Origin of the sequence: Pontibacter sp. FD36, assembly GCF_015686655.1 — a bacterium.
GTDB lineage: Bacteria > Bacteroidota > Bacteroidia > Cytophagales > Hymenobacteraceae > Pontibacter.
On the sequence record NZ_JADPMP010000011.1, the window covers coordinates 173,015 to 230,554 of the forward strand.

Genomic DNA, 57,540 nt, shown 5'->3' on the forward strand with positions numbered 1-57,540 from the left:
GCCGATCTTGTCCGGGAAGGCCGAAATGATCTCTGAAAATGCTATCTGGTTCTTCTCTTCGATGATACGGGTGATATAGTCCCGCTGCTCCTCTATGGTATAAGGATAGGTAAGCACGGTGTGCTTCGGACGGTTCTGCTCCTCTTCGAATCGGTGCATCACTTTGTCGAATACCCGCATCAGTTTGTAAAGGCTCAGGTCCTGCAGTTCGTACTCAAAGTGGTTGGCATTGGCGATCTGCTGCAATTCTTCGTGCACATTGCCACGGTTTTCCTGTGCCAGCCGGAAGTCTTCCATCTGGCCAAGGTCACCAAGCACCGCCTTGTACTTCTTGTACTCTAACAGATGCTGCACAAGTTCCTGGCGCGGGTCAATCTCGTTGCCTTCTTCATCCTTCTCAGTGCGTGGCAGCAGCATTTTAGCCTTGATGCGCATGAGTGTGGCAGCCGTCAATATAAAGTCGCTGGCCACCTCAATGTTGAGCTGTTCGAGCTGCCGCAGGTAGCCCATGAACTCATTGGTAATCTGAAAGATGGGAATATCGTGTATATCCAACTCGTCACGCTCAATGAAGAAGAGCAACAAGTCAAACGGCCCCTCAAACAACGGTAATTTAATTTCGAAACTCACTTCTCTGGCCTTTGGTTAATGCGCTGATCGCTGCAGATGGACAAAAATACTAATTTATTCGGATGAAATAGCAGCGCGAGGACTACGTTATAGAAGCCGTACCTGCATGATTTCCAAACAAAATAAGCTTACACCTGTATAAGTGTAACGTTATCAAGTGGCGCGATTGCTGTTAAGTTCCATCACACGAAATCCTTATTGGCTATCAATCACTTACCACTCTTATCGCATATACCACTGTTGGCTGCCCTGACAGGATAGGGAGGAGAAATAGCAGCTTGTATTCTGAATTTTGCTAACTTTACGTTTTGTCTGGCTAATTGTATTTTTCGCTTTGCAAACTTTTGCCGGAAAAATTTGTTGGAAGTCTATAATAAAGACATTTCTATGATCATCAAACCAGGAGAGCTTCTTGCCTCCATTGACACACCTGCTGACCTGCGCAAAATGAAGCCAGAGCAACTGCTGCAGGTATGCCAGGAGCTAAGGCAATATATCATCGATGTGGTATCGATCCACGGCGGTCATTTTGGGGCCAGCCTTGGGGTGGTGGAACTGACCACAGCACTGCATTACGTGTTCCAGACCCCTTACGATCAACTGGTATGGGATGTGGGGCATCAGGCATACGGGCACAAGATCCTGACCGGCCGTCGCGACAACTTCCACACCAACCGCAAGTATGGCGGACTCTCTGGTTTCCCTAAGCGTAAAGAAAGTGAATACGACACCTTTGGCGTAGGCCACTCGAGCACCTCCATTTCGGCGGCGCTGGGTATGGCTGTCGCCTCACAATACAAAAACGAAGAAGATCGCCAGCACATTGCTGTGATCGGTGATGGCGCCCTGACCGGCGGTATGGCTTTTGAAGCCCTCAATCACGGAGGCGCGACCAATGCCAACCTGCTGGTAGTCCTCAACGACAACTGCATGAGCATTGACCCGAATGTGGGCGCTCTCAAAGAATACTTAACCGACATTACCACCTCCCGCACTTACAATAAGCTGCGCGATGAGCTCTGGAATGTACTAGGCAAGATCAGTAAGTTCGGTCCAAATGCACAGCACATTGCCTCTAAGGTAGAGAGCGGCATTAAGGCTACACTTTCCAAGCAGAGTAACCTGTTCGAAGGTCTGAACTTCCGCTACTTCGGTCCGATCGATGGGCACGACATCAACCACCTCGTGTCGGTGATGGAAGACCTCAAGCGTATACCTGGTCCGAAGATCCTGCATGTGCTTACCACAAAAGGCAAAGGCTTTGCCCTCGCCGAAAAAGACCAGACCAAATGGCATGCGCCGGGTCTGTTCGACAAGATAACGGGTGAGATTTACAAGAAACACCACGATACGCCGCAGCCTCCTAAGTACCAGGACGTTTTTGGTCATACGATGGTAGAACTGGCCGAGCAGAATGACAAAATCATGGGTGTAACGCCTGCGATGCCATCTGGCTGCTCACTCAACATCATGATGAAGGCAATGCCGGATCGTGCCTTTGACGTAGGTATAGCCGAGCAGCATGCAGTAACATTCTCCGCTGGCCTGGCCACGCAGGGCCTGGTGCCGTTCTGCAACATCTACAGCACGTTTATGCAGCGCGGTTACGACCAGGTGGTGCACGATGTGTGCCTCCAGAACCTGCATGTGGTGTTCTGCCTCGACCGTGCTGGCTTCGCCGGTGCTGATGGTCCGACGCACCACGGCGCTTACGACATTGCCTACATGCGCTGTATCCCGAATATGGTGGTAGCTGCCCCTATGAATGAGCAGGAGCTGCGCAACATGATGTACACGGCATCTCAGGAGGGGGCTGGTCCGTTCACGATCCGCTACCCGCGTGGCGAAGGCGTGATGCCAGAGTGGCGCACTCCGCTGGAACTGCAGCAGATCGGCAAAGGCCGCACGGTGCAGGAAGGCGACGAAGTAGCGATCCTGACATTCGGCCACATTGGTAACTATGCCGTGGACGTTTGCCAGAAACTGAGTTACGAAGGCATAAACCCGGGCCATTACGATATGCGCTACTGCAAGCCACTCGACGAGGAGTTGCTGCACCACATCTTCAGCAAGTACAGCAAAGTGATCACTGTGGAAGACGGCTGTCTGCAGGGTGGATTCGGAAGCGCGGTGCTGGAGTTTATGGTCGACAACGGCTATACGGTACAGGTGAAGCGCCTCGGTATACCTGACCAAATCTTCGAGCACGGCTCACAGCTGGAGCTGCACCGCGACGCTGGTTTCGACCCGACTGCGATTGAGAACACTGTTAGAGAGATGATCGGTGTTGCAGTGAAGGTATAAGACTAGACAAAAAAGTTTTTGACGATAAGACAAACCCCGCAGTTCTTCAGGTGCTGCGGGGTTTTTGTTTTAATTCCCCTGTATGGATCAGGTCCGGTTCATTCTAGGGAAATAGGCTCAAAATAAAATGTCATTCTGAAAAGAATCTTGGTTAAAGGGATGGCCCCTACTACCAAGAGTTTAAGCCATTACTACGTGCGAGGGTAGGGGGCCTCTTTACCAAGATCCCTACGGGATGACAAAAAAAGTAGAATGAACCGACCCTGCTGTAGGGACAGGCCGCGACTTGTCCGCAGCATAGCCTAGCTGATGAAACAAGAAATTATCCTTTGCGATATACCTGCCAATCTATACTTTTATACCACCTGAAAACTACTCGTGCATGATTCGGACAGGTCTCGGCCTGTTCCTGCAGATAAACCCCGCAAACTATGACAAAACACGCTACCTATACCGACCACGGCTCCGGCGATCCCATTGTTTTCCTGCATGGCTTCTGCGAGAGCACGGCTGTTTGGGATGATTTTGCAAAGCCATTGCAACAGAAGTTCAGAACTGTGGCGCTGGACCTGCCCGGCTTCGGTAACAATACCCAAGGTATAGCCGACTATAGCATGGGAGGCATGGCTGACTATGTGAAGCAGCAGCTCGAGCAGCTAGGCGTTAAAAAGTGCATCCTGGTGGGTCACTCTATGGGCGGTTATGTGAGTATGGCCTTTGCGGAGAAGTATAGCAACATGCTCAGCGGCCTCTGCCTTTTCCACTCCTCTGCCCTCCCCGACACCGACGAGAAAAAGGAAAACCGCGATAAGACCATTGAATTTGTAGAGAAGCACGGTGTAGAAAAGTTCATGCAGTCTTTCATAGAGCCACTTTTCTATAGCGAGAACCGTGGCCGACTTCAAAAGGAGATTGCGCTGATGAAAGAGATCGGCACCAACACACCGAAGGAGAGCGTGACCGAAGGCCTTGCCGCCATGCGCGACCGAAAAGATAGAACTGAAGTGCTGGCCACGGCTAAATTCCCGGTGTTATTTATCTTTGGCAAAGACGACGGTGCCGTGCCACTCGACAAAGCCCTGGAGCAATGCCACCTGCCTGACAGCAGCATGGTTTACTTCCTCGGCAAAACCGGCCACATGGGCATGTTCGAACGCACCTACGAAACCCGCAAAGCCCTCGAGAAATTCGCTGAAACGATTTATGGGTGAGGTTTTAAAAGCGCCCCCAGCCCGCATCCTTCCTACCATTGTGCTTTCGCAGTTTGCGGGTACTTCACTTTGGTTTGCCGGCAATGCGGTTCTGCCGGAGCTTAAGGCTTCGTTGCAGTTGCAGGACGGTGCTTTGGCGCTGCTGACCTCGGCGGTGCAGCTGGGTTTTATAGCGGGCACGCTGGTATTCGCTTTTCTTTCGCTGGCCGATCGTGTGTCGCCGCGCCTGCTCTTTATGCTGTGTGCTTTGCTGGGAGCTGTTGCCAATGCCTTGGTGGTATTTGCTGCGAAAGACCTTTATGCCGTGCTGTTGCTTCGGGCGCTGACTGGATTTTTATTGGCAGGTATCTACCCTGTCGGAATGAAAATAGCAGCCAGCTGGTATAGCACGGGCCTGGGCAAGGCGATTGGTTACTTAGTGGGTGCTTTAGTGCTTGGGACTGCATTCCCCCACCTGATCCGGGCACTTGGTGCTGAACTGCCCTGGCAGCAGGTCATGTTAGCGATAAGCGCCATGGCTGCTACAGGTGGTTTACTCCTATACCTGTTTGTGCCTGACGGACCGTATCTGAAGAAAGGCGCGACCTTCAAGCTCAGCAACATGCTGCAAGCTTTCCGTGACCGGGCTTTCCTGTCGGCGGCTTTTGGCTACTTCGGTCACATGTGGGAGCTCTATACCTTGTGGGCATTCACGCCGCTGATCCTGGCGCTGGCAATTCCACAACTCAGTCCCGGTGAGGTGTCGGCTTACAGCTTCGCCGTGATTGCGGCCGGGGCAGTAGGCTGTATTGGGGGTGGCTACCTTTCACAGGTATGGGGGAGTGCTCGGGTGGCTTTTGTGCAACTGCTGCTCTCGGGCCTGTGCTGTCTACTTTCGCTGGTAATGCTGCAACTGGATACACCACAACTGCTTATACCATTCCTGCTCTTCTGGGGCATCGTCGTGGCGGGGGATTCGCCGCAGTTCTCAGCTCTTACTGCACAAACCGCCCCTGCGCAACTGGTTGGCACAGCGCTTACCATTGTAGTGGCCATTGGTTTTGCCATAACAGTAATCAGTATTCAACTCACGGGCTTTTTGTTCACGCAATTGCAGTTGCACCATACCTTGGCACTGCTGGCTGTCGGACCGGCACTGGGCTTGCTGGCGCTGCGACGCCTGGTATAACGCACAACGCAACTTGTCTGGCTGTACCTTGTTTGGCGGCTTAAGCTTTAGTCAGCCTAACAAAAAAGCCGACCCAATCGGACCGGCTTTCCTGCTCAAAAAATACTTTTATTTCTTAGTCAGCTTTCAGCTCCATCTTAGAGCCATCGCCACCTACCAGGTGCATTTCTTTGTCTGTCAGTTTCTCTACTGTGAAGTTCTGCGACACGTCGGATCCTTCAAAAGTTAGGGACAATCGTCTGCCTGCCTGGTCGTAGGTCCAGGTGCCGGTTTCAAGTGAGCCACCGCCACCCATGGCAAAGCGCCCATCCGAGTAAAACTGCATCGTTTCCTGCTTTTCTTCCTGGGTCAACTTGTCTTTGTCGCCGGAGGCGGTGAGTTCCTTGTCAGCTTTCCAGGTCTTGCTGCTGCCACCTGAGATCATGTTGGCGTTGCCCGCATCATCGCCATTGCCTCCGCAGCTAGCCATGAAGGCCATCAGCATGAAGGCCATCACAAAAGTCCAGGAGGTTTTTACTCTGTTCAATGTCGCATTCATCTTATTCATAGTTTATGGTTGTACATACCTGCGCCTGCTCATGCAGGAGACGTGCATTGATTACGGCTAAAGTACATGAAAGTTAATGCAAGCCGTCTCAATAAAACCAATCACGCAGGCACCACAACCATGCCCCCCTATTGGCGTATCTATTTAAGCAGCTGTGCATTCACGGTTGTGCTTAAAACGAGTACTGACATTAAAATAACTGAAATATGGGATTGCGTGATTTTTTCAAAAAAGGAGAGCAAGAACCTGCCAAGAAGAGCTCCGATCAGGTTAACAAAGTACCCGGCCAGTCCGAGGACCACAAGTTTTTTACAAACAAAGACGAGCAGCAGGTAACGGATCCAAGCGCCAACCAGGATGTGTATACCGTGCAGAGCGGCGACTCACTTTCCAAAATCGCCAAGAAACTCTACGGCGATGCCAACGCCTGGAACAGAATTTATGAAGCGAACAAGGACACCATCGGTGGAAACCCAGACCTGATCCGTCCGGGCCAGCGTTTTAAAATTCCGAGAACTTAAGCAGCGATAGCTATAAAACAAAACAGCCGGTTTCTGCAGAAGCCGGCTGTTTTGTTTTTTAAAGATTGAGCGGATACCTATACCGCGTGTAAATGGGTTCGAGGTTACGGGTCGCAGGTTTCCAAACAGGCATTGCCGTAAACCCTTTTGTGATAATATCTTTCACTATTTCTTCCTGAATACTTTTAGGAAGGATCACATTTTCCACCTTTCCTTCGTCCGTGATATCAAAGTCTACATAAACTACCTTCTCAAACTTAACTCCTGATAGTTTCAAAGGGTTAACGATGTATTTGCTCATGTAACTCTGGTAAGCCTTATCACCACCCGGAAACTCAGGCGCTGTTGTTGGATGCTCTTCATATATAAAAGGTTTGCCCTCCAGTTGAGCATATACCTTATAATAGTCCGGCTTCGATTTAACTTTCACAGCTTCTACTTCCCATCCCATCACACTAGCTACTACAGGATAATTCCCTGCATATATTTGCGGATCAACCATCCACCTCTCTACTTTTTGCAAGTAGTAAGGCTCATTCCCTACTTCAAATCTATCAATGCCCGAATTAAGATAAGCTAAACTTGGCTTGAATTTCTGGTCTTTTACAAACTCCCCATCAGAGAATAACTGCTCTATCTCTGATTGACCTTTGTTATTGGTTCTGCGCCAAAGCCCATCTTTCAGGCCGTTGCGGTAGTTGCCCTCTAACATGGCTTTGCTTTTCTCATCTTCTTCCAGCTTAATACTAACCTTGCCATTGCCATTTTTGACCTGTTGTTTCCCGTCTGCGCTCCAACTCTGCATCACTTTTACACCCAGGCTATCATAAAGCAGCACGTTCATTAATTGGCCGTTGGGCCACCAGAACTTCCACTCTCCTACACGATAGTTGTTTTCGTAGGCGCCACTGCTCTCTGGTTTCCCATCAAAATGGAAGAACTGCCAGTGTCCTCTCTTCAACCCCCTATCATAAAAGCCATTTGCCAGTACCTTGCCGTTCGAGTAGTAGTCAATCACATCGCCATCAAAGCTAAAACCTCGCAACGTCTTAAGTTTGGCTACTGTATCCGGCATCATGACTGAGCGGGCAAATGCCGCATGTTCCTGCTTGGTGATCAGCCAGTTAGTGTTATAGAATATCATCTTTTCTTGCTGCGCGAAGGCCGTACCCAACCATAGCGTAAAGAAAACAGAAAGTATAGCGTGTTTCATAAAAGAATAAATTCAGGCGGCAAACATAATCAAAAAAGCCCGCCAGACCATACAGTCCTGCGGGCTTTTGAGAAATCAATAAGTACTCTTTATTTGCTTAGAAACGCTCGTCAGCAGAGAAGAAGAAGTCGCCTTCGATCTGTGCGTTCTCGTCAGAGTCAGAGCCGTGTACGGCGTTTGCCTCGATAGACTTGGCGTATACCTTACGGATCGTGCCTTCCTCAGCCTGAGCCGGGTTAGTAGCGCCGATCAGCTTGCGAAAATCCTCTACTGCGTTGTCTTTCTCCAGGATCATGGCTACGATCGGGCCAGATGACATGTACTTCACCAGGTCACCGTAGAAAGGACGCTCTTTGTGTACTTCGTAAAACTTACCGGCACGCTCCTCAGTCAGTCTTGTCTTCTTCATCGCCACGATGCGGAAGCCACCTTCCTCGATCATTTTAGTAATGCCACCGATGTTGTTGTCTGCAACCGCATCCGGCTTAATCATGGTAAATGTGATGTTTCCAGCCATGTCTATTGTGTTAATATGTGTATGTTTCGTTTTGAAGGTGCAAAATTAGCGCATTTAGCTTAATTATAGCAGCACTTTGGCTACACTTTCTGCAAATATTTATGTTAATGCACGCACGGCTATACCTGCATGCAGTGCCTTGCTCCTGCTCACTAGCCCGCCTACGATGTCTTAAAACGCTATTTTATTGCTTTAGAAGTTATTTTTACAGAAATTTGCGCCTTATATCCCTATTAATCAGCGGATTTATAACAAGCTTTATGCACGACATTAATGCTCTCAAAGAGCTTCTGAGAGAACCTAAAGAGGTGATGATCACCACACACCACAAACCGGACGCCGATGCGTTGGGTTCGTCACTGGGTCTGGCCGGCTACCTCAAAAAGCTGGGGCACCGGGTTACCGTGATCACTCCTTCCGACTACCCTAACTTCCTGAATTGGATGGAGGGCAATGATGATGTGCTCGTTTACTCTGAGAAAAACGACGCCCTGGTACGCCGCATCATCGAAGAGTCGCAGATGATCTTCTGCCTTGACTTTTCTAACCTGTCGCGCATCAACGAAATGGGTGAGTACATCCGTCAGGCGAAAGGCACTAAAGTGCTGATAGACCACCACCTGCAGCCCGAGGATTTCGCTGACCTGGATTTCTCCAACCCACAGGCCGCCGCTACTGCCGAACTGGTATACGACCTCATCAAAGCCCTGGGCGACGGCGACAAAATCGACACAGGTATAGGCGAGTGCCTCTATGCCGGCATCATGACCGACACAGGTTCTTTCCGCCACCCGAGCACTTCCAAAAACGTGCACCTGATCATAGCTGATCTGCTACACATCGGGGTGAACACCTCTAATATTCACCGCCTTATCTACGACAGTTCTTCGGAACTACGCCTGCGCTTCCTGGGTTATGCCCTCAAAGACAAGCTGGTCGTGCTTCCTGAGTACAGAACAGCTTATATTGCCATTACAGCCGAGGAGTTGAAAGCATATGACTCCAAAACCGGCGATACGGAAGGCCTGGTTAACTTTGCGCTGTCCATCGAAGGCATCGTTTTTGCAGCCGTGATCATCGATCGTTCGCAGGCTGTGAAGATCTCTTTCCGATCGGTAGGCAATTTTTCTGTCAACGAATTTGCCCGTGCCAACTTCAATGGCGGTGGTCACAAGAATGCAGCCGGCGGCATGTCAATAGACAGTCTCGAGAATACCGTGGCCAGGTTTGAAAGCCTGCTGCCACAATATAAAGAGCAGCTGCAGGCTTCTGTTTAGTAACAAACATTTTATCCAACCTATAACCCATGCTATTTAAATCAAAGTTCTTATTGCCGGTACTAGCCGGTGCTATGTTGCTGCAATCCTGCGGCGACAAAAACAAAAGCGACGAATTCCGCACGACGGCTGACGGCCTGGCTTATAAGATATATGAGCAAAAAGACGGTGAGTATGTGAACCGTGGCGAGATAGACCCGAACGACACAACAGGCGCACGTCTTGGTCAGGTGATCACGATGCACATGTCGTACCGCACGGCTGACGACTCTGTATTGTTCGATTCACGCCAGCAGGGCCAGCCGGTGATGCTGCCGGTAATGGAGCCAACCTTTAAAGGTAGCCTTGAAGACGCCCTAACGATGATGCGTGCTGGTGACAGCGGCGTGTTCAAGATCAGTGTGGACTCACTTTTCGCCAATACCTTCAACCAGCCAATGCCTCCTTTCATCAAGCCAGGCACGCATTTCACTTTCTTCCTGAAAGCTGACAAAATCCAGTCTGAGGAAGAGGCGATTGCAGACCAGCAGAAAATGTTTGAGGAGCAGATGCTTGCTCAGCAGGAGCGTGCCAAAGAGCAAATCAAAGTTGATGACGCCAAAATTCAGGAGTACATCAAAGAGAAAGGCCTGAAGAATGTGCAGAAGACAGACGCTGGCGTGTACTACGTGGTAACACAGCCTGGCAAAGGCCCGAAAGCAAAAGCAGGTGACAATGTATCAGTACATTACAAACTGTCTTTCTTGGACGGTAAAGAGCTGGAGTCTTCTTATGACAACCCAATGAGCGGCGGTCAGCCATTCACATTCCCGCTTGGCCAGGGTCAGGTAATCCAGGGTTGGGACGATGGTATTGCGCAACTGAACGAAGGCAGCAAGGCCATCCTGCTTATACCTTCTACATTGGCTTACGGCGAGCAGGCACGTGGCGAGCAGATGCCAGCCAACTCTATCCTGCGTTTCGACGTGGAGCTTGTTGATATCAAAAACTAATTTCCAATTACCCTTAACCCGATTACCATGAACCTGAAACACAAAAAGCAGAAACTGAGCATATGGCTTGCTAAGGCTCTCTTCTTGTTCGTTGTACTGGTCTCTTTTGCGTCGTGCAAGGAAGAAAACAAAAATCCTTATTACGTGACGCCTGAGCAGATAGAGGCTCAGAAGAAGATAGACGAGGAAACGATCCGGAAATACTTCAGGACCAACAATGTGGACACAACCAAAGTTGTGCGCTTGAACAGCGGTATTTATATCCTGACAAAAAAAGCTGGTGAAGGTGATGTAATCAAGCCAGGGCAGTATGCTGAGGTAAACTACATTGGCCGCAATGTGAGCAACGATGTATTTGACAGCTCGTTCAGAAGCGGTAAGCCGTTCTCGGTACTAGTAGGCGCCGGACAGGTGATCAAGGGTTGGGATGAAGGACTACAGCACTTGCGCAAAGGCGAGGAAGCGAATCTGTATATCCCATCTTACCTGGGCTATGGCTACTATGGTAGCAACAGCATTCCGCCAAACTCCGTGCTGATATTTGAAATAGATGTGTTGCAAGTACGCTAGCAGCTATTTATACCTAAACAGAAAAGGCGATGCATTGTGCATCGCCTTTTCTGTTTATCAGCTCAGCACTTCCGAAAGGATTGCCAGTGACTTGATTTCTCCCAGTCGCTCCACGTGGAGCTGGTAATAGCGGATCAGGATAGAAAGCATCTCGCGGCGCACCTTGCCGTTCGGTATAGCCGCCTGCGCAGGTGTATGCAGCAATTGGTCAAAAAGCTGCTCGTAAGCCTGCAGCGCCAGTACCGGCGGGGCGTCGGTGAGCGACTGCGCATTAGGCGAGAAGGCCACTTGCTCCACAATCTCCGTTCCGCTGCTCGGCCCAAAACCCAGGTGGTGGCTCAGGTGCAGCAGGAAGATCAGGTGAAAATTTTCGAAATGCTCCTGCAACTCGTCGAACTCGATGATGGCATTGAACAGGAAATGAAACAGCGCAGGGTTCTCCTCCTCCTCTTTGATCGTGCGCGACACCATTTCAGACAGGAACAACAGAATGCTGCTCTTGCGGATGTCAAAAGGTATAGTGGAGAAGGGGTAGGCGCTCTTGTATTCAGAGATGCGTGTCAGGCCGCCTTTGTGTGAGGTATAGACCACCATATCGAGCAGCGTGAAAGGCTGAAACAGGGCAATACGGGAGCCTGTGCCTTTTTTGCGCACACTGTTCACGATGTACGACTGCACGCCCAATTGCTCGGTGTATACCTTGGCGATGATCGATGACTCGCGAAACTTGATATAGTTGAGTACGATGCCTCTTGTCTTGACTAACATTTACTCCAGTACGGCTATTTTAGTGATACAGGTTTGACGTGTCTCGCGGTCAGCTGCGAAGACCAGATATACGCCGGCTTTTACGCGCTTGCCGTTGTACCCGCGGGCATCCCAGGTAAGTGTGCCGCCGGTGGCTCTCGCTTTGTATACCAGCGTACCGTTGATGTCGGTGATGCGCACATCGGCGTTGTTTGGCAGCCCGGACACGCCAATCAGACCAGTATAATCAGGCCTTACCGGGTTCGGGTATACCTGGGCACACTCAGGCTTGCCTTCTGTGATCGTAGCGCCTGAACGATAAGACGCTATACCTTCACCTGTCACCACAAACACTTCACCGGAGCTGTGCTCTATAGCTACCGACAATACTCTGTTAGAAGGCAAAGGACTGTTCTGTATGGTAAAATGCTGCAGCAGGCGATCCCCATCTGGGCTGAAGAGCCAGAGTCCGTTGTCAGTGGCCATCCACTTGCGGTTGGCACCGTCCACAGCAATGTCGCGCACCAGTTGCCCACCGAGCAGCGGCCGTCCTTCAATGATCGGGATCCGGGCATCGTACACCTGACCAGCGAACACAGCGGCCGTACTATAAAACACACCCACTCCTGCTGACGTCCCGATCCACATGTCGCCGTTCAGGTCCTTGGTGATGCTGTACACGGCTCCGCTTGGCAAGTTGCCATTGCCAGCGCCTGCCCTGAGCTCCCGCACCTGCTGTTTTGCCTCGTCATACACGACCAAGCCGTTGCGCACATTACCTGCATGGCTAATACTCAACCACTTGTACCCATTATCGTCTATCGCCAGTCGCTCCAGGTTGCTGTTATCGGCTATACCTGGCAGATTGAACCCCTGCCACTCCCCGTCCGGACGCAGCACATGCAAGCCCGGCGCACCGGCTACCCGGTGGCGGTTCACCACCCATACCTGCCCGGCAGCATCCACGGCCACATCGATCAGACGTACCTGCTCGGTGCGGTCGGTAGTTGGCTGCGTGCTAAGCAGCGTGCTGTTAGTGCCATTGTAGAGTAACGGTTGCTCCTCTCCTTTCCAGACCAGCAAGCCATTCCCGTAAGTCGCCATGTATACATGTCCTGTCACCGGATTGTAGACTGCATCCACAAAGTCCCGGAGCGGCGTGCCACCTGACGGTGATAAAGCAGGGCTGTTGTTATACCATTGCCCGCCCTGGTAACCGTAGTAGCCATCAGTGCGGTTGAGGGGCTGGTAATTATCGCTGTAGCCTCCGCTGAGCACATACACCACCCCATTGCCAGCAGCCACCCGGAAGCTGTTGCTCGACGCAGGACCTGGCGGGGCAAAAGTCTTCAGCTCACTCTCAAGTCCCCAAGCAATCAGGCCGCTGCGCCTGTCTGCCACCCATGTCGTGCTCCCGGCATCCTGCACCGCCATGCGTGGCGCCTGTATACCTGGGTGCTGCAACATAGAGGCTACCCCACGGTTATCCAGCAGCAAAACGCCCTGTTCTGTAGCACTTAGCAGGTAATTGGTAGAAGATTGCAGATGCAAAATGTTGCTGGCATCAGGTATAGGAACCTGCTCCCAGACACCCTGCCGGAGCACACGCAGGCCATAGGCCACCGACGCCAGGTATACCTGATTCTGAAAAGAGGCCATGGCAGTTAGGTTGGCATTTTGTGGAAGACCAGTAGACACTGCCTGCCAACTGCGGAAATCTTTTAGGTTGCTTGTCAGACGGTTGGCACGCCATACCTGCCGGTCCGTCATCAGGTATAGCCAGTCGCCTTGTACGGTGCTTGCTTTTATAGCAAGGCGCTCACCGCCAGGCCCGAGGTTAGTGTAAGTGTCTTTTATCTCCTGCTGGGCCAGATCAACAACTACTACCCCAAAAGCTGTGGACAGGTAGGCTGTTTTGTGATGGATGTGAATATGATGAATGGTTTTGTCCCCGTCGACGGCAAGGCGCAGGATGGAAGGCAGATTGACGATTCGGTTTTCCTGCAACAGGTCGATGTTGGCGTTGGCGTAGGCGATAACAAGTGTAGCTGTTTCCGAATCGTAGCCAATGGTGCTGATGCGCTGCTCGCTCAGTCCGTCGATGCGGGTGACAGGCTGCACATTCCGGTACTCCTTGTCATAATAAAACAGGCCCTGATCGGCCGCCAGGTATACGCGGTCACCGGCATCGGCCACAGCCCTGCCTTGGGTATAAGGCACGTGCAGCTGCCATTGTCCTATACCTACCGGACTCTGTGCCTGCACTAGTGCCGGCAGCCAAAGCAGCACGACAGACAGGTATAGCAGACGCAAAAGCAGCTTCGGCACAGGTATAAAAATTAGGTATAGGTCTCGCTTATGTTATCAGGAATCATATGCAACGCACTGCGGCCTCGGCCACAGGTATAGCACCAGCGTTACTTCTTTTGCTTGATACCTTCCTGGAAGCAGTGGCGGCAGCGGGCTTCGTAAGATTCCGTTTCACCCAGCAGCACCTGCTGCTCTGATAAAGCATTGCGGTAAGAATAAGTCGCAATATCACCGCACTGCACACAGATGGCATGCACCTTGGTTACGTACTCGGCCACCGCCATCAAAGCCGGCATCGGTCCAAAGGGTTTGCCCAGGTAGTCCATGTCCAGGCCGGCGGCGATCACACGCACGCCACTGTTGGCCAGCTTCACGCATACCTCGGCCAGGCCGTCGTCAAAGAACTGCGCCTCATCTATACCTACCACATCGCAACTGCCGCCCAGTAGCAGCATGTCCTGCGCAAAGTCTATCGGCGTAGAGCGTATGGCATTGGCATTGTGCGACACCACATCCTCTTCATGATAGCGCTTATCGATAGTCGGCTTGAATATCTCTACCTTCTGCTTGGCGATCTTGGCCCTGTTCAGTCGCCGGATCAGCTCTTCGGTCTTCCCCGAAAACATCGATCCGCAGATCACCTCTATCCACCCTCTTCTGATTGCGTGGTTCTCGTTACCTACGCGCGGTTCTATAAACATGTACTATTTCGTAATGGCTGATTGGCTAGTTGCTATACTTCATGTGCGGGAGCATGGTCTGCTGGGGCACGCGGCCCTGGGCATCTCCGCTTACTAATGTACACTGGCAGGTCAGTCTTTCGTTAGCTTGTAGGCGGCCTCTGTCACGGTAGCGTTGTTCGCTGTCGGTGAGCGGACCGAAGTGCTCCAGCCCCTCCTGCACAATAATGCGGCAGGTGGTGCAGCGCCCCTTGGCTCCGCAGGCGTGCATCCAGTCGATGCCCTCAGCTTGTATGGCCTGCAGCAGCGTTTGGCCGGGTGCCACTTCTACCTGCCGATCGAACAGGTTTTGCACCGTTAAGTTTGGCATATTATTTATTAACTTTACGAAAGAAAGGTATACCAATGGAAGACAAATATAATCAATTAAGGCTTGAACGTTACAGCAAAGAACTGGCAAATGTACTTTGTGACCGTCACTTTGCTGCGCATGACACGATTAACGGACCCCAACTAATTGGCTTTACGCCCATTAAACAGGTCAATTTGTTTGTAATAAAAGAGCTTCTGCTCAAGTGGCACCACGAAATGGCCAACTTGCGCAGCCCCTACTTTGACTATGAGCATGAAGAGGTAAAGGAAGCGCTGCTCAACTTTATGAATGTGTTATCGCGCAAGATCCTGATCAAACGCGATGCTTTTGAGCCGCTCCTTCAGAAGGCGATCTACGACACATTCCTGCTCAAGTTAGCGCCTGTAGCTACCTTCGAAGAGAAATTCCTGCGCATTCAGGAGGACATCTCCCTGCCTAAGCTGCAGGAGAACCTAAAATACATTGACCTGGACAAACAACTGTTTACAGGCTTCATAGGCACGCTCTCTCCTTCCAACCGCGACCGCGATTATATCCTGAGTCGCTTCAGGCTATACCTGAACGCCAACCGCGATGGCATTGCGCCGCTGTCAGAGGTACTGGAAGCATTCAACAGCCTGCTGCCAATTACAGAAGAAGAAATCAGACAGGAGCAGATCTCGCCTCTGGCGGCTTATGCGGCTTCGCTGGCCAAGCCTACCCCGTCCGCTCCTGTGGAGGAAAAAGATATTGTGGCGCCTATCCATATGGCACAACGAGAAGCGTCTGCTCCGGTGGCCGCACCTTCTCACGCGCCCGTAGCAATGCCTGCACCAGCGCCGGTAGCCGCTGCGCCCAGACCTGCCGCCATCCCGGACAGTAACCTGAACGAGCGCTTTAAGGCGGAGCGTCCGACTATGAATGAGAAGTTCAGCAAACCTGCTTCCTCTTCAGTAGCCGATTCGCTGAGCAACCGCAAGATTGAGTCGCTTAAAAATTCTATCTCGATCAACCAGCGTTTCAGCTTCATCAATGAGCTGTTCGACGGCGACAACATGACCTATTATAACACCATCCAGCAGCTAGACCAGTTCAGAAGCCCGGAAGAGGCGATGCACTTTGTTACTCATGACCTGGCCCGCAAGTATGACTGGAGCAAGAAGCAGGACAGCGTAAACAAACTGCTCCGCCTGATCGAACGCAAGTTCTCCTAGACCCAGGCAGCCGACTTTACAAAGAAGACCTCTCCTTCGGGAGCAGGTCTTTTTTTATGCCTATCCGCTTTAATCTCAATTCAATATCCCGCCACATTTTTTCAACAGCAAAATAATTCAATACAGGTGTGCCCTGAGGCATTGCAAAAACGAATACGAAACATTATTTATGCATTTTCTTTGGGAGCTTAAATCAGATGCTTCCCTGCTTTTATGTATCTGTTCGAAAAGAAAACAGTATACTTTATGCAACACCCAAAGAACAACTGTGCGTACTAACAATTCAAAATAACCTTATTATCAGCCATGAGAGACGATTTCGATTACGATGAAGACTTAGATTACAGCTTCGATGATGAAGAGGAGGATGATGACTTCGGGATGACCTTCGAAGAGGATTTGTACCTGATGATACGGGAGAAGCTCCGCGACACCATACAGGAGTTCAAGGGCGAACACCCTAGCCTGAAAAAGCTGGAAACGCATGTAAGCAGTTTTAAAGTAAATGCCAAGAATACGGACGACTCCAAGTTCTATCCGCTGGCGGCTAAATTACTGCTTGAGCACATAAAACCGTTAACACAGGATTCAGAAGATATTTTGGAAATTTACGAGAATATGCAGACTGATATTGGTCGCTTCAAGAACCAGCGTGCGCATGGCCACGAAGGAGAATTTTACCTAACTGCCTAGAAATAACCCGAAAGCACTTATAGAAGAAGCCGCTCTAAACGTTTAGAGCGGCTTCTTCTATATATAAATATAATTTATTTTTAATTTTTATTACAAATTACTCAAATGGGCAAACTTTTTGCAGACTAATTTACAATCCTAAAAAGCTACTTGCCGTAGGTATAGTACCACTAGGATGAAATTATAATAAAACCTATACAGAGCTAATTGGCTTCGTATAAGAATTATTATTTATTTAACTTTGTTCCGGACTTGCATGCAACCCTTTGGTGCTTCCGGGAATCCTGGGTATAGATAACACCAATTTTTAGCTGTGATACACTCGCTACGACTCAACACGAAAATAAACAAACTTAATGCTCCATCAGGAATGGCAGTAACACGACTTCTTGGTGGAGAAAGGCACCTTATTCAGACAGTGGATAAGAAGCTGACACTTACCACCCATCGCGTCATTCTACGGCAGAACAACTGGCTTTTCAAAACCTACCAGTCTGTGATGCTCGAAGATATCACTTCGTGGCAAATTAAAGCCACAGGCAAATCCCTATACCTTGCTTTTAGCGTCGTTTCGGCCTTTTTCGTTTATTTTAACGATGCCTTTGCCCTGCTAAGCGGCTTTTTCCTGATGCTATACCTGATGACGCGGCAACACCGCATCCACATCGAGTCACCTCATACCACTATGATTTTGCCGATCGAAGATGTGGAGGAAAACAGGCTCAACAGCATGATAGAGCTGGTACGACAGGCCAAACGAGAGCGCATGGAAGCTTTGAAGAAACAGGCTCAAAACTCCATCATATTTGAGACAGAACATAAAAGGAGCGCTTAGGGCGCTCTTTTCTTTTTAACCCTCCTTATACCATAGCGGCATAGCCAAACGCAATTAATTGCGCCCCTCCCTTAGAATCACTATATTTAGGGCCTTTAATTGCCATTGAGCTATGCCAGCAGACGAATTAGTATATCCGGACCAGGTGAAAGACCACCAGCAGAAGATAAAGCAGGTTTTTCAGGAAGTGGGGAAAGTAGTAGTGGGACAGTCCTATATGGTGAACCGCCTTTTAATCGGTCTTTTTACCGGTGGTCACATCTTGCTGGAAGGCGTACCTGGCCTTGCCAAAACCCTTACCATTAACTCACTGGCCCGCGCCCTGCGCCTCGACTTCCAGCGTATTCAGTTCACCCCGGACCTCCTGCCTGCCGACCTAATCGGTACCATGATCTATAACCAGAATGCTTCCCAGTTTGAGGTAAAGAAAGGTCCGATCTTCGCCAACCTGATCTTGGCAGACGAAGTGAACCGCTCCCCTGCCAAGGTACAGTCAGCTCTGCTGGAAGCGATGCAGGAGAAACAGGTGACGATCGGCGAAACAACCTACATGCTCGACCTGCCATTCCTGGTGCTTGCTACCCAGAATCCGGTGGAGCACGAGGGTACCTACCCATTGCCTGAGGCGCAGGTCGACCGCTTTATGATGAAGGTATACATTGACTACCCGAAGAAAGCGGACGAACTAGAGATCATGCGTCGTATGGCCAACATGGCTTTCAATGACAATGTGAACAAGGTCCTTTCCAAGGAAGACATCTTCGCCATTCGCAGCGAGATCAACCAGGTGCAGATATCAGAGACGCTCGAGAAGTACATCATTGAGTTGGTGTTTGCGACCCGCCGCCCTGCTGAGTACGATCTGAACGAGTTTGCTGATTACATCCAGTTTGGTGTATCACCACGTGCCAGCATTGCCCTTAACCGTGCCGCCAAAGCCATCGCTTACTTCGACGACCGCGATTATGTGTTGCCTGAAGACATCAAAGAAGTGGCGCATGATGTGATGAACCACCGCATTATCCTCAACTATGAAGCAGAGGCAGATGGCATCCGCACGAAGGATTTCATCGAGGCGATTTTAAGAAAAGTGCCGATCAGCTAAATTCCAGCTATACCAGTACTAATAACAGCCCCGGCTATACCTATGGCCGGGGCTGTTAATTTTCAACTCGCTGAATTCTGCTCCCAGTTATGCCCAGAAAAGCTTTGTGTCAATACGCACGGAGCACTATTCTCCAACCGCGTCCCACACGCAATTAGACTCATGAAGCATACAGCCCTATACCTGCTTACTCAACTCCTATGCCTGCCTTCGCGTAACCTTTAACTCCTGACGGGCAAAAGTCTGTTGGGTTATATGTGTTCCACCTAAGGTATAAACTATGTTAAGAGGCCTATTCAAATTCTGGATGTTGAGTAAATTATTCGGTGGTAGAGGCGGTCGCGGCAGGGGCCGAGGTGGCTGTGGCGGTATAGGCTGTATTGGCATCATTGTGCTGGCTGTGCTGGCCTACTTTCTGTTTCAGTACCTAGGCGGCGACACCAGCTCTGTTACCGATTTTTAAGGTATAGCCTGAAAGATATAGATCAGCTATACCTGTGCTGTAATACTCCTACAGGTATAGGCACAAAAAAGACCCGCTCTTACGAGGCGGGTCTTGGGCGTAGTGTGGGAGACTAAGCCACACTACTATGGACTGTCGCAATTGATCTCACCCATTATGCGCAATCCGTATTTTTAGCTTTTAGTAAGCTGTGTTGTTCGGGTCGAAGTTAGCCCAGCCAGCTGTCCAGTCTTCAGAACCAAAAGCACCTCTGTAAGTCACACGCTCAAAGAAATTGTCCAGTCCATCGAAGGCTGCGCCGCTCTGCAGGCTGTTGCCTGTCAGCACCGGGCGGGATGTCTGGTTGAAGCCACCGCTGATGTTAAGCGAAGCATTATCCGCCACTACATTATTACCTTTATCTGTCGCATTGAACCAGGCCGCCACATCAAATGTGCTGCCGCTCTCTACTGTCAGAGCATTCTGAGAACCCGAGATTACTGTGTTTTTGATAGCCAGCGTACCTGCTGTAGCATTGGCCTGTGACTTCGTACCGTCCAGCAGCAAGCCTGTTGGCCAGCCGGCAAATAATGAGTTATGTACCTGAATGTTGCTATTGCGACGGATGTGCATCGCGCGCTTGAAGTTGCTGTTGAACTGCGTGCTCTCAGTAGCTCGTGGCCCGAACAAGCTCACGTTAGAGAAGATCGCTGAAGTCTTCGGCGTAGCATCAGAGCCCTGCGCATCACCATCAGACTCAAAACCGTTTGAACCAGATACGTCAGCCATGTTCGGGTCAGAGATACCCAGCAGGAACTGCAGTTTGCCAGAGTAACCGTTGTCCGTGTCGAACATATCATCCACAGTCTTATAAGCGATCAGGTGCTTGGCGTTCACTGTGCCACCGAACATCTCGAAAGCATCATCACCACAATAAGATACCTGCACATAATCCACTGTAGTACCAGCGCCCACACCGCCCATGGTCAGACCGTTAATCTCGTTGTCTGGCTGGAAGGCTATACCTGAGAATTCGATACGCACATACTTCAGCACGCCAGAGTTATCGTTGGCATCTGTGCCACCGTACTCACGGTCCACACCACCTTCGATACGGGCATTGTTACCGAGGTTAACAGGAGCCTTGCCCAGGATGATCAGGCCACCCCAGTCACCAGCGGCACGCTGGCCTGCAGGCTGAGCTGATGTGAATACGATAGGCTTCTCTTTTGTGCCTTGCGCCATGATCTTACCACCACGCTCCACAATCAGGGTGCCCTTTGAGTTCTTATCACCCATGATGATAGTACCCGGCTCAATGGTGAGTGTAGCACCGTCTTTCACGTAAACAAAGCCCTTCAGCAGGTATTTTGTGCCGGCTTTCATGGTGAAGTCTTCTTCGGTAGAGCCTGAAACAGCCATCATGCCGCTCTTCTGAACCATCGTAAATTCGATGCCTTTTGGTGTTGTAGTTCCTGGGTCGTCGTCCTTGTCGCAGGCGAAAAAGGAAACTGAAACAACAGCAACCAGTAGTAAATTAAATAGCTTTTTCATAAGTAATGAATTAAGGTATATGGGTTTGGTTTTCTATAGGGAAATCAGTTTTAGAACTTGTAAGTAACACCCAGCGTGGCGTAGCGGCCTTTGCGGAACTCGCGGAAGGACTCGTCTATACCTGTTATTTTGGCGTCGTCGTTGGAGTCCTGTATCAGGCGCGTCTTCTGGTTGAGGATGTCCTGTATACCTGCCTTCAGCTCCAGGTTCTGGCCGAATGCCTTGGTCACGGAAAAGTCAATCACGTTGCGCGGCAGTTCGTACACGGTCGGACGCAGGTTGCTGCCTACCGCGAAGATGCGGGTACCGATCACATTGTAGAGCATGCTGAACTGCAACTGGCGGGCGTCATCCTGATAATAGAGGCCAGTGTTTACCACGTATGGCGACTGCCCCATCATCGGTCTTTCGGTGCTCTGGTTGTCGTACTTCTCGTCCAGCTGCACACGACTCTGTACCAGCGCGGCATTCAGTACCAGCGACAGGTTGTCTATCATTGGTGATGCTGTCAGGCCCAGCAGTGATTTGCGCACCTCTGCCTCCAGGCCATAGCTATAGGCTTGGCGAGCATTATCGAAGGTGATGCTGTTGGCGCCGCTCGTGTTCTGGAATACTGTTTCGATTGGCTTGTTGAAGTACTTGTAGAACACGCCCAGCGACAGAATCTCAGTTGGGTTCGGATAGAATTCATAGCGCAGGTCGCCGTTGTAGATCGTGGCTGTCTCCAGGTTCGGATTACCGGTCACTTCCAGCAAATTGATGAAGTCGTAGTAAGGGGCCGGGGCCAGCTCACGGAACTCCGGGCGGTTAACGCTGATACTCGCACCAGCTCGTAGCATAGACTTCGGATTGAAGATATAAGTGAAGTTCGCTGCAGGCAGCACACTCAGCACCGGGTTCTTCCTGTTCAGGCGCGAGCCATCCAGGTTCACAGAGCGGAGTTCCTGCTGGTTATACTCAATACGCACCCCACCCGACACCGACAGCGCACCCGTAAGCGGTGTGGCACCACCTACATAGCCTGCCAGCAAATTGCTCTGCGCTTCGTAGTTGTTCTGTGGGTTCGCGTCTTCTTCCACGCGCCAGCCTGTCTGGCTATTAATGTTCTCTGGCGCAAACACCTGATCGTAAGGCTGGAAAAGTATGCTGTTATCAAATGTGCTGCTATTGGCAGGTATGTAAGAGAAGTAGCGGGAGTCGTAGTTACGCAACTTGCGCTCGGCGTATAAACCCACTCTCACTTTCGGAGCATGCTCGGCCGTAGAATCAGCCGTGCTGAAGCGGTGCTCAAATTGTGTGTTGGCCATCACCGTGTTCTCGTCGAGCTCGGAGTAAAAGCGGCCGGCATCGTTCAGGCTTGGGGTGAACTTATAGGTCATTTCGTAAGGACCGGCAGAGCCCGCGTCACGGAAGGTGCGGAAGCGGCGATAGTCAGGCTCGTTGCGGTTGGTGTAAGCGTAGCCACCTGTCCAGGTCAGGGTACTTTTCTCGTCGTTGAGGTCGTGCGTACCCTGCAACTGGCCGGAGTAGATAGTGCGGCTTTCGTAGCGCAGCGAGTAGTTCAGCTGCTCCTGATTGGCGTTAGAGAAGTCTATACCGTCGCGGCGAAGCACTTCGCTACTGCCCAGTTGATTGAACAGGTTACGGAACTCCAATTTGTGGTTATTGCTGAGGCGGGCTGTCCAGTTGTGGATCACTCCCAGGCGCACATTGTGCGCCGACACTTCGTCGTTGAAGCTGAACTGGCGCTCGCTGCGACCCAACTCAGGTATAAAAGACAAGTAGGTGTCGCGGGTACCAATTGTGTTGGTGCGGGTGTTGCTGTATGATACCGCTGACACATTGCTCAAACGAACGGAGCCAATGTCCAGGCGGCGGTTCAGACCAAACGAAAAGCGCATGTCAGGTATAGCCGACACTAGTTCGGGTGCCCAGGAGTTTGGCAGGTCACGGCCCAACATGCTGCGCTGCTCCTGATTTACATTGTTAAGGTTGTCCGGAAAGCTCTTAGGTATAGCGCGGTAGCCATTGTCAAATCCTAAGAAGTCGGTTTTGCTGCCGTTATAGGTGTTGAAGTTTTGGAACGTGGTACCGGAGCGGTAAGAGCTGGAAAAGGAGATAGAAGTTTTGTCTTCATCTACCACGTTGCGGGTATAGATCTTGATCACACCACCACCAAACTCACCCGGCAGCTCCGGCGAACCGTTCTTGTAAATCATGATCCGGTCGATCACGCTAGTCGGCAGAATATCGAAAGAGAAGGCTTTGGCGTCAGGCTCGGTGCTCGGCGTGAGAGCATCGTTCAGCATCACGGTATTATAACGCTGATTCATCCCCCGGATCACCACGTAGCGGTCGTTCATGATCGTGACGCCAGGTATACGCTTCACGGTCTCGGCAGCATCGCGGTCCAGCGACTTGGCGATCTGCTCGCCCGACACCCCGCTCACCACCACTTCACTCTGCCGCATGTTTTCCATCAGAGCCAGCTCTGTATTTGTTTGGCGGGTACCTACAATGGTCACGGCCTGTAACTGGGTGCTGTTTTGCTCGATCTGCACATCCAGGGTGGTAGTCTTGCCTACTTCTATTTTAATATTAGTGTGCTCGGTAGGCTTGTAAGAAAGCGAGGTGATGGAGATCTGGTACAGGCCAGCTTCGAGCGGAAGGCTATACCTGCCTTCGTAATCTGTTACTGTACCTTTAGAAGAGCCTTTAATAAAGACTACGGCTCCGATGATGGCCTCTCCGTTTGCTTTGTCAGTTACTTTTCCTGCCAGCGTGCCTTGTTGTGCAAAACCATAAATGGAAGTGGCCAGGATGGTGAGAATTGTTAAAAGTGATTTCATTGCGCTTAACTGTATCTTAGTCTCGCTGCAAAAGTAGAATCGTCCTTTTAAGCTAAAATTACCGCCCGGTTACTAAACTGTTAAAGATAGAGGCGCTTTGTTAAGTCACTGTTAAGTATGCGTTCAATGTTGTTTTGGCTACTCCTTATTATTGTGAAGCACGTATAATGGCAATTCTGAACAGGTATAGCCAATGGCCGTTTTTCTCTTCTGCCATCTCCATAGTCTATGTTTTCCCTTCTCTACCTGTTGATGATGCGGGATCATGCGTCCCTCCATATCAGCGCCCATACCTATTCCCAAAACAGATTCATACTTACTCACGCTTTTGGTAACATAAACTTAACATAGCCATAACAGACGAGTAACATTAGCACCCGACCTTTGCAGCGTTGAAAATAAAACAGTGCTATGAATCAAATACATAGCTCTTTTTCAGATTCAACAGAGCCTTTCCAAAGCGAGTAGACTCCGCAGCGGAAACCGACTAAGGCTTTAGTAACCCATACTCACCCAAAGATGAAGGTAACAACCGTAACGCGTGCTATCCTCGCAGCAGGGCTAGCTACAGGCTTTTTGTTTTCAAAAGAAACCAAGGCCCAGACCACAGATACTGCCACTGTACAAAACACGTCAGTGGTTGTGCAGCAGCCAGCCCCGGCGGCAGTGCAGGAAGCCCCTAAAAAGAAGGCCTGGCATGAAAGAATCTCACTCCGTGGCTATGCCCAGGTTCGTTACAACCGCCTGCTTGAAACCAATCCCAACCTCAAGTGCGACCAGTGCGATAAATCCCTTGGTGAGGGCGGTGGCGTGTTTTTGCGTCGTGGCCGTCTGATCTTCAGCGGCGATGTGAGCGATCGGCTTTCGATCTACATCCAGCCTGACTTCGCTTCCTCGCCTTCTTCTAACGCCCTGCACTTCCTTCAGCTCCGTGACGCCTACTTTGACGTGTCGCTCGACAAGGACAAGGTATATCGTTTCCGTGTGGGGCAAAGCAAAATTCCTTATGGTTTCGAGAATCTGCAGTCGAGCAGCAACCGTCTGGCCCTTGACCGGAACGACGGATTGAACAGTGCTATAGCCAACGAGCGTGACCTGGGCATTTTCTTTTACTGGACGCCTGAGGTAATACAGGATCGCTTTGAGATGCTGACAAGCGCTGGCTTGAAGGGATCTGGAAACTATGGCGTGTTCGGCATCGGTATCTTTAACGGCCAGACGGCCAATCGACCTGAGGCCAATAACACCCAGCACGTTGTGACACGCTTCTCCTACCCATTGCTGGTGGGCAACAAACAAATTATTGAGCCCGGTATTCAGGCTTACAAAGGCAAGTACACCGTTACGCCGGACCAACTCTCGCCAGGCGTAGGTATAGCCGAGAAGTATTTGAAAGACGGTTTTGATGACGAGCGTATCGCAGCAACACTAGTCGTGTACCCGCAGCCATTCGGTTTTCAGGCGGAATACAATGTAGGCCGTGGTCCGGAATTCAACCCAGAGACCAATGCGATTGAAGTGAAGAGTCTGCATGGCGGCTATGCACAGGCCATGTACCGCAAAGAAGTCGGCTCGCAGGTGATCATCCCTTTCGTGAAGCTGCAGCATTATGAAGGCGGCAAGAAGCACGAGCGCGACGCGCCCAGCTATAGCGTATATGAAACCGAGATTGGCGTAGAGTGGCTGGTACACAAGAGTGTGGAGCTAACGGCTGACTACAGCATCGGCGACCGCACCATCCGCAATGCCCAGAACTTCAACAACAGCCAGCACGGCAGCCGCCTGAGATTGCAGGCCCAGTTTAATTTTTAAGGTGAGCGCTATACCTTATGCAGCCGCTGGTTCACGGGAGCCAGCGGCTGCAGTGCTTTACCTAAACTCCCCGGCATACCCCAAACCTTAACAAATTCGTAATACGGCCATAACCTTCAGGTAATACTAGAGGCGTTATTTTGCAACGTGATTCAGGAACAGCATACATGGCCTGACTACCCATTGTGAATCCTGAAAAGACAAAATCAAGGCGCGGCGTAGACTACCGCGGCTTAACCCAAAACAATTGCATGGCATTAGCTTAATTCTCACCTTAACTAATACAGCACGTGAACCACTACACCACAAGAGTGCTCTTAGCACTCTTCATCATCTGCCTCAGCACCTTCAGCACACAAGCTCAGACCATAAATAAAAGCACGTTTGGCAAAGGACTACAGTTCATTGCAGCCGACTCTTCCTTCAGTCTGCAACTTGGGGCTCGCTTCCAGCTGCAATACCAGGGCGGCTACGACCCGAATACAAAAAACTGGGAAGACCGCTTCCTTGTGCGACGGTCACGCCTCAAATTTGATGGTTTTGCCTTTTCGCCACGGCTCGTGTATAAAATAGAGCTTGGCCTAAGCAACAGCGATATCGGCAGCGATGTACCCGACGTGACCAACAATGCCGACAACATTATACTGGATGCTGTGGCCAAGTGGGCGCTCACGCCTAACCTGCGGCTGTGGGTGGGCCAGACCAAACTGCCGGGTAACCGGGAACGGGTGATCTCCTCACAGAAACTTCAGTTCGTAGACCGCAGCCTGCTCAATTCCCGTTTCAACCTTGACCGCGACGCCGGCTTGCAGCTACACCACCAGCACCAGCTGGGGCAGGTTGTATTGCGAGAGATCGGGGCAATCTCGATGGGCGAAGGGCGTGATATTACCGTCAACAACTCAGGTGGCTATAATTATACAGGCCGTGTTGAACTACTGCCCTTCGGCGAGTTTAAAGGCAACGGTGATTATGTGAGCAGCGACATCGAGCGTGAGCAAACACCTAAACTTTCGCTGGCCACTTCCTACGACTATAATAACAATGCCGCACGCGAACAGGCACAGCTTGGCGACTTCCTGAGCGAGACACGCACCCTGCGCACCTGGTTCGTGGATGCCATGTTTAAGTACCGCGGCTTTTCGGCCATGGGTGAGTATGCCAACCGAAAAGCTCCGACTGGGCCAGTGGTGCTGCGAGACGAGTTTGGTGGCGTGGCAGAAACCTTTGTAACAGGCACCGCCCTAAACTTGCAGGCAGGCTACCTGATGCCGAGCAACTGGGAAGTAGCCGGCCGCTACACCGACTATAATCCGACAGCCGAAACGGGACTGCGAAATCAGGAGCAGTATACCCTGGGTGTGTCCAGGTATATTGTGGGGCACTCGCTCAAGGTTCAGAGTGATGTAACATTCATACAGGAAGCAGAACGTGAAGACCAAACTCAGTTCAGGCTGCAAATGGAATTAGCTTTCTAAACAACTACCTGATTACCAAAACAGTATATCCGCATAATATAGTACAATTCAACAAAAACCGATCACACTCATCTTATAAACCAAAATCGAATTGTATGCTACAACTTAGCTTCTCCCGATTAAAATTCAGCGCAGCAACACTACTATGCGCTTCGCTTATGATGACCTCTTGCGGTGGCAATAGCCAGGAAGGCGGCAACGACCTGGCGGGCTCTATCCAGATCGACGGCTCATCTACTGTATACCCTGTGACAGAAGCAGTGGCCGAAGAATACCGCGCCGAGGCTCCTGACGTGAAAGTAACCGTAGGCGTGTCGGGCACAGGCGGCGGCATGAAGAAATTCACCCGCGGCGAGATTGACATTGTGAATGCCTCCCGCGCCATGAACGCTTCCGAAGAGCAAACTGCAAGCGAAAACGGAATCTCGTTTGTACAGCTTTCGGTGGCCTATGACGGCCTCACGGTGGTTGTGCACCCATCCAATGATTGGGCACAGGACATTACTGTGGCTGAACTGAAGAAAATATGGGAGCCTGAAGCACAGGGCACCATCAAGCGCTGGAACCAGATTCGCCCGGAGTGGCCTGATCAGGAGATTCACCTCTATGGTGCTGGTGTAGAGTCAGGCACCTACGACTACTTTACCGAAGCCATTGTGGGCAAGAGCCATTCCAGCCGCGGTGACTATACCGCCAGCGAAGATGACAACGTGCTGGTGCAGGGCGTATCGACTGACCCGCTGGCGCTTGGCTTCTTTGGCTATGCCTATTACGAAGAGAACAAGAGCAAGCTGAAGGCTATACCTGTAAACGACGAAGACGACAGCAACGGTGCAGGCGCCATTCTGCCATCGCTGGAAACGGTGAAAGACGGTTCTTACGCACCGCTTTCCCGCCCGCTGTTCTTGTACGTTAGCTCCAAGGCCATCGACAAACCGGAAGTAGTGGATTTCATCAACTTCTACCTTGAAAACGCGGGTGAGTTGGCGCAGGAAGTGGGTTACATCGCCCTGCCAGACAACATCTACAACGAGCAAAAACAGAAGTTCGAGCAGTTTGTAGAGGGTGCCGCCACCGCCACCAACCAGCAATAATTCCCTGAAATACACAGTACAGGTATAGCCTGCGGAGACAAAGGCTATACCTGTGCTAAAATCATAAGCACCTTGAGAGTACAGGAGAAAATTATCGAAGGCTTGCTGTGGCTGTCGGCCGCCATCACCATCCTGATCACGGTCAGCATTATCTGGGTATTGCTCTCGGAGTCGGTGCTGTTCTTCAGCGAAGTATCTATTGTGCGCTTTCTGACAGAGAAAGAATGGACGCCGCTTTTCGCTGAGAAAAAGTTCGGGATTATGCCCCTTGTGGCGGGTACTTTCCTGACTACCGTTATCGCTATTGCGGTGGCACTGCCCATCGGCCTCACCATCGCCATCTACCTGAACGAGTATGCCAATGCCCGTTTCAAAACCTTCATTAAGCCCTTGCTGGAAGTACTGGCCACTATACCTACAGTTGTTTATGGTTTCTTCGCTCTGACGGTGGTGACGCCTTTCCTGCAAAGTTTTATACCCGGGCTGGCAGGTTTCAACGCCCTATCGGCAGGTATAGTGATGGGCATTATGATCATCCCCATGATTTCCTCGCTGAGTGAAGACGCCATCAGTGCCGTGCCCCGCTCCCTGCGCGAAGCCGCCTATGGCATGGGCTCCACCCGACTGCAAACCGCCTTTGGGGTGATGGTGCCCGCTGCCTCGTCAGGTATACTGGTGTCAGTGATTCTGGCCATTTCGAGAGCGGTAGGCGAGACGATGATCGTGGCCATTGCCGCGGGTCAGCAACCGCGCCTCACGCTTAATCCGCTGGTGCCCATCGAGACGATTACGACTTATATTGTGCAGGTGAGCCTGGGCGACGTGCCGCATGGCTCACTGGAGTACCGCACTATTTTCGCGGCAGGTATGACGCTGTTTGTATTCACGTTTTTGCTGAACAACCTCAGCTTCTGGATTAAAAAGAAATATCAGGAAAAGTATGACTAACTCCGAGAAAAACCGCCTCAAAGACAAGGCCTTTCAGGTGTTTGGTGTCTTCTGTACCTTTATTGGCCTAGTCGTGCTGGCCATCTTCCTGATCGACATTGTGATAGAAGGTATAGGCCGCATTGACTGGGACTTCCTGACCAGCCTGCCATCACGCCGTGCTGCCCGTGCGGGTATATTGACAGCTTGGGCAGGCACGCTTTGGATTCTGGTGCTGTCGGCTCTGATTGCTTTCCCGCTAGGTATAGCCGCTGGCGTATACCTGGAAGAATATGCCAAAAAAACGAAGTTATCGAACTTCCTGGAGATCAACATTGCCAACCTGGCTGGCGTACCGTCTATTATCTACGGTTTGCTGGGTCTGGAGCTTTTTGTACGCATCATGAACCTGGGTGGTATTTTGCTGGCAGGAGCCCTCACGCTTTCGCTGCTGATTCTGCCGATCATCATCGTGACAACCCGCGAAGCCATTAAGGCCGTGCCTCGCACCATCCGCGACGGTTCTTTTGCGCTGGGCGCCTCTAAATGGCAAACGGTGTGGTACCAGGTGCTGCCCGCTTCTTTTGGCGGCATCCTGACCGGGGTGATTCTGGCGCTCTCACGGGCAGTGGGCGAAGCGGCACCGCTTATCGTGATCGGAGCATTGGCCTATGTGCCATTCGTCCCGAGTTCGCCGATGGACGAGTTTACCGTGCTGCCTATCCAGATCTTTAACTGGACCTCCCGCCCGCAGGCAGCCTTTTTGACCAATGCGGCGGCGGCCATTATCATTCTCCTATTGATTACCTTTCTGCTCAACGGCATTGCGGTATACCTGCGCCACCGTCAGCAAAAGAAAATAAAATGGTAAGTTTTCACCCATGAACATAAAACACAGCAAGTTAGAAGCCATTAACCTCGACGCTTACTACGGCGACTTCCATGCGCTCAAAAACATCAACATTGCCATGGAAGAGAAAGCCGTGACCGCCTTCATCGGTCCGTCTGGCTGCGGCAAGTCTACGTTTCTGCGCACCTTCAACCGCATGAACGACTACATTGACGGCTTCCGCATAGAAGGGCAGATTTTGCTGGACGGCAGAGACATTTATACGAATGATGTTCGGGTAGACGAGCTCCGCAAAGAAGTGGGCATGGTGTTCCAAAAACCCAATCCTTTCCCGAAAACCATTTATGAAAATGTGGTCTACGGACTAAGAATTCAAGGTATTAAGGACAAGAAGATTCTGCAGGAAACCTGCGAGAAATCTCTCCAACAAGCTGCCCTGTGGAACGAGGTAAAGGACAAGCTCGACAAATCGGCACTGGCGCTATCAGGGGGCCAGCAACAGCGTCTGTGTATCGCCCGCGCCCTGGCCATACAGCCTTCGGTGATTCTGATGGACGAGCCCGCCTCCGCCCTCGACCCGATTTCTACCGCTAAAATCGAGGACCTGATCTATGAGCTGAAGAAAGATTATACGATTGTGATCGTAACGCACAACATGCAGCAGGCAGGACGCGTGAGCGATCATACTGCATTCTTCTACATGGGCGAGCTGGTGGAGTACGCTAAAACTAAAACCATGTTCACGAGTCCGAAAGATACCCGCACGCAGAACTACATTACGGGCCGCTTCGGTTAAGCATTCCTATACCTGATTCACGTATAAAAATTAGTCTCACTCAAAATAAACGATACACGAATGCCTCATATAGATGTAGAACTCGAACGCCTGCGGGAAAAATTGCTGGAGATGTGGGACTTGGTGGAGCACCAGCTAACCAGCGGGCGCGAAGCCGTGATGAACGCCGACCATGAACTGTCGCAGCGCATTATCAAGCTTGAGCGCAAAGTCAACAGCTTCGACCTCAAGATCGACCGCATGTGCGAGAACTTCTTTGCCTTGTTCACTCCCGTAGCCGTGGACCTACGCACTGTGCTGGCCATCCTCAAAATTAACACCAACCTGGAGCGTATAGGCGACACTGCCGAAGGGATGGCACGGTTCGCCTGCAAACTTGAACGCCCCTTTGACCCTGAATTGGTAGAGCTAACCAATGTGATGGTGATGTATGACGAAGCCTTAGTGATGTTCAATGAGTGCCGTATCGCCTTCAAGAGCGAGGACCCTAAACTGGCCAAGCAAATCATCAAGCGAGACAAGGCCCTGAACAAAATCTACCGCAAATCCGACGTGGTCATCGCCAAATACCTACAAAATAACCCCGACCGGATTCCTGAAGGTCTTGCCCTCCTCTCCATCATTAAAAAGCTCGAAAGAGTAGGCGACCAGGTAACCAACATGGCTGAGGAGATCATCTTTTACCGTGAAGCGAAGGTAGTGAAGCACCGTAAAAAGAAGAAAAAGAAGGAATAGTTGAATTGATAAATTGTTGATTGCTTAATTGTTGGTTTGTGGGGGTGATTTTCTCTTGAAACGAACAGCCTGAACTCAATCCCTTTCTGTCATTTCGACCTACGGGAGAAATCCGGATTGGCAATCTTGATACTCTAGATTTCTCCCGTAAGTCGAAATGACATAGTATAAATACTTTTCTCGGCTCCAGCCCGCTATACCGATACCCCCACCCCCACTTTAGCAATTATACAATTTGTGTCGTACCTTTGCGCAAAATTACGAAGGTGCTGTTCAAAGAAGTCATATACTTAATGCAGAAGGATTTCCTGCTGGAGTGGCGGCAGAAGTATGCCTTTAACGGCATGCTCCTCTACGTCAGCAGCACGGTGTTCGTCTGCTACCTCAGCTTCGGGCTTCGCTCGAATGCGCTGCAAGTGCCCGTTTGGAACGCCCTGTTCTGGATTATCATGCTCTTCACGTCGGTGAACGCCATCGCCAAGAGCTTTATGCAGGAGAACCGCGGCCGATTGCTTTACTTCTATTCTATTGTCAGTCCGCAGGGTATCATTCTGGCCAAGATCCTTTACAACGCCTGTCTGATGTTGGTCTTGGCGCTGATCTGCTTTATATTCTACGCCTTTGTGCTGGGCAACCCGGTGCAAGACATCCCGATGTTTTTGCTGAGTATTCTGCTTGGCGCCATCGGTTTCGCAACCTCACTCACTATGATTTCAGGTATAGCCTCTAAGGCTGCCAACAGTAGTACGCTCATGGCCGTGCTTAGCTTCCCTGTGATTGTGCCGATGCTCCTGATGCTGATAAAAATGTCCAAAAACGCTATGGACGGGCTGGAGCGGGCTGCCAGCCTCGACGAACTACTTACTTTGCTTGCCATAAACATGATCGTTGTCACTGTTTCTTATATTTTGTTCCCGTACCTTTGGCGTTCGTAAGGTATGGCTTTGACAAGCGAGGCACAGCCAACCCAAAATATGATATAAGTAGCTGAGTAAACGAAAATTAACAGGCAGTTTGGGCGGAACTTTGCGACAAATTAGACCACAGAACTGTTAGAAATAAAAAGTAAGATGGGATAAGGCGCAGGCCTGCTTCCATCATCAATAAGAGAAGAAGGAACATGAAGAAGAACTGGTGGAAAATACTGACTGTGCTGCTGCTAGTGTTTACTGTGGCGGTAGGTATGCTGTCGGATGTTCCCCGACTGGCCATCCTGAACGAGACCATCCGCAACCTGTACTTCCACGTGCCGATGTGGTTTGGAATGATCCTGATCCTGCTGGTTTCGGTGGTGTACTCTATTAAATACCTCCGCAAGCCGAGCATCAAAAACGATATCATCGCACACGAAGCCGCTAAAGTAGGCATTCTGTTCGGTGTACTGGGCATCGTGACAGGTATGGAATGGGCCAAGTTTACGTGGGGCGAGTACTGGAGCAACGACCCGAAACAGAACGGGGCGGCCATCGGCCTGCTGATTTACTTTGCCTATCTCGTGCTGCGCAGCTCTTTTGCCGAGCAACAGCAACGTGCCCGCATCAGCGCCGTGTACAACATCTTCGCGTTTGCGGCCCTTATCCCTTTGCTGTTCATCCTGCCCCGCCTGACCGATTCACTTCACCCGGGCAACGGCGGCAACCCCGGCTTTAACGCTTACGACCTGGATAGTAGCCTGCGACTGGTGTTCTACCCTGCCGTGCTGGGTTGGACGCTGCTAGGCATCTGGATCGTGAACGTCAAGTCAAGATTCGAATTACTGAGACAACGATTATATGAAAATGTTTAGAATACTGGCCATTTGCTGCTTTATGCTGGGCATGCTGCTGGCCTTCGAACCAACCATGGCCCAAGACCAGATGGTGGAGTTCTCATCGGCTCCGCAGCAAAACATCGAAATGGCCGACACGCTACGTCAGGATGGAAAGATTTACGTGGTTGTAGCTGTGCTACTCACTGTATTGGCAGGCGTGTTGTTCTACCTGATTGCCCTCGACCGTAAGGTGGGCCGCCTGGAGAAACAGCTGAAAGACGAATACGTGAACCGCTAATTTCTTTTTTGCGCTAACGTGAAAAAAATGATAAATATCCCTATTTGCGATGGATTTAAAACGTCCTATCGTGTGTTAGGCTAACAGAAACAGAGTATCTATAATCAGATAAAGATGAAAAAGTCACACATCATCGGCATTATCGTTATCGCCATGGCCATTGGCATTATCATGACCACGGCTGGCGACGCGAGCACCTATGTTTCATTTGGCGATGCCATTGAGCTGGCCAAAGACGGCAACTCTACCAAAGTACACGTGGTAGGTCGCCTCAAAAAAGATGATCAGGGCCACATCGTAGGCATGCATTATGAACCGATGAAGGACCCGAACTATTTCGCCTTCACGCTGGTAGACACCAATCGCTTCGAACAGCGGGTGGTTTACTTCAACCCAAAACCACAGGACTTCGAACGATCTGAGCAAGTTGTGATTACAGGCAACATGCAGAACGAAGTGTTCGTGGCTGACAAGATACTCCTCAAGTGCCCATCCAAGTACACGGAGAACGAAATCCAAACCAACACCGCAGGTATATAAATAAGTTAAGAGTTGAGAGATAAGAGCCAATACTCTTAGCACCGCACAACTCATGACTTTTAACTTTACACTTTTAACTATCAGAAATGATTAATACGCTAATCGGAGACTTTGGCCACGCCAGTGTGATTGTTGCTTTTGTAGCGGCCATCGTAGCCTCCTATGCTTATTTTATGGCCGCGCGCCAGAAAACCGAAGAGAGCGGCGATACGACTTGGCGCAAACTGGCACGTGGTGCCTTTTACGTGCACAGTATAGCGGTTGTGGCCATCATCTTCAGTCTTTTCAACATCATTTACGAGCACCGCTACGAGTACTACTATGCTTGGAGCCACTCGTCGAACCATCTGCCGGTGCACTACATGATCTCCTGTTTCTGGGAAGGCCAGGAAGGTTCGTTTCTGCTTTGGATGTTCTGGCACGTGGCCTTGGGCGTGGTGCTGATGAACGCGGGTAAGAAAAACAAACAGTGGGAAGCGCCTGTGATGGCTATCTTCTCTTTCGTGCAGATTTTCATTTCTTCTATGATTTTGGGTGTGGTGATCGGCGACTTTAAGCTGGGTTCCTCCCCTTTCATTCTCATGCGCGACTTCATGGCCGACGCCCCGGTGTTTGCCATGGACCCGAACTTTAAGCCAGCTGATGGCACGGGTCTAAACCCACTGTTGCAAAACTATTGGATGGTGATCCACCCGCCAACCCTGTTCTTGGGTTATGCTGCTTCACTTGTTCCGTTTGCTTTTGCCATTGCCGGTCTTTGGAAAGGCAAATTCAGCGAGTGGATTCGTCCTGCGTTGCCTTGGTCACATTTTGCAGCCGTGACGCTGGGTATCGGTATCATGATGGGTGCTTACTGGGCCTATGAAACGCTGAACTTCGGTGGTTACTGGAACTGGGACCCGGTTGAGAACGCGGTATACATTCCGTGGCTCGTGCTGGTAGGTGGCATCCATACCATGATCGCTTACCGCCGTAGCAAGCAAGGTTTGCGCGCTACGTTCATTCTAGTGATTACTTCTTTTGTCCTGATTCTATATGCTACTTTCCTAACCCGAAGTGGTATTTTGGGCAACGCCTCTGTACACTCCTTCACCGACTTAGGTCTGTCAGGTCAGCTGTTCACATACATGATGGCTTTCACGGTGCTGGCTATCGGCCTATTGGTTTACAATTGGAAGAAAATCCCGACAACAGAGAAAGAGCTTTCAACTTACAGTGCAGAGTTCTGGGTATTTATCGGTGCTGCCGTGCTTTGCTTAGCCGCCTTCCAAGTACTCGTAACGACTTCTATACCTGTTTACAACTCGTTCTTGGGCTTCATAGGTATAGAATCTAACGCAGCCCTGCCTGCCGACCAGATTGCGCACTACACTAAGTTCCAACTTTGGGCGGGTGTGGCTATCGCCATCCTGACAGGTATTGGCCAGTTACTTTGGTGGAAAAAAGCGAACAAGAAGAGCTTCAAAGACGCCATCACCATGCCACTTATGCTTACGCTGCTTTTTGCCAGCTTGGTGATTATCCTGTCTAACAAGTTTGATATCTTTACTTTCAAGCTCGACAACCCAGTATACATCCTGTTGTTTGTGGTATCGCTCTTCGCAGTATTCGCCAACTTCAGCATTATCCTTGGTTTGCTGCAGAAGAAAATAACGTTGTCAGGTGGTGCCGTGGCGCACATCGGTATAGCGCTGATGTTGATTGGTATCTTGTTCTCCTCAGGTTACTCGAACATCATTTCGCAGAACAACTCCGGTATGCTTTACTCACGCGAGTTTCCGGACGAAATTAACCGCGACAACGTGCTCCTGTGGCGCAACACCCCTGTGCAGATGGACCGCTTCAAGGTAAGCTACCACGGTCAGTTCCAGGAAGTAAAAGGCGTTCCGGGTTACGTAAACAAGGAGCTTCTGTACCAGACGGACGATATGTACAAGGCCATTGCCCGTGGCAATATTCAGGTAAAAGACAAGGTATATTTTGAGACAGGCGATACGCTGGACTTGATTTCTCCGGAGAATACTTACTACGAAGTGAGCTATGCAAGCGAGAAGGAAAACTTCGTGCTATACCCAAGAGCGCAAGTGAACCCGAACATGGGCCTATTGGCTTCTCCTGACATCAAGCATTTCGCTGGCAAGGATTTGTACACGCACGTATCTACGGTACCAGATCCAAATGAAGAAAAGGACTGGGGTGAATTGCAGGAGTATGAAGTTTCTGCTGGTGACACGCTAGTGATCAACGATTACATCGCAGTGTTTAATGGCATTGAGCAAATCGAGCAAGTACCGGGTGTACAGCTGGCCGAAGGCGACGTAGCGGTTCAGGCTGCCATGAAGATCATGGGCGAGCGCAAGAACTATCATGCCCACCCTGTGCTGATGATTAAAGACCAGATGATGGGTCGCGTACCAGAAATCATCGAAGACCTGGGTATACGCATCACCTTCCTGAATATCGACACTGAGAACCATAAGTTCAAAATCGGTGTGAATGTGACGCAGAAAGACTACATCATCCTGAAAGCAATGGAGAAGCCATTCGTGAACATTCTCTGGATCGGCACTATCATTATGTCTATCGGCTTTGTCATGGCGATTGTTCGTCGTAATAAAGAAGGTAATGGTGGTGAAGGGAAAGTAACAAAGGTGAGAGAAGAGCGGAAAGCACAGGTGGCGTAATCATACTGGACCATAGTTGGATAAGGCAGGCTTGCAAAAAGCCTGCCTTATTTGTTTACACAGTTTCCCCCGCTCTAAAAATTGACAGAAAGTAAATCAATTGCTTACCTTTAGTTTTCCAATGAACAGTATCGATAAACTATACCTTAAACCTGTAGGGGGGCTTTGTAACAGAATGCGAGCCATTGATTCTGGCGTTACATTGGCAGAGCAACTTGGAAAAAGACTTGTTGTGTTCTGGGGAAGAGACCAATGGCTCAACTGCAAATATTCTGACCTGTTTAAGCCATCTCTAAATTTCGATGTCATTGAAGAGAAGCAATGGGCAGGAAAAAAAGCCTTGTTCCCTTATCTACCGGGCTCTAAGCCGACAAGCCTCACTAAAAAAAGCTTGTATGCACTAACCAAAAAAACGCTAGATATCAACGCAGAGATATGGTATGAAGATATTGGGCATGCAGTAGCTCAAATAGACACTTCTATACAACCTGAAAACATTCGGGATATGAAGGACTATGAGGTGCAATCATTCAAACACATTAATCCTTTAGTGCAGGTACTAAATAGTAAAGGAAGTGCTTTTGTTTGTTCCGCCTGGAAACTGGCCTCTGGCCAACGTTATGCACAGAACTTCATACCAATCGACAAGCTACAAAGTCAGATAAATGAATTAAGTAAGCGCTTCTTACATACGGTAGGTGTACATATACGTCGTAGCGATCATAAAATGGCTATCGAACACAGCCCAATACAAAGTTTTATTAGCGCGATAGAACATGAAATTGATAATAATAATGCGAACTTCTTTTTAGCCACAGATTGTGAAGAAACTGAAAAAGAATTGCTAAATAGATACTCCAATAGAATTACTATATGCCCGAAAAGCAGCTATAGTAGAAGTTCTGCCCAAGGTATACAAGAAGCTTTGATTGATTTATATTGTCTATCTAAAACCAGTAAAGTGCTAGGGTCCTATTACAGCTCCTTCTCGCAAGTAGCAGCTGAAATTTCAGGTATAGAAGAAATTACAATTCACTAGGCGAGGTATGGCATCTGCTTTTTTTAAAATACTTAAACGTAAAATCAACAGCGCCTTTTATGTGACATTACGCCTATTCAATTATTATCCCTTCTTCTCCTACCTCCATGGCCGAGGTGAGAAAATCAATCTCACTGAAGAATATGAGTTAGAGTTTACAGAAGAAGAGAAGGCATTTCTGAAAGCTTGTGCAGCGTCTTATAATTATTTTGAATCAGATTATGCATTGGGGCATAGACAAAAGGAGCTTTCAATTTATAAACTAAAGGATGTTACCTTTTTAAGCCATACCGGAGCTATTCTGCTCAACCATAAATTAATCGTCGAATCAGCCTCAAGTGTAACTAGACTTACAGCAACAAAGGCTTTTCGGGACTTCAGTTTGCTGATTCCACATACCTACAAAGACGGAGTATATACGACCATACAACACAGCCATTGGGCTGACAATAATATCTCACACTGGTTGATTGACTGTCTACCACGCGTCTATATTATCACGCAGCTGATAAAAGAGCCAGTCACACTTTTGATGTGGAATGGAGCACAATCTTACCAAAAGCAGATGCTGAGTTATTTGTTGCGTGACTACCCACACATCAAATTAAAGTATATCAGCAAACACCAAAAGATCAAAATAGCTAACTTTTATCTTCCGTCTTTTGTAGCTGCTACTTTTAGCGCGTACCTACCACCTGATGTTAGCCAGTGGCTGAGGGAAAAACTTTGGGGTGGCTACAAGATTAAACGCAACAATCCCATAAAACGCGTGTACATCAGCCGCTCAAAAGCCAGACTTCGCCGCATCTTGAATGAACGGGAATTAATAGCTCTGCTGGAAAGTTTCGGGTTCATTACAATATGGGCTGAAGACCTAGACTATAAAGATCAAATTCAACTCTTTTATGATGCTGAGGCCGTCGTTTCTTCGCATGGAGCAGGCCTGACGAACATTCTTTTCGCTGAGAAATGCCATGTATTAGAATTTCACCCAGCCAAAATAATGAAGGCGCACTACATGCTCTTAAGCAAAGGACTAAATTTTGACTATACAGCTATTGTAGGTTCTGAAGGGGATGAAATGGAGTGTTACACAGTACCTTTGTCAGAAGTAGAAAAATGGCTTCAAACAAATTTTGAAACAAACCAATGAACACAGCTATCATAGGATCTGGTAACGTAGCCTGGCACTTGGGTAAAGCCTTAAAGCAAGCTGGACATAAGATAGTAGCAGTGTATAGCCCAACCCCACCCCACCGGGAAGAACTGGCGGAAGAGTTGGCGCCAGCTATGGCACTGGACTCATTAGATATGCGTAATATTAACGCTGAACTGTTCCTGATTGCGGTACCCGATGCGGCGTTGGCTTTAGTAGCGGCACAGTTACAAGTTCCTCAGAATGCGGTTGTGGTTCATACCTCAGGTTCGCAACCGCTAGCAGCATTGCAAGGTATAGCAGGCGCACAGACAGGGGTTTTTTATCCGTTGCAAACATTCTCCAAGTCTAAACCGGTCGACTTCAAAAATATCCCAATCCTTTTGGAAGCTACCGCGCCAGAAACATTACATTCTTTACAGCTCGTAGCAAATAGTATTTCAGAGCAGGTATACGAGGTGAGTTCTACTAAGAGAAAACAGCTCCACCTGGCGGCTGTATTCGCATGCAACTTTACCAATCACTTGCTAGGTATAAGCCGGGAACTGCTCCAACAGGCAGACCTGCCTAATACGCTGCTTCAACCCCTCATACAGGAAACCATTGCCAAGGCCATGCAACAGCACCCTTTCGATGTGCAGACAGGCCCAGCAGTGCGTCACGATCAGAATGTGATAGAAGAGCACCTGCGCCTGCTGCAAGACCAGCCACTCTACCAGCAGGTATACCAACTGCTCACTCAAAGCATCCAGGCTCAGCACCTCAAGGAGTAAACCTGTAACCTATTCAGCGGTCATACTGTTTTATTCGAAGAAGGTATAAAGCGCCCGGCTTTGAATCGGGGGGCGGGTTTCATAACTTTGCACCTTAAATAGAAAGACAGATGAAAGTTGTAAATATAACCTTTAAGTTTAGCGATGGTTCGCCTGACCAGGTTCACCCTGCGGTGGAAGGCGAGTCGGTGCTGGACGTGGCCCTGAATAACGACATCAAGCTGCAGCACAACTGCGGCGGCGTATGCGGCTGTAGCACCTGCCATGTATATATTGAATCGGGTATGGACGACCTGCCTGAGATTACTGACAAAGAAGAGGATTACATTGACCGTGCCGTGGACCCGCGCATCAACTCCCGCCTGGGGTGCCAGTGTGTGGTGCAGGGCAACGAAGATGTTGTTGTGACCATACCGCCACAAGACTTCCTGGGCCACTAATTTGTCGCCGATCACTAGGCAAAACCGCTTATCACATAACCGAACATCCAAATAACTGATAAACACATGGATAAGAATTATGAACCGCCAATTCACTGGAATGACTACGAGGACATAGCCATGGCGCTGTACGAGAAGTTTGGCGATGACTTCAACGAGTCAAAGATATACCGCGTTCGTTTTACCGAATTGCTTGACTGGGTACTTTCGCTGCCGAATTTTGTTGGCAAGCGCGAAGAGTCTAACGAAGGCCATCTGGAGCAGATTCAGGCGGCTTGGGTATACGAGTGGCGCGACAACCAGGACTAAGCTGATATTCAGCCCTGAAAAATTCGTTATATTAAATTAAATCTATATTTTTAAAGGTCCTTTCACCAGAAAGGGCCTTTTTTCTTTTACACTATGTCCATCACACAACCTGACCTTAGCCGCATCAACACCTTCGTTTTTGATGTAGACGGTGTACTTACCGACGGCTTCCTGTATGTATTCGCCGACGGCGAGAAAGTCCGTGCTTTTAACATCAAAGATGGTTTTGCCATCAAACACGCCATTCGGCAGGGCTACAACGTGGCCATAATCTCGGCCAAAAACGAGCTTGGGGTGCGGGTACGATTAGAGGAGTTGGAGATAGAAGACATCATCCTGGGAGCTGACGACAAAGTGGAAGCGCTGGAAAACTACCTTTACATGCAAGGTATACACCCCGCTACAGTAGCGTACATGGGCGATGACATGCCAGACCTGGAGGCAATGCAGCGCTGCGGCTTGAGAGCCTGTCCTGCTGATGCAGCAGATGACATACGCGATGTCTGCACATTCATTTCAACTAAAGATGGCGGCAAGGGTGCTGTGCGTGAACTGATTGAGAAAATCATGAAAGCGCAGGACACTTGGTGATCACATTATACTTTTCTTTAATCAAATAGCAAATTTCTTTTACATAAATATTTGCATATATATAATTATTTTTTAATCTTACAGACAGTTTATTTAAAAATTATTTATTTTCATTTTTATGAAGACAGGAAAAGTAAAGTTCTTTATTGAGTCAAAAGGCTTCGGATTCATCACCGAAGACGAAACAAATGAGGATTTCTTCGTGCACGTGACAGGCCTGAACGGTCTGCAGATTCAGCAGCACGACAGAGTAGCTTTCGATACGCAAGAAGGCAAAAAAGGAATCAATGCGGTAAACGTACAGAGAATCTGATTCTACTCTACACCGCAAAGAAAACCCCTTCCTACAAGGGGTTTTTTTATGCCCTTTGTTTGCAGTACCACATGCCGGTTTTAACTTTGTCGCTGTTATACCTGTTACCCTGTCTTGAAAGAATTTCTGTCTCTCATCCGTTTTCCCAACTTACTGCTCATCATCTTGAGCCAGGCGCTGGTACAGGCCAGTTTACTGAGTGCAGGTATAAACTTTTCAGGTATAGCCACGCCCGGCTTCCTGCTGCTGACGCTCTCGACGGTATGTATTGCCGCAGCCGGCTATATTATCAACGATTACTATGATATAAAAATCGACGCCATCAATAAGCCAGATCGTGTGGTAGTCGGGAAGAGCATACGGCGGCGGCCTGCCATGTTCACACACATGGTGCTTTCATTTATAGGGATAGCACTCGGGTTCTGGCTCTCGATTCCGGTAGGTCTTATCAACTTAGGGGCTGTCCTGCTACTTTGGGGCTATTCGGCCCGCTTCAAGAAAATGCCGCTTGTAGGCAATGTTGTCGTTGCGCTCCTAGGGGCCTCCATGCTCCTGCTGGTAGCAGTGTATGCAGGTAAACTCAACAACATCACGATTAGCTATGCAGTGTTTGCTTTTATGATCTCACTTATCCGGGAGATCATAAAAGACATGGAGGATGTGCGGGGCGATGCTTCTTTTGACTGCCGAACACTACCAATTGTGCTGGGTATACGACGGGCCAAATATGCGCTATACCCAATCATCGCACTTTTTCAGGCTTTCCTGCTTCTGGTTATTTTCCACCCCGTCACAGGTATAGGCTTTGATGTATACATGCTGCTGCTTGTACTCCTTCCAAGTATCTGGATGACGGTGAAGCTGGTACGGGCCGACCGCAAGCGTGACTTCACATTCCTGAGCAACTTGGGCAAGTTCATTATGCTGACCGGCATCCTGTCCATGCTTTTGATCAATTAGAACTGTATCCCCTTCCAGGCATATTTGGGTTTTTCCTGAAGCAACAGACTGCCAGCCGCTTAGGCCTTGCGTTTTAGATCTGCTTTTTGTTATTTACATAGTTCGTTTGTCTGCGCAGCGAATACCTGTACCCGAACCTACCCTATCTTATGAACAAACTTCACCAATTACTCGAGGCCTATGGGCTTCGCAAGACGAAGTGCCGTATAGAGGTGCTTCAATTGTTTCTTGAGCATCGCCATGCACTGGCTCATGCCGCCATTGAGCAGCAGCTCGGCCCGCAGTTTGACCGGGTAACGCTGTACCGCACCCTGCATTCATTTAAGGAGCATGGACTGCTGCACAGCATACCCAGCACCGATGGCATTACGCGCTATGCACTCTGCCAGCAGGCCTGTAACCGGCACCGACACCAGCATGACCATATCCACTTCAGTTGTACTGCTTGCGGGCATACTTACTGTCTGAACGAGGTATACGTACCTACACTTCGGATGCCAGAGGGGTATCAGGTAGAGGAATTCCGGTTTTGCGTGCAAGGTGTGTGCGATAAATGCGTGCTGCAACCAAAAGAACAACTGATAAGCGCATAGCAACCATACCTGATGGCTCTGAACGCGTATGCAAAACCTTTAAATAACTCTTTGTTATGGCCGAAACCGCCCCATCCACTGCTGACCAATTCCGCAAATTAGCTACCTCCCCCAATAAGCTACGGCTGTTCATGCTGGCCAAGCTACCCATGGCCTACATGGCTGACTTACGTGTACGCTCTATCTCAGAAGAACGTGCTGAAGTGACAATTCCCTATAAATACCTCAATAAAAACCCTTTCGGCTCTATCTATTTCGCCAGCCTGAGCATGGCGGCTGAGCTTTCTACAGGCTTGCTATGCATGGCGCAAACTTACAAGTCAGATCCGGGGGTATCGATGCTGGTGGTGCACATGGAAGGAGACTTTTCGAAAAAGGCTGTAGGAAAAATCACGTTCACCTGTGAGGACGGACCGAGTATAAAGGCGGCGGCAGACCAGACAAAGGTCACAGGCGCCGGTGTAACGGTAGTAGCCACCAGCATTGGCACTGACGAATCAGGTGACAAAGTAGCGGAGTTTCGGTTTACCTGGTCATTAAAGGCAAAGCTTAAGGTATAGCATCGAAAGGCTATTTCATAGCTGTATGGTTATTAGTATATTTATACTATATTCTCTTCCATAAAGAATGTAGCCTAACCATAAGACTATGATCAAATCATTCATTTTGCCCTGGTTGCTTCTTGCAAGCATAGGTTCCAGGCACGCTCCTGATCAGGTTGCTATACCCAAGGGAAAGCCTGTCATGGTTGACGGCCGATTCAGCGCTGGCGAGTGGACTGACGCCAAGACGCTCAAAGTACAGGAGGATATAATGCTATACCTGAAGCAGTCGGCAGACTACGTGTACATTGGTGTACAGGCGCCTGTACAAAACTACCGCAGTGGCTGGATGGAGCTATACCTGGCAGATGGACCTGAGAGTATTGTAAATCTGCATGCCTCCCGCAAACTGGGTGAGCGAAAACTAATGAACGGCGAATGGGGTCCGTGGAAGGAATGGTGGACGAACCAGGGCAAGTGGCACGCTAACTACTACCGCCCCGACGATGTGCAGGAAGACGGCCGCTGGAAAGTGGTGCAGTTGCAGGACGAAGGCTGGGAATACCAAATCCGCAGGTCGGCATTTGGCAATGGTCCCTGGAAGATTATGCTTGATGTTTCACTTATGGCCGAGGAGGTGCAAACCATAAAATACCCATCCAATGCTGAAGATACAAACCCGGAAAATTGGTTGTTATTGAAAATCTGACCTTATTTATACCCATGCAATCTACTGCCACAACACCTGAGCTATACCTGGCCGAACTTTCTGAAGACAGGAAACAAATCATGTATGATCTGCGGAATTTTATCGCACAAAATATACCCGCTGGTTTTGAGGAAATGATGGGCTATGGCATGTTGGGCTACGTGGTGCCGCATACGCTATATCCATCCGGCTACCATTGTGATCCAAAACAGCCGCTTCCTTTTATGGGCATCGCTTCGCAGAAGAACCACATCGCAGTTTACCACATGGGCATCTATGCTGATGAAGCTTTGCTGAGCTGGTTTAAAGAAGAGCACCCCAAGCACAGCAAATTCAAACTCGACATGGGCAAAAGCTGTATCCGTTTCAAAAAACCTGAGCATGTGCCGTTGGAGCTGATGGGTGAACTGGCTTCGAAGATGACCCCGCAGGAGTGGATTGAACTATACGAACGGGTGCTTAAGCGATAAAAGCCATACCTTTTCTGCGTTCTTTTGCTGGCTTGTATACCCAAACCCGCTATATTTGCAGCTTCATTACAAAGCCTTACTTTGGAACGAGCAGCTAAAAAAAATATAGTCATTTTTGCTTCGGGTTCGGGCAGCAATGCACAGCGCCTGATGGAGTACTTCGAGCACCACCCAGAGATTCGTGTGGCCGCTTTGTTCGCCAACAACCCGAAAGCGTATGCCCTCAAACGAGCCGAGACCTTCCACGTCCCGGCTTTTTTATTTTCCCGCGACGAGTTTTATAACTCTAGCAAAGTATTGGAACAGGTACAGTCTTTTAAGCCTGACCTGATCGTGTTGGCCGGTTTCCTTTGGCTGGTACCTCAGAACTTCCTTCAGGCATTCCCTGACCGGATCATCAACATCCACCCTGCCCTGTTGCCGCAGTACGGTGGCAAAGGCATGCACGGCCTCAACGTGCACACGGCCGTTATTACGGCGGGCGATAAGGAGTCAGGTATAACCATCCACCGCGTGAACGAGGAGTATGATAAAGGCGAGTTTGTGCTGCAAGAGCGCTGCCCTGTTCATCCTGGCGACACGCCCGAAATGCTAGCTGCCCGCGTTTTGGAGCTGGAGCATAAGTACTTGCCCGAGGTCGTGGAAAAACTGGTGCTGCAAACAGCAAGGAACTAGCAAGTCAGCAATACCTTCAATAAAAGAGTAGGTCAAGAGCAGGTACAGTTACCGAAACCGCTATACCTGAAGCTTAACACAAAACACGATTAACACATTATCGCATTAGCCCATTAAGATATTAACCCATTAGCCCATAAAAGCCATGCAATCTGTCAAAATCAAATCCGCACTTATCTCGGTTTACTACAAAGATCGCCTCGAGCCACTAGTAGAGCTCCTGAAGCAGCACAACGTAACGATTTACTCCACCGGCGGCACACAAGCTTTCCTGGAAGAGCAAGGAGCTGATGTAGTGGCCGTAGAAGACCTGACGGCCTACCCATCCATTTTCGGTGGTCGTGTGAAGACTCTGCATCCGAAAGTGTTCGGTGGCATTCTGCACCGCCGTGCCAACGAGAGCGATCTGGCTGAGCGTGAGCAGTACGAGATTCCGCCAATTGACCTGGTGGTGGTAGACCTATACCCATTTGAGGAAACCGTAGCATCAGGCGCTTCAGAAGCGGATGTAATCGAGAAAATTGACATTGGCGGCATTTCTTTGATCAGAGCAGCCGCTAAGAATTTCCAGGACGTGCTGATCGTGTCGTCGCGTGAACAGTACGACGAGGTGGTGGACTTGCTGAAAGAAAAAGACGGCGCGACTGAGTTGGCAGACCGCAAGCGTTTCGCAGCCAAGGCCTTTGACATTTCCTCGAACTACGATACGCATATCTACAACTACCTGAGCAAAGAGCAGGATATCAACGTGTTCAAGCAGAGTGTGCGTGAGGCTACTCCGCTACGCTATGGTGAGAACCCGCATCAGCAAGGCACCTTCTATGGCAAGCTCGAAGACCTGTTTGAGCAGCTTAACGGCAAGCAGCTTTCTTACAACAACCTCGTGGACGTAGACGCGGCTGTGGCACTGGGCGCTGAGTTCGAGGAGCCGGCTGTGGCTATTTTGAAACATACCAACGCCTGCGGTTGCGCAACAGGTGAGACGATCAAAGAAGCCTACCTTTCTGCCCTTTCTACAGATCCGGTTTCAGCCTTTGGTGGCGTGATCATTGCTAACCGCACCATCGACATGGGTGCAGCCGAGGAGTTGAACAAACTGTTTTTCGAAGTGCTGATTGCCCCTGATTTCGACACAGCGGCATTGGACTTGCTGCGCACTAAGAAGAACCGCATTCTTCTGAAGCAGAAGCCAGTAGAGCTGCCAGCCAAGCAGTTCAAGACACTCCTGAACGGGGTAATCGAACAAGACAAAGATCTGAAAACTGAGACAGAAACCGATTTCAAAACAGTTACCAAGCGTGAGCCATCAGCTGAAGAGAAAAAGGCTTTAGTTTTTGCAGCCAAAGTTTGCAAGCACACCAAGTCCAATACCATTGTATTTGCTACCGACAAAATGATGATTTCGAGCGGTGTGGGACAGACTTCCCGCGTTGACGCTTTACGCCAAGCCATCGAGAAGGCCAAAGGCTTTGGCTTTGACCTTAGCAAAACAGTGATGGCTTCAGACGCTTTCTTCCCGTTCCCGGATTGTGTGGAGATTGCCGACCAGGCAGGTATAAAAGCAGTTGTGCAACCGGGCGGTTCTATCAAGGACCAAGACTCGATTGACTACTGCGACGCCCACAACATGGCAATGGTCATGACAGGCGTGCGCCACTTCAAGCATTAAACAGGTATAGCATTCGCAACCTCAAGAGCCTCACCCCTAGGGTGGGGCTTTTTACTTAGTGCGCCATCCAATTTTATACCCATACCTGCGTTATGTAGGTCATCAAAGAGAATTGTATGGAACGAGGGCAAGAAAAAAATTGAAAACTTTTACCTCTTCCGCCTCAGCATTATTAATTCCGCTGAAAATCACTAATTTTGCGGCTAGTTTTTGATTGGAAATATTGTATATTAAACATATAACAGGCAGCCGCACGCCTTTACAAACTAAGAATGGGACTATTTAACTTTCTTACCAGCGATATAGCCATTGACCTGGGTACCGCCAATACCCTGATTATTCATAACGATAAGATTGTGGTGGACGAGCCGTCCATCATCGCCGTGGACCGCACCACGGGTCGTGTACTTGCCATTGGCCGCAACGCCATGCAAATGCACGAAAAAACCCACGAAAATATCAAGACTATTCGTCCGCTGAAAGACGGTGTGATCGCCGACTTCCACGCAGCCGAGGAGATGATCCGCGGTATGATCAAGATGATTGACACAGGTCGTCGCCTGTTCCAGCCTTCGCACCGCATGGTGATTTGTATTCCTTCGGGTATCACGGAGGTGGAGAAACGTGCCGTACGTGACTCGGCCCAGCATGCCGGAGCCAAAGAGGTGTGGATGATCCAAGAGCCAATGGCCGCTGCGATAGGTATAGGCATTGACGTGGAGCAACCGATTGGCTCTATGATCGTGGACATCGGGGGTGGTACGACGGAGATTGCCGTGGTGGCCCTTTCGGGTATCGTGTGCGACCAGTCTATCCGCATCGCCGGCGATGTGTTCACCAAAGATATACTCGACTACATGCGCCGCCAGCACAACCTGCTGATTGGCGAGCGCTCTGCCGAGAAGATCAAGATCGAAGTTGGTTCTGCCCTGACGGAGCTGGAGAACCCACCGGCTGACTACGAGATACGTGGCCGTGACCTGATGACAGGTATACCGAAGGTGATCAAGGTAACTTACCAGGAGATCGCGATTGCGCTGGACAAATCGGTTTCTAAGATCGAGGAAGCGGTGCTGAAGGCGCTGGAGATCGCGCCACCGGAACTGTCTGCCGACATCTACGACAACGGCATTCACCTGACAGGTGGTGGTGCCTTGCTGCGTGGCTTCGACAAGCGTCTGGCTGCCAAAACTAAACTGCCGATCCACATTGCCGAAGATCCGCTCAGAGCGGTGGTGCGTGGCACGGGTGCGGCTATCAAAAACTTAGAAGGCTTCAAGAACGTCCTGCTGACCTAAGAGTAGCGCATGCGGAATCTATTTGCTTTTATTTACCGGTTCCGTGCGTTCCTTATATTCGTGCTGCTGGAGGCACTCTGCATTTTCCTGATCGTGCGTTACAACACGTACCAGGGAGCTGCCATGTTCAACTCCGCCAACACCTATGTAGGGCGTGTGCTGGAGTTTCAGAGCGGCGTAACCGATTACTTCAGGCTGGCGTCTGTTAACAGCACGCTAGCCCAGGAGAATGCCGTCCTGCGCCAGCAGCTGATGTACTACAGGCAGGAGGCCGATGCAGACAGCACCGACCAGCTCGACACAACTTACTACGCCGTTTCCGACTCTTCCAAGTCGGAGCCCTTTATTTTGCATGCCGGACGGGTGATCAACAACTCGGTACGTCGCACCAACAACTACCTGACACTCGCTGCAGGCAGTCTGGATGGAGTAAAGCCGGGCATGGGCGTCATTTCCCCGAACGGCGCCGTGGGTCGTGTGAAAACGGTTTCGCGGCACTATGCGACAGTTACGTCGCTGCTGCACTCGCAAATGCTGATTTCGGCCAAGATTAAGAAAAATAACACCTTCGGCACTATTAAATGGACGGGGGGCGATTACCGTACCGCCCTTCTTGACTATATCCCGCTGCACATCAAGCCGGAAATAGGAGATACCGTGGTGACCAGTGGCTATAACACCGTTTTCCCGGAAGGCATCATGGTGGGCACGATCAGTGAGGTGGAACGCGAGCTTGACAAGAGCTTTTATACTATCCGAGTAAAGCTGGCCGTTGACTTTGCACAGCTATCCTATGTGTATGTGGTCGAAAACCCACGCCGGCCGGAACAGGATTCATTAGAACACGAAGCAGGTATACTACCCCATGAATAGCAGCTTAGGTATAAGACATATCGTGCAGTTTGTCGTGTTTGTGGCTTTGCAAATACTGCTAATGGACAGCCTGGTACTCTTCGGTACCGGCTTCAGCTTTATTTACATTGCTTTCCTGCTGTTCCTGCCCATTAACATGAACCGTGTGCTGCTGCTCTTCCTAGGCTTTATAGCCGGTTTTGCGGTGGATATTTTTTACGATACCATGGGCATACACGCGGCGGCCAGCGTGCTGCTCGCCTATTTAAGACCCATGATATTGAACCTTCTCACGCCCCGGGATGGTTACGATACCAATGATTCAGTGAACATACATGTGATGGGCTGGCGCTGGTTTCTGGCTTATGCGCTTACCCTGATTCTGGCGCATCACACGGCCGTATTCCTGCTGGAAATTTTCAGCCTGGAGGGATTATCAGCCGCAGTGCCTAAAATTTTACTGAGCGTGTTGTTTACAGGTGTGGTCATGGTGATCCTACAATTACTGTTCTTCTCCCTTAAGAGAGCGAATAGATGAATTATCTCGAAAACAGAAAGTACGTCATACAAGCGATATTCCTGGCAGTAGGCATCGTCTACGCGCTGCGCCTGTTTTATATCCAAGTGGTGGACAGCAGCTACAAGCAGGCTGCCGAGACCAACGCCATCAAGACGGTTATCCAATATCCTTTCCGGGGACTGATCTACGATCGTAACGGCGACCTGCTGGTGCAGAACACGCCCGTGTACGACCTGATGATCGTGCCCAAGGAGGCCCGCAACATTGATACACTGCGCCTGGCCAGCATGCTCGACATCACGATGGAGGATGCCCGTGAGCGTTTCAAGAAAGCCCGTGCCTACTCCTGGGTGAAGCCTTCTATCTTTCAGCAGATGTTAAGCACGGAAGACTTTGCGCATATCCAGGACAACCTGATCGACTTCCCCGGATTTTACATCAACGCCCGTACGGCCCGCGGCTATCCGCACCAAAGCCTGGGACACGCGCTGGGCTATATCGCCGAAATCAGCCCCAAACAGCTTGAGGACAGTACTTACGCAGGCTACCGCCCTGGCGACTACATCGGTAAGGCAGGTATAGAAATGGCCTATGAAAAATACCTGATGGGTAAACGGGGCGTCAAGTACAAAATGGTGAACGTGCGCGGCATCGACAAAGGATCGTTCAAAGACGGTGCTTACGATACCCTCTCGGTGGCTGGCCAGAACATGGTAAGCACCATTGACCTGGACCTGCAGGCCTACGGCGAGCACCTGATGAACGGTGCGAAAGGCAGCATTGTGGCCATTGAGCCGAAGACCGGAGAGATCCTGGCTTACATATCGGCACCTTTCTACGACCCGAACCTGTTCACCGGCAAAGACTACGGCAAAAATTACATGACATTGCTGCAGGATCCGGACAAGACCATGTTCAACCGACCAATCATGGCTGATCGTAACCCGCCGGGCTCTATCTTTAAACTTACGCAAGCCCTTATTGCACTGGAAGACGGCGTGATAAACCCTAACACAACATACGCCTGCAACAAATCGCTTGTGAACTGCCACCCGCACCCATCGCCACTCGATTTGCGTGGTGCCGTGCAGCACTCCTGCAACCCGTGGTTTTTCCAGGCTTACAAGGCGCTGATTAACCAGGGCAAGTCCAAAAATACATTTACTGATACTTCCCTGGGACTGAAGGACTGGCGCGAGCACGTGCTCACCTTTGGCTTCGGCAAGAAACTGGGCATTGACATACCAGGCGAAAAGTCAGGTATTATTGCCTCTACCGATCTGTATGACCGTGTGTATGGCAAGAACCGCTGGAAGTACTCTACCATTTACTCGCTCAGCATCGGCCAGGGCGAACTGGGCGTAACACCGCTGCAGATGGCTAACTTTATGGCAATTGTCGCTAACAAGGGCTATTATGTGACCCCGCACCTGATCCGCTCGATTGGCGAGGACGGCAAGCCTTTGGCGGAGAACTACGAGCGCCACTATACTTCCGTAAAGCCTCAGCACTTTGACCCGATCATAGAAGGTATGGCCGAAGTAGTGCGTGCTGGTACGGCCCGTCGCGCCAACCTTTCTAAAGTAGGTATAACGGTGTGCGGCAAGACAGGTACCGCCCAGAACCCGCAAGGCCCTGACCACGCTGTGTTTGTGGCCTTTGCTCCTATGGAAGACCCCAAGATTGCGATTGCTGTATATGTGGAGCACGGTAAGTGGGGAGGCCAGTCGGCGGCGCCGATTGCGGGCCTGATGATCGAGAAGTACCTGACGGACACTGTGACGATCAAGGAGCAGGAGAAGTGGGTGTTGAGCCGTGAGTACTTGAACATTAAATCGAAGTAAGCTATGCCAACAGGAGGACAGGGATTACTTAAGGAGAGAGTGGTGCAGCCTAGCAGCCGTCGCCAGACAACCAGCGTGTTTGGCAACCTGGACTGGTTCACCGTGCTGATCTACTTTGTACTGGTTGCACTAGGCTGGATGAACATCTATGCCGTGGTATACAGCCCCGACAACGTAGTGAATATCTTCAGCTTCGACATCAATTCGGGTAGGCAGCTAACGTTTATTGCCACTGGTGTGATTCTGATGATTGTGCTGCTCGTAGTCGATTATAAGGTATACGAGCACCTGGCTTTTCCCATTTATGGCGGCATTATACTCCTGCTGCTCTTTACGCTGGCAGTAGCCAATCCTGTAGCAGGTTCACGCTCCTGGCTCGATTTGGGAGGTGGTTTTCGTCTGCAACCTGCAGAGCTAGCTAAGTTTGCAACGGCCCTGGCCATTTCAAAATATCTGAGCCAGGTGAGTTTGCGTCAGCAGAAAATGAAAGACCAGATGATTCTGGCGGCCATAACCTTTCTGCCTGCGGTTATCATCATCCTGCAAAACGAAACAGGCTCGGCCCTGGTGTTTGGTGCTTTTATATTAGCTTTCTTCCGCGAAGGGATGTCGCCGCTGATCCTAATTATTGGCGGCTCAGCAGCAGCTATTTTTATCCTGACGCTGCTTGTGCCTAAGCTGTACTTGCTAATTGGCATTGCCGCGCTCATGGGTCTGGCCATGTTCCTGGATTATCGTCTGATGCGCCGCTTCAAGACTATGATCGCGCTTTTTGTGCTGGTGATAGGTATGGTTTTCAGCGTAGACTACTTCGTAAATGACGTACTGCAGCCACACCAGCAAAACCGTATCAAAGCGCTGATCAACCCGGAGGCTGACCCATTGGGCTATGGCTGGAACGTGACACAATCCAAGATCGCAATCGGCTCTGGCGGTTTCTGGGGCAAGGGCTTTCTGGAGGGTACGCAGACCAAATTTGACTTCGTACCCGAACAGAGTACTGACTTTATCTTCTGCACTATCGGTGAAGAGCACGGTTGGGTGGGAAGCACCATCCTGATAGCGCTTTTTCTGCTGCTCATGATGCGAATCGTGTACATTGCCGAGCGGCAGAAGTCCGTCTTTGGCCGCACCTATGGCTATTGCGTGGTATCAGTCATCTTCTTCCACTTCGTCATCAACGTGGGCATGACCATCGGTCTGGCGCCTGTGGTAGGTATACCGCTACCGTTCTTCAGCTACGGAGGTTCATCTTTGTGGTCGTTTACCATCCTGCTCTTTATCCTGCTGGCTATTGACGCAAACAGAAACAGGGAGTTGGTACGATAAGGTATAGCTTACTTTTTTAGATCAAAATTTACAAGCCCGTGCAGAAGCAAGCCTTCTGCACGGGCTTCCTGTTTTATCCCGCTATTTAACCAGAGGGACAGTACACTTTCGAAAAATAAGACATACTCCCGAAGCACTTCTACCTCTAATAGTTTGGTCCTTGGAAAAAGGCTGTTCACTAAATTGCTGTCGGCTGAAATAGCTTACTAAAAGCATATAACGTTAACATGTAGTAGTCCCATCGCATACCAGTTACTGCAGCTAGAGACAAGTTAAAGCCAACTTTAAAACAGAACAAAATGCCTAAGTATGTAATTGAAAGAGAAGTTCCGGGCGCTGGTAATCTAACGCAGGAGCAGTTACAGTCCATTTCACAGACCTCCTGTGGTGTACTCGATAACATGGGCCCAAAAATACAGTGGGTACACAGTTATGTGACGGATGACAAGATCTATTGTATTTACAATGCGCCAGACGAAGAAATGGTGCGGGAACACGCAAAGCAAGGTGGCTTCCCGGCAAACTCTGTAAAAAGAGTGCATGCCATGATAGATCCGGTCACCGCGGAACAACCAGCTTAGTAAACTTCAGGCCTGACTAGAGCTACTGTGACCCGCAATTACAGGTATATGCTGGCTGAGCGCTGGTAGCAGGTATAGCTTTGTCTTATCTGCTCAATAATACTTCAGGCGCTATACCTAATCTTAGAAGTATAAGTCGGCTTACTAATAACCTGCCCGGTCTTGGGATTTATAAAACGCACTTTCCCTTGCCTCAGTAGCTGCTCATAAGCCTCCTTGTAGTTCTCGAGAATGTAATGGGTACCGATGCTGTGCATTTCGTGTACCTGCTGCACTGTGCGGTTATTATAATCTGTTGCCCGTCGAGAAAGGTCTTGCACTAAACCAGCGATGGAGTACTTGTAATGCTCCTGAAACAGGGACATCTGTTGATGCTGCAGATTAGCTCCAAACAGCGGCACGCCGTCTTCCTGATAGTCGCTATACCTTGTTAGCAGCTCTTTTATACCTATGTAAGCTTGTGCCGACTTTACAACCAGCAGCATGTAAAAATTCGTTTGCTTTTTGTCTGGCAGATTGATTCGGAAGCGCAGGGTGAAAGCGCCCTTGTTCCGGAAGATTTCTTCAAAGCTATTAAATAAGTACTCTTCCCTCCTGTCAGCGTTTCTGTTCTGCTTGTAGAAAGCCTTTATCTTCTCTAGTTTCTCCCCTAAGAGTTGGTGCCATACACTATCGGATTTGGCTTTTTTGACGCCACTATCCAGCAGCTTTGGGTCAAACAGCATCATTACATCTGGTCCGGCAGCTTCAGCAGCACGCAACAACACCTGCTGCGACATACCTTCCACAATCGGATTCAGAAAGGCGAGAGTAGGCTGGGTTACCTCCAGGATTTGTTCCGGCAGCACTTCATTATCCACTTCAGGCAATATGGCAGGGGGATGCACTAAGTCCTGGTAAAAAGGCAGTTGCTCTAGCTTCTCCCTCAGTTCGGCTAATGCAGGCAGTTCAGCATCATAAAAGGTAGTCTTAGTGCCTCTATTCAGATCTGTTCGGGAGCCAGTGCTTTTGTATACCTGCCGCAGCAGTTGTAGCACAGCGGGCATTGGTTGGTTACTGTCCAGCACAGGCTGCAAATCAATATAGCACAGCGGAAGGTCAGCCGATTTCGTTTGCTGCAGCATGGCCGTTGACCATACTTCAAAAACACGCGGCAGCAACTCCGATTTTATTTCTGGAGCTGTACGCACTGTGTAAAAGAAGTCGCTGGGTGCTGCGCTCATAACTTGTATTGTTAACTGCTGACAAATTTCTGATTTAACCTGTACGGAAGTGCTTCTTTAGGTATGCAAAAATAAGACTTCTCTATACAAAAAAAGTCCTTGCAACTATTGTTACAAGGACTCTTATACTTATGCTAGCTGCTGTTACCGAACTTCCATCGCAAACAACATTAAAAGTTTAGGCTGATTTATTCCTCTTCGTTACGAACGGACCTTTAGAATAGACTTTTGCTCCTGCTGCTTATCGAGCAACCAACCTAGTGCTTTAGCTTTATCTGTAAAAAGGGCAACTTCTATTTGAGAGCCAATCTTACCTTGAAGGATCGTTTCGCCTGCTAGTTCACCAAAAGAACCTGGACGCGCCACATGGGCTAAGTAGCGTATACCTGCTGCATAGGCACGTGGCAACCATTCTTTTGTTATCCAAGCGACAGAGTCGGCCCATGGACTCGAAAAATCTGTGTTGTCGTTTAGCCTATAAGCGCAATGTGTGCTCTCATGCAGCCCTAAACCCGCTACAACGGCATTTTTCAGGTCCTGCTGTGTCGCAGTGCCATACCATGTAGCTGTTACCACATTGGTCAACTCATTGTATTCTATCCTGTAGAACACTCGTCCAAATATATTTTTAACCTCTTTGTGCACTGTACAGGACAATAATTGCTTAAAATTGACTTATATCTACAAAGGTAAGCAATAGAGTTAAACTGTGTGCTCTATTACTTTAACACTTTAAATTATAGTGCTATTTATACTGAAAAGCTATTCTTCTATTGCTCGTAACAAGCTAAATTACATATTGTTTTAAACTTCTGATTGAGCTTTTCTATCCACGTACTTCGCGCTGCATAACTACTTAACAGGCTTTACCCATTTATGCAAAGTTGTGCTAGTAAATGTAAGATACTGCAACGTATCCGGTGAGGGGGATGCTAGTGAAACCCTGGAACCATAAAACGACAAAGCCCACTCAAATACTATTTGAATGGGCTTTGTTGTGATAGCTACAGCTAACAAGATTTGTTTGTACCAGGAGCGGGAATCGAACCCGCACGAGCTTGCGCTCACAAGATTTTAAGTCTTGCGTGTCTACCAGTTCCACCATCCCGGCGCCTTCCGAAACGTTTTTCGGAGGGGTGACTTTAAAAAACAAAGACGTTGCTTATCACAACGTCTTTTATCTTCTTCATTTGAGCGGGAGACGAGGTTCGAACTCGCGACCTCGACCTTGGCAAGGTCGCGCTCTACCAACTGAGCTACTCCCGCTTTTAGTCATTCCCTAAACCCCTTAGCGATTTAGTGATACAAAGATATAGACAAAATTTCAGAAGTCAAGAGGCAGCACTAAAATTTTCTATCACTTTTCCTTTTTGTGCTGATTTTCAGCGAGAAAATTTTCTAAAAATCTTTAGCCACTGCCCGGCTATACCTGTTAGCGTACCACTTCGCCTTTATCTTTTAACAACAATTTGAGCTCATTGAGTTTCAAAAGCGCCTCTACAGGCGTGATCGTGTTAATATCGAGCTGCTCCATCAGCTCTTTCACACGCTGCAGCTGCGGGTCCTGCAGCTCGAACATGCTCAACTGGTAGTTGTTCTTCGGGGCTGACTTCATACGCTGCTTCGGCGCATGCTCCGACACCTTCTCTTTCTCAAGGTGGTGCATGATCTCGTCGGCACGCAGTACCACGCTGTTCGGCATACCGGCCATCTGGGCCACGTGTATACCGAAACTGTGCTCGCTGCCTCCTTCTACCAGCTTGCGCATGAACAGGATCTTACCTCCCGCCTCTTTCACAGACACATTGAAGTTCTTCACGCGCGGGAAGTCTTCGGCCAGTTGATTGAGTTCGTGGTAGTGCGTTGCAAAAAGTGTTTTAGCCCGGAACTTCGGGTGGTTGTGCAGGTGCTCCACAATAGCCCAGGCAATCGAAATACCGTCGTAGGTACTCGTGCCACGCCCGATTTCGTCCATCAGCACCAGACTGCGGTCCGAGAGGTTATTCAGGATGCTGGCTGTTTCGGTCATCTCCACCATAAAGGTCGATTCACCTTTCGAGAGGTTATCCGAAGCGCCCACGCGGGTAAAGATCTTGTCGATGATGCCGATATTCGCTGCCTCGGCAGGCACAAAACAGCCAATCTGGGCCATCAGCACGATCAGGGCCGTCTGACGTAACAGGGCACTCTTACCTGCCATGTTCGGACCGGTGATGATGATGACCTGCTGCTCTTCGTTGTCGAGGTAGATGTCGTTGGGTACGTACTCCTCCCCCAGTGGCAGCTGCTTCTCGATTACCGGGTGGCGACCTTTCTGGATGTTGAGCACATGACTGTCGCTCACTTCCGGCTTCACGTAGTTTCCGGCCACGGCTATACCTGCAAAGGCGCTCAGACAGTCGATGACCGCGATGACCTTGGCGTTTTGCTGAATTTGCCCCACGTAATCCATCGCCTGCAGCACAAGCTCGTTAAATAGGCCAAACTCGATGGTATAGATGCGCTCCTCAGCGTTCAGGATTTTCTCTTCGTAGGTCTTGAGCTCCTCGGTAATGTAGCGCTCGGCGTTCACCAGCGTCTGTTTGCGAATCCAGCTGGCAGGCACTTTGTCTTTGTGCGCATGCGTCACTTCTAGATAGTAGCCAAATACCTTATTATAGGCAATCTTAAGTGAGCTTATACCTGTATTTTTCACCTCACGCTGTTGCAGTTGAGCCAGATAGTCTTTGCCTGAGAAAGCGATTTTGCGCAGCTCGTCCAGTTCCTCGTTCACGCCGTCGTTGATCATGTTGCCCTGGTTGGTGAGCATCGGGGCATCGGGCTTGAGCACACTCTTAATCTCTTCACGCAGGCCATCGCACGGTGCCAGTTGATCGGCTAGTTTTACAAGCGCAGGTATACCGCTGGCAGCCAGCATTTTCTTGATCGGCTGAATCGCGTCCAAAGCTTTCGCCAACTG

Annotated in this window: 58 protein-coding genes and 2 tRNA genes (2 of these 60 only partly in view); 44 read left to right on the forward strand and 16 right to left on the reverse strand. The window is 49.8% G+C overall.

Features of this window, described 5'->3' with window-relative positions; translation table 11 throughout:
- Positions 1-630 carry the 5' portion of a ScpA family protein gene (locus I0P70_RS16555; RefSeq protein ID WP_370583241.1) on the reverse strand. Its footprint begins 141 nt before the window's first position, so the window shows 630 of its 771 coding nt (coding positions 1-630); its start codon is at positions 628-630; its stop codon lies beyond the left edge, outside the window.
- A 387-nt stretch (positions 631-1,017) separates the two neighbouring features.
- On the opposite strand from I0P70_RS16555, the gene dxs reads away from it, so the two are divergent.
- From dxs to I0P70_RS16570, 3 genes are all read left to right on the forward strand, one after another.
- Complete coding sequence (gene dxs / locus I0P70_RS16560) at positions 1,018-2,934, forward strand: 1-deoxy-D-xylulose-5-phosphate synthase (protein ID WP_196120123.1); 1,917 nt, start codon at positions 1,018-1,020, stop codon at positions 2,932-2,934.
- A 431-nt stretch (positions 2,935-3,365) separates the two neighbouring features.
- Positions 3,366-4,145, forward strand: coding sequence for an alpha/beta fold hydrolase (locus tag I0P70_RS16565; RefSeq protein WP_196120125.1), 780 nt, complete (start codon positions 3,366-3,368; stop codon positions 4,143-4,145).
- Complete coding sequence (locus I0P70_RS16570; protein WP_196120127.1) at positions 4,138-5,313, forward strand: nitrate/nitrite transporter; 1,176 nt, start codon at positions 4,138-4,140, stop codon at positions 5,311-5,313. Before I0P70_RS16565 ends, I0P70_RS16570 begins: the two co-directional genes overlap by 8 nt.
- A 115-nt stretch (positions 5,314-5,428) precedes the next feature.
- Here I0P70_RS16570 and I0P70_RS16575 read toward each other — a convergent pair whose 3' ends face one another.
- A complete protein-coding gene (locus I0P70_RS16575) occupies positions 5,429-5,860 on the reverse strand; it encodes a lipocalin family protein (RefSeq protein ID WP_196120129.1) in 432 nt (143 codons plus the stop codon).
- A 206-nt stretch (positions 5,861-6,066) separates the two neighbouring features.
- Between I0P70_RS16575 and I0P70_RS16580 the strand changes: the two genes are divergently transcribed.
- Positions 6,067-6,381: a LysM peptidoglycan-binding domain-containing protein gene (locus I0P70_RS16580; RefSeq protein WP_007654673.1), complete on the forward strand. Its 315-nt coding sequence runs from the start codon at positions 6,067-6,069 to the stop codon at positions 6,379-6,381.
- A 58-nt stretch (positions 6,382-6,439) separates the two neighbouring features.
- On the opposite strand, the gene I0P70_RS16585 is transcribed toward I0P70_RS16580, so the two are convergent.
- The gene (locus tag I0P70_RS16585) at positions 6,440-7,594 is read right to left on the reverse strand and encodes a toxin-antitoxin system YwqK family antitoxin (RefSeq protein WP_196120131.1); all 1,155 of its coding nucleotides are present in this window, start codon (positions 7,592-7,594) and stop codon (positions 6,440-6,442) included.
- A 97-nt stretch (positions 7,595-7,691) separates the two neighbouring features.
- Positions 7,692-8,111, reverse strand: a complete 420-nt coding sequence (locus I0P70_RS16590; protein ID WP_007654671.1) for a nucleoside-diphosphate kinase — start codon at positions 8,109-8,111, stop codon at positions 7,692-7,694.
- A gap of 260 nt (positions 8,112-8,371) precedes the next feature.
- Here I0P70_RS16590 and I0P70_RS16595 point away from each other — a divergent pair, with 260 nt between their 5' ends.
- The 3 genes from I0P70_RS16595 to I0P70_RS16605 are packed head-to-tail and all read left to right on the forward strand — an operon-like array spanning position 8,372 to position 10,950.
- The gene (locus I0P70_RS16595) at positions 8,372-9,388 is read left to right on the forward strand and encodes a bifunctional oligoribonuclease/PAP phosphatase NrnA (RefSeq protein WP_196120133.1); all 1,017 of its coding nucleotides are present in this window, start codon (positions 8,372-8,374) and stop codon (positions 9,386-9,388) included.
- A gap of 29 nt (positions 9,389-9,417) precedes the next feature.
- Positions 9,418-10,380 carry an FKBP-type peptidyl-prolyl cis-trans isomerase gene (locus I0P70_RS16600; protein ID WP_196120135.1) on the forward strand — a complete coding sequence of 321 codons (963 nt, stop codon included), beginning with the start codon at positions 9,418-9,420 and terminating at the stop codon, positions 10,378-10,380.
- Between the two features lie 27 nt (positions 10,381-10,407).
- Positions 10,408-10,950, forward strand: a complete 543-nt coding sequence (locus I0P70_RS16605) for an FKBP-type peptidyl-prolyl cis-trans isomerase (protein ID WP_196120137.1) — start codon at positions 10,408-10,410, stop codon at positions 10,948-10,950.
- Between the two features lie 57 nt (positions 10,951-11,007).
- Here the strand turns inward: I0P70_RS16605 and recO are convergent, their stop codons facing one another.
- From recO to I0P70_RS16625, 4 genes are all read right to left on the reverse strand, one after another.
- Positions 11,008-11,718, reverse strand: a complete 711-nt coding sequence (gene recO, locus I0P70_RS16610) for a DNA repair protein RecO (RefSeq protein WP_196120139.1) — start codon at positions 11,716-11,718, stop codon at positions 11,008-11,010.
- On the reverse strand, positions 11,719-14,025 hold the full coding sequence (locus I0P70_RS16615; protein WP_196120141.1) for a T9SS type A sorting domain-containing protein: 2,307 nt from the start codon (positions 14,023-14,025) through the stop codon (positions 11,719-11,721).
- A gap of 89 nt (positions 14,026-14,114) precedes the next feature.
- Positions 14,115-14,708 (reverse strand): thymidine kinase, encoded by a 594-nt coding sequence (locus I0P70_RS16620; protein WP_196120143.1) that lies wholly within the window; start codon positions 14,706-14,708, stop codon positions 14,115-14,117.
- A 25-nt stretch (positions 14,709-14,733) separates the two neighbouring features.
- Complete coding sequence (locus I0P70_RS16625; protein WP_196120145.1) at positions 14,734-15,057, reverse strand: 2Fe-2S iron-sulfur cluster-binding protein; 324 nt, start codon at positions 15,055-15,057, stop codon at positions 14,734-14,736.
- 35 nt (positions 15,058-15,092) lie between these two features.
- Between I0P70_RS16625 and I0P70_RS16630 the strand changes: the two genes are divergently transcribed.
- From I0P70_RS16630 to I0P70_RS16650, 5 genes are all read left to right on the forward strand, one after another.
- The gene (locus I0P70_RS16630; RefSeq protein ID WP_196120147.1) at positions 15,093-16,253 is read left to right on the forward strand and encodes a hypothetical protein; all 1,161 of its coding nucleotides are present in this window, start codon (positions 15,093-15,095) and stop codon (positions 16,251-16,253) included.
- A gap of 306 nt (positions 16,254-16,559) precedes the next feature.
- Positions 16,560-16,946: a hypothetical protein gene (locus tag I0P70_RS16635; RefSeq protein ID WP_196120149.1), complete on the forward strand. Its 387-nt coding sequence runs from the start codon at positions 16,560-16,562 to the stop codon at positions 16,944-16,946.
- Positions 16,947-17,316: 370 nt separating this feature from the next.
- Positions 17,317-17,781 (forward strand): hypothetical protein, encoded by a 465-nt coding sequence (locus I0P70_RS16640; RefSeq protein ID WP_196120151.1) that lies wholly within the window; start codon positions 17,317-17,319, stop codon positions 17,779-17,781.
- 112 nt (positions 17,782-17,893) lie between these two features.
- On the forward strand, positions 17,894-18,886 hold the full coding sequence (locus tag I0P70_RS16645; RefSeq protein ID WP_196120153.1) for a MoxR family ATPase: 993 nt from the start codon (positions 17,894-17,896) through the stop codon (positions 18,884-18,886).
- A gap of 280 nt (positions 18,887-19,166) precedes the next feature.
- Positions 19,167-19,349, forward strand: a complete 183-nt coding sequence (locus I0P70_RS16650; RefSeq protein ID WP_196120155.1) for a hypothetical protein — start codon at positions 19,167-19,169, stop codon at positions 19,347-19,349.
- Positions 19,350-19,529: 180 nt separating this feature from the next.
- On the opposite strand, the gene I0P70_RS16655 is transcribed toward I0P70_RS16650, so the two are convergent.
- The 3 genes from I0P70_RS16655 to I0P70_RS16665 all read right to left on the reverse strand — a co-directional run bounded on the left by I0P70_RS16655 (position 19,530) and on the right by I0P70_RS16665 (position 24,055).
- Complete coding sequence (locus I0P70_RS16655; protein WP_196120157.1) at positions 19,530-20,882, reverse strand: T9SS C-terminal target domain-containing protein; 1,353 nt, start codon at positions 20,880-20,882, stop codon at positions 19,530-19,532.
- Positions 20,883-20,932: 50 nt separating this feature from the next.
- A complete protein-coding gene (locus tag I0P70_RS16660) occupies positions 20,933-23,731 on the reverse strand; it encodes a TonB-dependent receptor (protein WP_196120159.1) in 2,799 nt (932 codons plus the stop codon).
- Between the two features lie 138 nt (positions 23,732-23,869).
- On the reverse strand, positions 23,870-24,055 hold the full coding sequence (locus I0P70_RS16665; protein ID WP_196120161.1) for a hypothetical protein: 186 nt from the start codon (positions 24,053-24,055) through the stop codon (positions 23,870-23,872).
- A 195-nt stretch (positions 24,056-24,250) separates the two neighbouring features.
- On the opposite strand from I0P70_RS16665, the gene I0P70_RS16670 reads away from it, so the two are divergent.
- The 32 genes from I0P70_RS16670 to I0P70_RS16825 all read left to right on the forward strand — a co-directional run bounded on the left by I0P70_RS16670 (position 24,251) and on the right by I0P70_RS16825 (position 53,358).
- Entirely contained in the window at positions 24,251-25,543 is a 1,293-nt protein-coding gene (locus I0P70_RS16670; protein ID WP_196120163.1) for a porin, read from the forward strand.
- 290 nt (positions 25,544-25,833) lie between these two features.
- Positions 25,834-27,021: a porin gene (locus tag I0P70_RS16675; protein ID WP_196120165.1), complete on the forward strand. Its 1,188-nt coding sequence runs from the start codon at positions 25,834-25,836 to the stop codon at positions 27,019-27,021.
- A 95-nt stretch (positions 27,022-27,116) separates the two neighbouring features.
- Positions 27,117-28,115 (forward strand): PstS family phosphate ABC transporter substrate-binding protein, encoded by a 999-nt coding sequence (locus I0P70_RS16680; RefSeq protein ID WP_196120167.1) that lies wholly within the window; start codon positions 27,117-27,119, stop codon positions 28,113-28,115.
- Between the two features lie 72 nt (positions 28,116-28,187).
- Complete coding sequence (pstC, locus tag I0P70_RS16685; protein ID WP_076420999.1) at positions 28,188-29,063, forward strand: phosphate ABC transporter permease subunit PstC; 876 nt, start codon at positions 28,188-28,190, stop codon at positions 29,061-29,063.
- On the forward strand, positions 29,056-29,913 hold the full coding sequence (gene pstA, locus I0P70_RS16690) for a phosphate ABC transporter permease PstA (RefSeq protein WP_196120168.1): 858 nt from the start codon (positions 29,056-29,058) through the stop codon (positions 29,911-29,913). The genes pstC and pstA overlap by 8 nt, the downstream gene beginning before the upstream one ends.
- 10 nt (positions 29,914-29,923) lie before the next feature.
- Positions 29,924-30,688, forward strand: a complete 765-nt coding sequence (gene pstB, locus I0P70_RS16695; protein ID WP_196120170.1) for a phosphate ABC transporter ATP-binding protein PstB — start codon at positions 29,924-29,926, stop codon at positions 30,686-30,688.
- Positions 30,689-30,748: 60 nt separating this feature from the next.
- Positions 30,749-31,423, forward strand: a complete 675-nt coding sequence (phoU, locus tag I0P70_RS16700; protein WP_196120172.1) for a phosphate signaling complex protein PhoU — start codon at positions 30,749-30,751, stop codon at positions 31,421-31,423.
- 293 nt (positions 31,424-31,716) lie between these two features.
- Complete coding sequence (locus I0P70_RS16705) at positions 31,717-32,358, forward strand: heme exporter protein CcmB (RefSeq protein WP_196120241.1); 642 nt, start codon at positions 31,717-31,719, stop codon at positions 32,356-32,358.
- A gap of 185 nt (positions 32,359-32,543) precedes the next feature.
- Positions 32,544-33,209, forward strand: a complete 666-nt coding sequence (locus I0P70_RS16710) for a cytochrome c biogenesis protein (RefSeq protein ID WP_007652357.1) — start codon at positions 32,544-32,546, stop codon at positions 33,207-33,209.
- On the forward strand, positions 33,196-33,471 hold the full coding sequence (locus tag I0P70_RS16715) for a CcmD family protein (RefSeq protein ID WP_230392253.1): 276 nt from the start codon (positions 33,196-33,198) through the stop codon (positions 33,469-33,471). Before I0P70_RS16710 ends, I0P70_RS16715 begins: the two co-directional genes overlap by 14 nt.
- Positions 33,472-33,585: 114 nt before the next feature.
- The gene (locus tag I0P70_RS16720) at positions 33,586-34,011 is read left to right on the forward strand and encodes a cytochrome c maturation protein CcmE (RefSeq protein ID WP_007652359.1); all 426 of its coding nucleotides are present in this window, start codon (positions 33,586-33,588) and stop codon (positions 34,009-34,011) included.
- Positions 34,012-34,097: 86 nt separating this feature from the next.
- The gene (gene ccsA, locus I0P70_RS16725) at positions 34,098-36,695 is read left to right on the forward strand and encodes a cytochrome c biogenesis protein CcsA (protein ID WP_196120183.1); all 2,598 of its coding nucleotides are present in this window, start codon (positions 34,098-34,100) and stop codon (positions 36,693-36,695) included.
- Positions 36,696-36,816: 121 nt separating this feature from the next.
- A complete protein-coding gene (locus I0P70_RS16730) occupies positions 36,817-37,734 on the forward strand; it encodes a hypothetical protein (RefSeq protein ID WP_196120185.1) in 918 nt (305 codons plus the stop codon).
- Positions 37,735-37,741: 7 nt separating this feature from the next.
- On the forward strand, positions 37,742-38,887 hold the full coding sequence (locus I0P70_RS16735) for a DUF563 domain-containing protein (RefSeq protein WP_196120187.1): 1,146 nt from the start codon (positions 37,742-37,744) through the stop codon (positions 38,885-38,887).
- On the forward strand, positions 38,884-39,663 hold the full coding sequence (locus tag I0P70_RS16740) for a Rossmann-like and DUF2520 domain-containing protein (RefSeq protein ID WP_196120190.1): 780 nt from the start codon (positions 38,884-38,886) through the stop codon (positions 39,661-39,663). Before I0P70_RS16735 ends, I0P70_RS16740 begins: the two co-directional genes overlap by 4 nt.
- Before the next feature lie 110 nt (positions 39,664-39,773).
- Positions 39,774-40,103: a 2Fe-2S iron-sulfur cluster-binding protein gene (locus I0P70_RS16745; protein WP_007652363.1), complete on the forward strand. Its 330-nt coding sequence runs from the start codon at positions 39,774-39,776 to the stop codon at positions 40,101-40,103.
- Positions 40,104-40,169: 66 nt separating this feature from the next.
- A complete protein-coding gene (gene iscX, locus I0P70_RS16750) occupies positions 40,170-40,412 on the forward strand; it encodes a Fe-S cluster assembly protein IscX (protein ID WP_007652365.1) in 243 nt (80 codons plus the stop codon).
- A gap of 93 nt (positions 40,413-40,505) precedes the next feature.
- On the forward strand, positions 40,506-41,003 hold the full coding sequence (locus tag I0P70_RS16755) for an HAD family hydrolase (protein ID WP_196120192.1): 498 nt from the start codon (positions 40,506-40,508) through the stop codon (positions 41,001-41,003).
- Positions 41,004-41,121: 118 nt separating this feature from the next.
- On the forward strand, positions 41,122-41,316 hold the full coding sequence (locus I0P70_RS16760) for a cold-shock protein (protein ID WP_007652369.1): 195 nt from the start codon (positions 41,122-41,124) through the stop codon (positions 41,314-41,316).
- A 114-nt stretch (positions 41,317-41,430) separates the two neighbouring features.
- Complete coding sequence (locus I0P70_RS16765; protein ID WP_007652371.1) at positions 41,431-42,276, forward strand: geranylgeranylglycerol-phosphate geranylgeranyltransferase; 846 nt, start codon at positions 41,431-41,433, stop codon at positions 42,274-42,276.
- A gap of 149 nt (positions 42,277-42,425) precedes the next feature.
- The gene (locus I0P70_RS16770; RefSeq protein WP_196120193.1) at positions 42,426-42,869 is read left to right on the forward strand and encodes a Fur family transcriptional regulator; all 444 of its coding nucleotides are present in this window, start codon (positions 42,426-42,428) and stop codon (positions 42,867-42,869) included.
- A 56-nt stretch (positions 42,870-42,925) separates the two neighbouring features.
- The gene (locus tag I0P70_RS16775) at positions 42,926-43,429 is read left to right on the forward strand and encodes a PaaI family thioesterase (RefSeq protein WP_230392254.1); all 504 of its coding nucleotides are present in this window, start codon (positions 42,926-42,928) and stop codon (positions 43,427-43,429) included.
- A gap of 88 nt (positions 43,430-43,517) precedes the next feature.
- Positions 43,518-44,120, forward strand: coding sequence for a hypothetical protein (locus tag I0P70_RS16780; RefSeq protein ID WP_196120195.1), 603 nt, complete (start codon positions 43,518-43,520; stop codon positions 44,118-44,120).
- A gap of 14 nt (positions 44,121-44,134) precedes the next feature.
- Entirely contained in the window at positions 44,135-44,590 is a 456-nt protein-coding gene (locus I0P70_RS16785; RefSeq protein ID WP_196120197.1) for a DUF1801 domain-containing protein, read from the forward strand.
- 81 nt (positions 44,591-44,671) lie between these two features.
- Positions 44,672-45,265 (forward strand): phosphoribosylglycinamide formyltransferase, encoded by a 594-nt coding sequence (purN, locus tag I0P70_RS16790; protein WP_196120199.1) that lies wholly within the window; start codon positions 44,672-44,674, stop codon positions 45,263-45,265.
- A gap of 145 nt (positions 45,266-45,410) precedes the next feature.
- Entirely contained in the window at positions 45,411-46,934 is a 1,524-nt protein-coding gene (purH, locus tag I0P70_RS16795) for a bifunctional phosphoribosylaminoimidazolecarboxamide formyltransferase/IMP cyclohydrolase (RefSeq protein ID WP_196120201.1), read from the forward strand.
- Between the two features lie 272 nt (positions 46,935-47,206).
- Complete coding sequence (locus I0P70_RS16800) at positions 47,207-48,232, forward strand: rod shape-determining protein (protein WP_007652384.1); 1,026 nt, start codon at positions 47,207-47,209, stop codon at positions 48,230-48,232.
- Between the two features lie 9 nt (positions 48,233-48,241).
- Positions 48,242-49,105, forward strand: a complete 864-nt coding sequence (gene mreC, locus I0P70_RS16805; RefSeq protein WP_196120203.1) for a rod shape-determining protein MreC — start codon at positions 48,242-48,244, stop codon at positions 49,103-49,105.
- The gene (locus I0P70_RS16810) at positions 49,098-49,622 is read left to right on the forward strand and encodes a hypothetical protein (RefSeq protein WP_196120205.1); all 525 of its coding nucleotides are present in this window, start codon (positions 49,098-49,100) and stop codon (positions 49,620-49,622) included. The genes mreC and I0P70_RS16810 overlap by 8 nt, the downstream gene beginning before the upstream one ends.
- Positions 49,619-51,448, forward strand: a complete 1,830-nt coding sequence (gene mrdA, locus I0P70_RS16815) for a penicillin-binding protein 2 (RefSeq protein ID WP_196120207.1) — start codon at positions 49,619-49,621, stop codon at positions 51,446-51,448. Before I0P70_RS16810 ends, mrdA begins: the two co-directional genes overlap by 4 nt.
- A 3-nt stretch (positions 51,449-51,451) precedes the next feature.
- Positions 51,452-52,777 (forward strand): rod shape-determining protein RodA, encoded by a 1,326-nt coding sequence (gene rodA / locus I0P70_RS16820; protein ID WP_196120209.1) that lies wholly within the window; start codon positions 51,452-51,454, stop codon positions 52,775-52,777.
- 299 nt (positions 52,778-53,076) lie between these two features.
- On the forward strand, positions 53,077-53,358 hold the full coding sequence (locus I0P70_RS16825) for a DUF4242 domain-containing protein (protein WP_196120211.1): 282 nt from the start codon (positions 53,077-53,079) through the stop codon (positions 53,356-53,358).
- 104 nt (positions 53,359-53,462) lie between these two features.
- On the opposite strand, the gene I0P70_RS16830 is transcribed toward I0P70_RS16825, so the two are convergent.
- From I0P70_RS16830 to mutS, 5 genes are all read right to left on the reverse strand, one after another.
- Positions 53,463-54,581 (reverse strand): hypothetical protein, encoded by a 1,119-nt coding sequence (locus I0P70_RS16830; RefSeq protein WP_230392255.1) that lies wholly within the window; start codon positions 54,579-54,581, stop codon positions 53,463-53,465.
- A 201-nt stretch (positions 54,582-54,782) separates the two neighbouring features.
- Complete coding sequence (locus tag I0P70_RS16835) at positions 54,783-55,193, reverse strand: hypothetical protein (protein ID WP_196120213.1); 411 nt, start codon at positions 55,191-55,193, stop codon at positions 54,783-54,785.
- Between the two features lie 415 nt (positions 55,194-55,608).
- Positions 55,609-55,692: transfer RNA gene (locus I0P70_RS16840), tRNA-Leu, on the reverse strand.
- An 82-nt stretch (positions 55,693-55,774) separates the two neighbouring features.
- Positions 55,775-55,847 (reverse strand) — tRNA-Gly (locus I0P70_RS16845).
- A gap of 166 nt (positions 55,848-56,013) precedes the next feature.
- A protein-coding gene (gene mutS / locus I0P70_RS16850) for a DNA mismatch repair protein MutS (protein ID WP_196120215.1) crosses the window boundary here: on the reverse strand, positions 56,014-57,540 show its 3' portion. The gene runs 1,104 nt beyond the window's last position; the window shows 1,527 of its 2,631 coding nt (coding positions 1,105-2,631); its start codon lies beyond the right edge, outside the window; its stop codon occupies positions 56,014-56,016.

What these genes read in the sequence shown, in the direction of transcription:
- I0P70_RS16570 (WP_196120127.1), top strand. Translation starts at nt 4,138, where the DNA reads ATGGGTGAGGTTTTAAAAGCGCCCCCAGCCCGCATCCTTCCTACCATT.
- I0P70_RS16825 (WP_196120211.1), top strand. Translation starts at nt 53,077, where the DNA reads ATGCCTAAGTATGTAATTGAAAGAGAAGTTCCGGGCGCTGGTAATCTA.
- I0P70_RS16670 (WP_196120163.1), top strand. Translation starts at nt 24,251, where the DNA reads ATGAAGGTAACAACCGTAACGCGTGCTATCCTCGCAGCAGGGCTAGCT.
- I0P70_RS16635 (WP_196120149.1), top strand. Translation starts at nt 16,560, where the DNA reads ATGAGAGACGATTTCGATTACGATGAAGACTTAGATTACAGCTTCGAT.
- I0P70_RS16780 (WP_196120195.1), top strand. Translation starts at nt 43,518, where the DNA reads ATGATCAAATCATTCATTTTGCCCTGGTTGCTTCTTGCAAGCATAGGT.
- I0P70_RS16830 (WP_230392255.1), bottom strand. Translation starts at nt 54,581, where the DNA reads ATGAGCGCAGCACCCAGCGACTTCTTTTACACAGTGCGTACAGCTCCA.
- I0P70_RS16710 (WP_007652357.1), top strand. Translation starts at nt 32,544, where the DNA reads ATGAAGAAGAACTGGTGGAAAATACTGACTGTGCTGCTGCTAGTGTTT.
- I0P70_RS16640 (WP_196120151.1), top strand. Translation starts at nt 17,317, where the DNA reads ATGGCAGTAACACGACTTCTTGGTGGAGAAAGGCACCTTATTCAGACA.
- mreC (WP_196120203.1), top strand. Translation starts at nt 48,242, where the DNA reads ATGCGGAATCTATTTGCTTTTATTTACCGGTTCCGTGCGTTCCTTATA.
- I0P70_RS16600 (WP_196120135.1), top strand. Translation starts at nt 9,418, where the DNA reads ATGCTATTTAAATCAAAGTTCTTATTGCCGGTACTAGCCGGTGCTATG.
- I0P70_RS16705 (WP_196120241.1), top strand. Translation starts at nt 31,717, where the DNA reads ATGCAGAAGGATTTCCTGCTGGAGTGGCGGCAGAAGTATGCCTTTAAC.
- I0P70_RS16745 (WP_007652363.1), top strand. Translation starts at nt 39,774, where the DNA reads ATGAAAGTTGTAAATATAACCTTTAAGTTTAGCGATGGTTCGCCTGAC.
- phoU (WP_196120172.1), top strand. Translation starts at nt 30,749, where the DNA reads ATGCCTCATATAGATGTAGAACTCGAACGCCTGCGGGAAAAATTGCTG.
- I0P70_RS16660 (WP_196120159.1), bottom strand. Translation starts at nt 23,731, where the DNA reads ATGAAATCACTTTTAACAATTCTCACCATCCTGGCCACTTCCATTTAT.
- I0P70_RS16735 (WP_196120187.1), top strand. Translation starts at nt 37,742, where the DNA reads ATGGCATCTGCTTTTTTTAAAATACTTAAACGTAAAATCAACAGCGCC.
- I0P70_RS16760 (WP_007652369.1), top strand. Translation starts at nt 41,122, where the DNA reads ATGAAGACAGGAAAAGTAAAGTTCTTTATTGAGTCAAAAGGCTTCGGA.
- I0P70_RS16730 (WP_196120185.1), top strand. Translation starts at nt 36,817, where the DNA reads ATGAACAGTATCGATAAACTATACCTTAAACCTGTAGGGGGGCTTTGT.
- I0P70_RS16630 (WP_196120147.1), top strand. Translation starts at nt 15,093, where the DNA reads ATGGAAGACAAATATAATCAATTAAGGCTTGAACGTTACAGCAAAGAA.
- pstB (WP_196120170.1), top strand. Translation starts at nt 29,924, where the DNA reads ATGAACATAAAACACAGCAAGTTAGAAGCCATTAACCTCGACGCTTAC.
- I0P70_RS16775 (WP_230392254.1), top strand. Translation starts at nt 42,926, where the DNA reads ATGGCCGAAACCGCCCCATCCACTGCTGACCAATTCCGCAAATTAGCT.
- iscX (WP_007652365.1), top strand. Translation starts at nt 40,170, where the DNA reads ATGGATAAGAATTATGAACCGCCAATTCACTGGAATGACTACGAGGAC.
- I0P70_RS16800 (WP_007652384.1), top strand. Translation starts at nt 47,207, where the DNA reads ATGGGACTATTTAACTTTCTTACCAGCGATATAGCCATTGACCTGGGT.
- I0P70_RS16720 (WP_007652359.1), top strand. Translation starts at nt 33,586, where the DNA reads ATGAAAAAGTCACACATCATCGGCATTATCGTTATCGCCATGGCCATT.
- I0P70_RS16770 (WP_196120193.1), top strand. Translation starts at nt 42,426, where the DNA reads ATGAACAAACTTCACCAATTACTCGAGGCCTATGGGCTTCGCAAGACG.
- I0P70_RS16655 (WP_196120157.1), bottom strand. Translation starts at nt 20,882, where the DNA reads ATGAAAAAGCTATTTAATTTACTACTGGTTGCTGTTGTTTCAGTTTCC.
- I0P70_RS16590 (WP_007654671.1), bottom strand. Translation starts at nt 8,111, where the DNA reads ATGGCTGGAAACATCACATTTACCATGATTAAGCCGGATGCGGTTGCA.
- I0P70_RS16680 (WP_196120167.1), top strand. Translation starts at nt 27,117, where the DNA reads ATGCTACAACTTAGCTTCTCCCGATTAAAATTCAGCGCAGCAACACTA.
- recO (WP_196120139.1), bottom strand. Translation starts at nt 11,718, where the DNA reads ATGTTAGTCAAGACAAGAGGCATCGTACTCAACTATATCAAGTTTCGC.
- dxs (WP_196120123.1), top strand. Translation starts at nt 1,018, where the DNA reads ATGATCATCAAACCAGGAGAGCTTCTTGCCTCCATTGACACACCTGCT.
- I0P70_RS16755 (WP_196120192.1), top strand. Translation starts at nt 40,506, where the DNA reads ATGTCCATCACACAACCTGACCTTAGCCGCATCAACACCTTCGTTTTT.
- I0P70_RS16645 (WP_196120153.1), top strand. Translation starts at nt 17,894, where the DNA reads ATGCCAGCAGACGAATTAGTATATCCGGACCAGGTGAAAGACCACCAG.
- I0P70_RS16585 (WP_196120131.1), bottom strand. Translation starts at nt 7,594, where the DNA reads ATGAAACACGCTATACTTTCTGTTTTCTTTACGCTATGGTTGGGTACG.
- purH (WP_196120201.1), top strand. Translation starts at nt 45,411, where the DNA reads ATGCAATCTGTCAAAATCAAATCCGCACTTATCTCGGTTTACTACAAA.
- I0P70_RS16605 (WP_196120137.1), top strand. Translation starts at nt 10,408, where the DNA reads ATGAACCTGAAACACAAAAAGCAGAAACTGAGCATATGGCTTGCTAAG.
- pstA (WP_196120168.1), top strand. Translation starts at nt 29,056, where the DNA reads ATGACTAACTCCGAGAAAAACCGCCTCAAAGACAAGGCCTTTCAGGTG.
- I0P70_RS16715 (WP_230392253.1), top strand. Translation starts at nt 33,196, where the DNA reads ATGAAAATGTTTAGAATACTGGCCATTTGCTGCTTTATGCTGGGCATG.
- I0P70_RS16580 (WP_007654673.1), top strand. Translation starts at nt 6,067, where the DNA reads ATGGGATTGCGTGATTTTTTCAAAAAAGGAGAGCAAGAACCTGCCAAG.
- I0P70_RS16650 (WP_196120155.1), top strand. Translation starts at nt 19,167, where the DNA reads ATGTTAAGAGGCCTATTCAAATTCTGGATGTTGAGTAAATTATTCGGT.
- I0P70_RS16595 (WP_196120133.1), top strand. Translation starts at nt 8,372, where the DNA reads ATGCACGACATTAATGCTCTCAAAGAGCTTCTGAGAGAACCTAAAGAG.
- rodA (WP_196120209.1), top strand. Translation starts at nt 51,452, where the DNA reads ATGCCAACAGGAGGACAGGGATTACTTAAGGAGAGAGTGGTGCAGCCT.
- mrdA (WP_196120207.1), top strand. Translation starts at nt 49,619, where the DNA reads ATGAATTATCTCGAAAACAGAAAGTACGTCATACAAGCGATATTCCTG.
- I0P70_RS16810 (WP_196120205.1), top strand. Translation starts at nt 49,098, where the DNA reads ATGAATAGCAGCTTAGGTATAAGACATATCGTGCAGTTTGTCGTGTTT.
- I0P70_RS16740 (WP_196120190.1), top strand. Translation starts at nt 38,884, where the DNA reads ATGAACACAGCTATCATAGGATCTGGTAACGTAGCCTGGCACTTGGGT.
- I0P70_RS16625 (WP_196120145.1), bottom strand. Translation starts at nt 15,057, where the DNA reads ATGCCAAACTTAACGGTGCAAAACCTGTTCGATCGGCAGGTAGAAGTG.
- I0P70_RS16620 (WP_196120143.1), bottom strand. Translation starts at nt 14,708, where the DNA reads ATGTTTATAGAACCGCGCGTAGGTAACGAGAACCACGCAATCAGAAGA.
- I0P70_RS16575 (WP_196120129.1), bottom strand. Translation starts at nt 5,860, where the DNA reads ATGAATAAGATGAATGCGACATTGAACAGAGTAAAAACCTCCTGGACT.
- I0P70_RS16785 (WP_196120197.1), top strand. Translation starts at nt 44,135, where the DNA reads ATGCAATCTACTGCCACAACACCTGAGCTATACCTGGCCGAACTTTCT.
- I0P70_RS16565 (WP_196120125.1), top strand. Translation starts at nt 3,366, where the DNA reads ATGACAAAACACGCTACCTATACCGACCACGGCTCCGGCGATCCCATT.
- ccsA (WP_196120183.1), top strand. Translation starts at nt 34,098, where the DNA reads ATGATTAATACGCTAATCGGAGACTTTGGCCACGCCAGTGTGATTGTT.